Below are 56,819 nucleotides of genomic sequence, written 5' to 3'. Positions count from 1 at the left end.
CCTCGCCCTCGGTGCCCTCGGGGGCGAGACCCAGGGAGGCCCCGACGCCGTTGAAGTCGCCGCCCAGCTTCAGGGTGGCGGAGGTGAGGATCACCGAGCGGTCCGTGAACAGCTTCTCCCGCAGCAGTCCCGAGACGGACATGGGAGCGACCCGCAGGGAGGCACCGAAGCGGTCGTGCCGCTCGTACCAGACGACGTCCCACTCGGAGCCGTTGGTGATGCGCTCCGCCACGTCGTGCACCGACTCCACGGAGGCGAGCGCCTGCTTGCGGACGGCGTCCTCGTCCTGCACGGACTTGTCGCGGGTCGCGCCGATCGCCGAGATGACCGTACGGCACGCGTCGCGCAGTGCCATCAGCGCGTAGCCGAGGTCCTCCGGGATCTCCTCCAGGCGGCCCGGCAGCGCCAGCTCCATCAGCCGCTCGAAGCCCTCGGCGGCGGTCTGGAGCTGATCGGCGGCCTTCTCGTTGACCAGCTTCGCGGCGCGTCGCACGGCCCGGTTGACCTGCCCGGGGGTCAGCTCGCCGGTGGCCACCCCGGTGACCCGGGAGACCAGCTCGTGCGCCTCGTCGACGATCAGCACCTCGTGCTGCGGCAGGACCGGGGCGCCCTCGATGGCGTCGATGGCGAGGAGGGCGTGGTTGGTGACGACCACCTCGGACAGCTTGGCGCGCTCCCGGGCCATCTCGGCGAAGCACTCCGCACCGTACGCGCACTTCGAGGCGCCCAGGCACTCTCGGGAGGACACCGACACCTGGGACCAGGCCCGGTCGGAGACGCCCGGCGTCAGGTCGTCGCGGTCGCCGGTCTCGGTCTCGTCCGCCCAGTCCCGCATCCGCAACAGGTCCTGGCCCAGCTTGCTGGTGGGCGCGGCGGCCTCGAACTGGTCGAAGAGACCCTCCTCCTCGTCCTGCGGCACTCCCTCGTGGAGCCGGTGCAGGCACAGGTAGTTCGACCGGCCCTTGAGCATCGCGAACTCCGGGCGGCGGCGCAGCTGGGGGTGGAGCGCGTCGACCGTGCGGGGAAGGTCGCGTTCGACCAGCTGGCGCTGGAGAGCCAGGGTCGCCGTGGCCACGACAACACGCTCCCCGTGGGCCAGCGCGGGCACCAGGTACCCCAGCGACTTGCCGGTGCCGGTGCCGGCCTGGACCAGCAGATGGGAGCCGCCGTCGATGGCTTCCTCGACGGCTTCGGCCATGGCCACCTGGCCGGGACGCTCCGTGCCGCCGACGGCGGTGACGGCGGCGTGCAGGAGTTCGGGGAGTGAGGGCTTCGTCATAGCGCGACCACCCTACGGCCCGGCACTGACAAAGGGGCGCGGAAGGCGGCTGTGAGGGGCGGGTGGGCCTGTGGGGACGGGGGTGGCACGAGTGGCTCCTGGCGGGCTGGTCGGCGATCGGGGCGCGGCGCTGCGGCGGCTCGGGCGCTACGGCAGCTCGCGCGGGGACCGTTCGCGGATCATGAGGGCGGCCCGCTTGCCGGGCAGGTCGATCTCGCCGGACAACCGGAATCCGGCACCGAGGAACGCGGCGACGGACGGCCGGTTGCGGACGTCGGGTTCCGCGAGCACGCGGGTGCAGGCGGGCCGCCTGGCGAGGACGAGGTCGGCGACGGCCCTGATCAGAGCCGTCCCGATCCCCCTGCCGCGGTCGGCGGCGTCGCCGATCAGCAGGTGGAGACCGGTGTCGTGCGGCCGTACGGGACAGTACCGGGCCAGCGGGTCGAGGTCGGCGCGGTAGAGCTCCCAATAGCTCATCGGCACCCCGTCCAGCGCGCCGACGCACGGGACGCTGCGCCCGTCCCCGGCGAGCTGGGCCCGCACGTGGTCCCCGGTCACGCCCTGGGGTCCGGTCAGCTCCCAGAACTCGGCGACGGCGGGGGCGTTCATCCAGCGGGCGATGAGAGGTACGTCGCGTTCGGCGTGGACCGGCAGCAAGTGGAACTCGCCCGCCGCGGTGGGGACCGGGCCCCAGTCGGCGACGCCGTCGAGCAGGTCGCCGCCGGTCCGCCGGGTCCGCGTCCCGTCGGGCGTCGTCCCCTCGTTCCCGCCCGTCCCGAAGAGGGCGACGAACTCCGCGGGCAGATGCAGGTCCAGGGTGTCGTCAGCGCTCGCGTCGGTGGAAGTCACGGTGTCGCTCTTTCGGGGGACGTGGATGGGAGAGGAGGAGGGGGCGACGGTTCGCTCAGGCGTGCAGGGGGTTGGTGACGGTGACGTAGACGGACTGGGTGTCCACCGGCCCGACGAGTTCGTCGAGGCCCTGCAACCGGGTCAGCAGATTGGCCTTGCAGCGGAGGACGGGTGAGTCGAGGAGCAGCGCGGGCAGCGGGCCGCTCAGCGGGGCCGGGCCCGAGGCGACGTTGCCGAGGAAACGGCGGAAGGCCGCGAGCAGCATCCGTTCGTCGGCGAGGCGCTGGGAGCCGAAGGCGCCGATGAGGCCGAACACGTTGTTGATGGCGAGGTAGTACGCGAAGCGCTCGTCGGTGACATGGTCGGCGACGAACGTGTCGCTGTGCTCGCCGATGCCGGGCAGCCGGGCGTCGAGTTCCGCGCGCCGCGACTCGCGGAAGTAGTAGCCCTGGTTGTCGCGGTAGCGGCCGCCAGCGGGCCAGCCGTCGGCGTCCAGCAGGAGCAGCGTGTTCTGCTGGTGGGCCTCCAGGGCGATCCCGGCGTGGGCGTCCAGCCACAGGACGGGCCGTACGACGTGGTGGAGGTACCGCAGGAACCACTCGGCGGCCACCGCCACGCGGGGTCGGCCGGTGCGCCCGGAGAGCCGGGTGACGATCTCCGCCAGTCGTGAGCGCGGGAGCCGCGCGGAGGGCCGGTCACGGTCGTCCGCCCGGCCCACCGCCCGCGTGTCCGGCCACGCGGCATCCGGCCGCGGGGCGACGAGACCGGCCACACACGAGACGTCGTCCGAGGGCCGGAACGGGTTGTGCCGGATGACGACGTCGAGCCCCCGGACGGGCTTGCCGTCCGGGCCGTCGACGGCCAGCCAGGCCGGGTCGCGGACGATGTCGAAATCCGGGTGGGCGGCCCGCCACTGGCGGGACAGGCCCCTGCGCAGCAGACGGTGCACCTCGACGCCTCGATGGAGTTCCTTGCGGAGGTTTTCCCGGCGTGAGTTGGTGATGTGCAGGGCCAGGGAGAGCTTGAGCATGGCGCAGGCGCCGGTGCGGTGGACGGTCCGCAGGGAGGAGGTGGGGTACCAGTGGGTGCCCTGGACGCCGAGATCCCCGAGCAGCCCGGCTTCCAGCAGGGCCGCGACCTCCGGGCGGTGCCGTACGGCGCGGAACTGCCAGGGGTGCAGGGGCAGGACCGCGTGTCCGTCCGGCGGCGCCGGCCCGTCTCCCGCGAGGCGCGCGGTGAGCCGGGGCGCGGTGACCGGGCGGCCTCGTTCGGTCCACGCGGAGTCGGTGGCCAGGACTGAGGGGGCGACGGCCAGCCAGTGCAGGGGGAAGGAGCCGCGCAGTTCGGGTGAGTACAGCCGCGCCTCCGCCTCGGTGAGGCCCTCCCGGCTCTTGGGGGTGGGATGCAGCGGATGCCCGAGGACGAGCGCCTGCTCGGCGGCGAGGAAGAGGTCCGGCTCGGGGGAGGTGGTGGAGTGGTCGTGGGGTGCGGGTCCGTAGCAGGCGGAAGGGTGGTGCGCCGGGCGTCTCGGCCGTTCGCGGAGGATCACGGCGGTACGGCGGACGGAGTCGGCGACGCGGGCCACGAGGTCGGTCCCGTCGGGCCCGCGTCCGTCGGCCGTCTCCCGGGCGAGCAGGGCGGCGAGGGTGACGGCGTCGACGGGCGGAGCCGAGGCGGGCGCGTCGGCCAGGCGCGGGACGCCGAAGCGGTGCCGTCCCGTCGGTGACCAGTAGAGGACGGGAACGGCCAGGGCGGTGCCGCTCGCCGGGAGCGGTACCGCGAGGCTGCCGTCGACGGGAGCGCGGGCGTCGGTCTCGCGCGCCCAGCAGCGCAGCAGGTTCTCCACGGCCGCGGCCTGCGCCTCGGCGTACGGATCGGACCCGGCCGACGCGTCGGCGGGGGGCGCGGGCGCGGGAACGGCGCCGGGGGCGGGCCCGGACACCGGAACCGCGCCGGAGACCGCCCCGGAGTCGGGAACGCCCCCGGAGACCGGCGGATGTGCGGCGCGGTCGGCGGGAGCGGCCCTGGAGGGTCCGGGGTTCGCGGTGGCCGCCGGTTCCGGTACGGGGGTGGTGTGCAAGGCGGCTCCTCGTGGCGTGCTGGGGCCTGGGCTGGGTGTCACTACGGCTGGCGCGCGGCGCGCACGCCGTGCGGTGGGGCGTGACCGACCGGACTCCGCTCCACCGCCTGCACCGCGTCGGCGAAGCGGTCCAGAACCGCCGACATCTGCTCCTCGGTGACGATCAGCGGCGGCAGCAGCCGTACGACGCTTCCGGACGGGCCCGCGACGTCCACGATCAGCCCGCGGCGCAGACACTCCCGCCGGACAGCGACAGCGACAGCGACACCGGCACCGGCACCGGCACCGGCACCGAGGCGAACGGCGTGCGGTCCGGCGTCCGCCGTGCCGTCCGGTGCCGTCATCTCGACGCCGATCATCAGTCCGCGCCCCGTCACGGCGCCGACGCACGTGAACTCCTCGGCCAGGCCGCGCAGTCGGGCCAGCGTTCGACCGCCCAGGGCTGCCGCGTGTTCGGCGAGACGGTGTTCGCGGACGTGAGCGAGAGTGGCCGCGCCCGCGGCCAGGGCGAGCTGGTTGCCGCGGAACGCGCCCCCCTCGTCCGTGTGCAGGTCGTCGCGGTACACCACGGCGGCCAGGGGCAGTCCGCCGCCGATCGCCTTGGAGAGGACCAGGACGTCGGGGACGACCCCGCTGTGCTCGACCGCCCAGAAGGCACCGGTCCGCCCGACGCCCGTCTCGGTCTCGTCGGCGATCAGCGGAACGCACCGTTCGGCCGTGTCGCCGCGCACGCGGCGCAGCCAGGCGTCCTCAGTGGGAATCACACCGCTCCGGCACCGGATCGGTTCCACGATCGTTCCGGCGGGCAGCGCTTCTCGCGGCTCCCGGTCGGCAGGTTCGGACCAGGCCCCGTGGTCCGCTTCCGTGGAGGGGATCACCCGGGTCCGGCCGGTGGCGGCGCGGACCAGTTCGGCGGCGGTGGCGACCGGGTCCTTCCCGGCCGGTTCGCAGAACCGCACGCGCGCACGCTCGGCGAGTCCGGGTGGCAACGTACGCGTCAGTTCGGTGACGAAGGCTTCCTCGACCGGGGTGGAGAGGCCCGTGACCTGCAAGGGGGCCCCTGTGTCGAGGACTTCGCGGATCGCCTGAAGGGCGACCGGGTGGTTGTGCCCCAGGACCAGTGCCCCCGCCCCGGACACGCAGTCGAGGTAGCGGCGTCCGTCGGCGCCCTCGATGGTGAGCCCACGGGCCCGGACCGGTACGACCGGAAGAACGCTCCCGCCGAGGCCGGCCGCCGCGTCGCCCACCGGCCCGCGCTTCGGAGCGCGCTCCCGCGCGGTTGCCCCGCGCACTGCGCTTGTCGCCACGGCTCCGACCTCCCGCTGTCCGTACGCGTCCGGCTGGCCGGTGCCTGCCGGCACGAGGCCGCACCCGGACCGCGCGCACCCCACCGCTACCAACCCCGGACGGTCCGCCGGGTTACGGGTGGTTGTCCGGATCGTCGCCTCGACGGGCGTGCCAGGTCAGGCGGCTTGTATCCGAACCGTTGCCGTACCGACGGAACTCCCCCACAGCGAACGAATAGTGTGTGGTGCCGTTCCAGTGCAGTTCACACCAGGGGGAGTCACCACCATGCGATCCATACGGCCGTCGTTCACCACGCGCGGGCACCAGCGCGGGCGGCGCAGGACCTCCCCCGTGCCGGTCACCGTGGCGCTCGTCTCGGCGCTCGCGCTGACGGCCACCGCGTGCGAGTCCGGCGACGCGGAGGCGGGTGGCGACGCCTCGGCCTCCGCGTCCGCCGCGGACGCGGGCAACGGCGAGATCCGGATCCCGGACCACATCAAGGACAAGCTCAAGGAACACGGGATCGACGTCGACAAGTGGAAGAACGGCGCCTGGAAGGACTGGAACAAGGACGACTGGCTGCGTGAGGCGCAGGACTTCGTCAACCCGATCATCGAGGACCTGTGGGACCCGGACCGGATGCGGGACGCCGAGGAGCCGGACCAGCAGGTCGACGACAGCGACCTCTCGGGTGACCAGGGCGTCACCGACCCGGAGCCGGCGCCCGTCGAGGCCGAGGCCGTTCCGCCCAAGTACCACGACAGCGCCGCCACGGCCGGCAAGCTGCTCTTCGACTCCCCGAAGGGCTCGATGGTCTGCTCGGCGACCGTCGTGAAGGACCCCGCCAACCCGGGCAAGTCCAACATGGTGTGGACCGCGGGTCACTGCGTGCACGCCGGGAAGAACGGCGGCTGGTACCGCAACATCGCCTTCGTGCCGTCGTACAACGACACGGGCATGTCGACCGAGGAACTGCAGAACGCCACCAAGGAGGACCTCGCTCCCTACGGCGTCTGGTGGGGCGACTGGGCGCAGACCTCGGACCAGTGGATCGAGCAGGGCGGTGCGACCGGCGGTGACGGTGCCTCGTACGACTTCGCCGTCATCCACGTAACGCCGGAGAAGGGCAGTGACGGCAGGTCGCTGGAGGAGACGGTCGGCGCGGCGCTTCCGGTGGACTTCGACGCTCCCGCCGTGCCCGAGATCGAGAGCATGAAGGCGATCGGCTACCCGGCCGCCCCGCCGTACGACGGTCAGAAGCTGTTCCAGTGCCAGGACAAGCCGGGCCGGCTGTCGATCAGCGCCTCGGACCCGACGATGTACCGCATCGGCTGCACCATGACCGGCGGTTCCTCCGGCGGCGGCTGGGTCGCGAACGGTTCCGACGGCAAGCCGGCGCTGGTGTCCAACACCTCCATCGGCCCGGTGACGGCCGGCTGGCTGGCCGGTCCGCGGCTGGGCGAGGAGGCCAAGGGCGTGTTCGACGCGGTGAGCGGCAAGTTCGCCGGCCGGTGAGCGCGCGCTGAGCGCAGCGCTCGGCTCGTAGGAGTGCGGGGCGCCGGGCCGGACCTGCGCCCGCGCGCCCCGCACTCCGACCACATCTGCAGGTTCGACACTCATACGTTCCAACGGGGGTAGTTTCACCGTGCGTTCCGCACCCGCACCTGCCGCGCCACGCCGTCGGCGGCGCACCGTGCTCGCCGCGACCGGGCTGGTCGCCGCGCTGGCGCTCACCGCGACCGCCTGCGGCGGTTCGGAGGAGGACGAGGCCGACGCGAAGCCGAGCGGCGGCACTTCCCGGGCGGCCGAGGCCGGCGACACCGGTGACGGCAAGGTCCAGCTTCCGGCCGACCTCGCGGACCGGCTCAAGGAGCACGGCATCGACGTCGACAAGTGGAAGGACGGCGGCTGGAAGGACTGGGACAAGGACAAGTGGCTCAGTGAGGCCAAGGACTTCGTCAATCCGATGATCGAGGGCCTGTGGAAGCCGGACCGGATGCAGTCCGCGAAGGAGGCCGACAAGACCGTCACCACCAAGGACACCGCTGCCGACCAGGGCGTCAGCGACCCCGAGCCGGCGCCCGTGGAGGCCGTGGCCGAGAAGACGCCCTACCACGACAACGCCGCGCCGGTCGGCAAGGTCTTCTTCGACTCCCCCGAGGGCTCGATGGTCTGCTCCGGCACGGTCATCAAGGACGCGAACCACCCGGGCAAGTCCAACCTGGTGTGGACGGCGGGCCACTGCGTGCACGCGGGCGGCAGCGGCGGCTGGTACCGGAACATCGCGTTCGTGCCGTCGTACAACGACCTCGACAAGTCCGAGGCGGAACTGGCGGGGGCGACGACCACCGAGATGGCGCCGTACGGCACCTGGTGGGCCGACTGGGCCTCGACGTCGAACCAGTGGATCCAGGGCGGTTCGGAGGAGGGCGGCGACGGTGCCGCGTACGACTACTCCGTGCTGCACGTGAAGCCGGAGCAGGGCAGCAAGTCCCTGGAGGAGACGGTCGGCGCGGCGCTGGAAGTGGACTTCTCCGCCCCCTCGGCGACCGAGGTCGGCAGTATGGGTGCCTGGGGCTACCCGGCCGCCCCGCCGTACAACGGCCTGAAGATGTTCAAGTGCGTCGACCGTCCCGGCCGGCTGTCGCTGAGCCCGTCGCTGCCGACGATGTACCGCATCGGCTGCACCATGACCGGCGGTTCCTCCGGCGGCGGCTGGTTCCGGGTGGTGGACGGTGAGACCAAGCTGGTCTCGAACACGTCGATCGGCCCCCTCGACAACACCTGGCTGGCGGGCCCGCAGCTCGGCCGGGAGGCCGAGGCGATGTACCAGAACATGAGCCGGACGTACGGCGGGCAGTGACCCGCACATGACGAGGGCCCGCCCCCTGCCAGGCAGGGGGCGGGCCCTCGGTCGTCGTGAGCCGCGTACCTCAGACGAGCGGCGCCGGAACGTACGGCGCGAGTTCCGCCGCCAGTTCCTCGTGCACCCGTACCTTGATGAGGGTGCCCTCCGGGGTGTGCTCCTCGGAGATCACCTCGCCCTCGTCATGGGCGCGGGCGACCAGCTTGCCGTGGGTGTACGGCACGAGCGCCTCGATCTCGACGGCCGGGCGCGGCAGATCGTTGTCGATCAGGGCGAGCAGCTCGTCGATGCCCTGGCCGGTGCGTGCCGAGACGGCGATGGACCGCTTCTCGACCCGCAGCAGCCGCTGGAGCACCAGCGGGTCGGCCATGTCGGCCTTGTTGACCACGACGATCTCCGGTACGTCGGTCGCGCCGACGTCCCTGATCACCTCGCGCACGGCGGCCAGCTGCTCCTCCGGGGCCGGGTGCGAGCCGTCCACCACGTGCAGGATCAGGTCGGAGTCGCCGACCTCCTCCATCGTGGAGCGGAACGCCTCGACCAGGTGGTGGGGCAGGTGCCGGACGAAACCGACGGTGTCCGCCAGCGTGTACAGGCGGCCGCTCGGGGTCTCGGCGCGGCGCACGGTCGGGTCGAGGGTGGCGAACAGCGCGTTCTCCACCAGCACGCCCGCGCCGGTGAGGCGGTTGAGCAGCGAGGACTTGCCCGCGTTGGTGTAGCCGGCGATGGCCACGGACGGCACCTTGTGACGCCGGCGTTCCTGGCGCTTGATCTCGCGGCCGGTCTTCATCTCCGCGATCTCCCGGCGCATCTTCGCCATCTTCTCGCGGATCCGGCGCCGGTCCGTCTCGATCTTGGTCTCACCGGGACCACGGGTGGCGAGGCCGCCGCCCTTGCCGCCGCCCATCTGCCGGGACAGCGACTGACCCCAGCCGCGGAGCCTCGGCAGCATGTACTGCATCTGCGCGAGGGCGACCTGCGCCTTGCCCTCTCGGGACTTGGCGTGCTGGGCGAAGATGTCCAGGATCAGGGCCGTGCGGTCGATGACCTTGACCTTGACGACGTCCTCGAGGTGGATCAGCTGGCCCGGGCTGAGCTCACCGTCGCAGATGACGGTGTCCGCGCCCGTTTCGAGGACGACGTCCCGCAGCTCCTCGGCCTTGCCGGAGCCGATGTAGGTGGCGGCGTCGGGCTTGTCGCGGCGCTGGACGACGCCGTCGAGCACGAGCGCGCCCGCGGTCTCCGCGAGGGCTGCCAGCTCGGCCAGCGAGTTCTCCGCGTCCTGCACGGTGCCCGAGGTCCATACGCCGACGAGGACGACCCGCTCCAGGCGGAGCTGGCGGTACTCGACCTCGGTGACGTCCTCGAGCTCGGTGGACAGGCCCGCCACCCGGCGCAGAGCCGCGCGGTCGGAGCGGTCGAACTGCTCGCCGTCCCACTCCGAGTCGATCTCGTGGCTCCAGGCGACGTCCTCTTCCATCAGGGCATCGGCCCGAAGGCCCTCGGGGTAGGTCTGCGCGAGACGCTTGGTGTCCTGGGAAGGGGAAGAAGAGGAGGTCATTGGATCCTTACGTAGCTGGGAAACGAATCGCGCGGCAATGCTGCTGCGACACTCTTCACAACGCACGGACCGCCGGGGAGATTCCCGCGGCCCGTACCGCGCCGTCCCGAAGATGGTCGCACGGCACGGGCCGTCTCGCACCGGCTTATTCCCCGGCCGGTTCCCCGGCCCTTACCGGGCTCATTCCCCGTGCGGATTTCCGGCGGCCGCCTTCGGTGCCCGCTCGGCCGCGATCGGCTTCCAGTCCGGGTGTCCGGGCATCGGCGGGGTCTTTTCGCCGTACAGCCAGCCGTGGAGGAAGTCCTCCAGGTCGCGGCCGGCGGTCTCGGAGGCGAGGCGGACGAAGTCCGCGGTCGTCGCCGTGCCGTCCCGGTGGCGGGTGACCCAGGCGCGTTCGAGGCGCTCGAAGGCGGGACGGCCGATCTCCTGGCGCAGGGCGTACAGGACGAGGGCCGCGCCGTCGTAGACGTTCTCACGGAAGATGCCGGTCTTGCTGCCGGAGGTGGGCGGCTTCGGGGCGGCCGGCGGTCCGCCCTTCGCGCGCCAGCCGTCGGAGGCGCCGTAGGCGGCCTTCATCCGCGCTTCCATGGGCTCGTCCGCGGTCTCCTCCGCGTACAGCGCCTCGTACCAGGTGGCGTGCCCCTCGTTGAGCCACAGGTCGGACCAGGTGGCCGGGCCGACGCTGTTTCCGAACCACTGGTGGGCCAGCTCGTGCACCATGATCGACTCGACGTACCACTTCGGGTAGACGGGGTCGGTGAACAGCTCCCGTTCGAACAGGGAGAGCGTCTGGGTCTCCAGCTGGAAGCCGGTGGTGGCGTCGGCCATGAGCAGGCCGTACGTGTCGAAGGGGTAGCGCCCGACCTTCTCCTCCATCCAGGCGATCTGTCCGGGGGTCTTCGCCAGCCACGGTTCGAGCGCCGCGCGGTGCTCGGTCGGCACGACGTCCCGGACCGGCAGCCCGTGCGGGCCGGTGCGGTGCAGCACGGTGGAGCGGCCGATGGACACCTGCGCCAGCTCGGTGGCCATGGGGTGTGCGGTCCGGTACGTCCAGGTGGTCGAGCCGCCGGTCCGGTCCACGTCCGTCGGCAACCCGTTCGCGACGGCGGTGAGCCCCTCCGGGGCGGTGACCCGGAAGGTGAAGCTCGCCTTGTCGGAGGGGTGGTCGTTGCAGGGGAACACCAGGTGGGCGACGTCGGCCTGGTTGGCCATGGCCAGACCGTCGGCGGTGCGCACCCAGCCGCCCTCGCGGCCCTCGGGGGGCACCGGGTCGCTGGTGTGCCGGACCGTGATCCGCGTCCGCTCGCCCTCGCCGAGCGGGCTGCCGGGCGTGACGACGAGGTCCTCGCCGGCGGCGGCGAAGCCGGCGGGCTCACCGTCGACCTCGACGGAGTCGACCTTCCCGTGGGCGAAGTCGAGGTTGATCCGTTCCAGGTCGGCCGTCGTCCGGGCGTCGATGGTGGTGACGGCCCGCAGCGGCTCGCTGTTGCTGCCGGAGTAGGTGAAGGAGAGGTCGTACGCCGCCACGTCGTACCCGGGGTTGCCCAGGTGCGGGAAGAGGCGGTCGCCGACGCCCAGGGGGGTCGGCGGGGCGCTCGCGGCGACCAGGCATACGGAGACCGCCGAGGCGAGCAGCGCGGCGGCCCTGAGCCGACCACGGGCTCGCACTCGGGGGCGGGAAGCCGGGGGGTGAGGGGTGTGCGGCATGCCCCACGGCTATCAGCGCGCACGTACGCCGCGGCGCCGACGCGCGCCCGGGACACCCGAACGGGTGCCGTCCCGGCGAGCGGTCCGGGGGACGGGCGGCCGGGGCAGGCGCCTTGGCTCGCCGGCGACTCGTCCGGTGCGGCTCAGACGCCCGTGGTCTGGGGCTGCGCCCGGCTCACGTCGTACACCCCGGGCACCTCGCGCATCGCGCGCATGAGGCCGGGCAGCCGTGCCGCGTCGGGGAGCAGGACGGTGTAGGTGTGGCGGACCCGCTGCCGGTCGGGCGGCTCGACGGTCGCGGAGACGATCTCGGCGCCTTCGACGGCCATGGCCTCGGTGAGGTCGGCCAGCAGGTGCGGTCGGCCGAACGATTCGGCGAGCAGGGTGACCCGGCACTGGGTGCTCTCCCCCCAGCGCACGCCGACCTCCGGGCGCCCCGCGCCCTTCATGCGGTCCACGACGGCGCACTCCGCGCGGTGCACGGTCACCACTCCCCCGCGCACGGCGAAACCGGTGATCTCGTCGGGCGGTACGGGGGTGCAGCAACCGGCCAGCCGTACGGATGCCCCCGGCCGGTCGGCGAGGACGTCGGCGGAGGCCGGGCGGGGGGCCGGTCCGTCGGACGCCGGGCGGGCGGCGGGCGCGTCACCGGTCAGGGAGCCGCGGGGCGCGTCCTCCGGCTCCGCGGGCGCCTGTGCCGGGCGGGCCGCGAGCCTGCGCTGGATGGCGATCCGCGCGGCCGGCGTGCGGGCGTGCTCCAGCCACTCCCTGGAGGGCTCGGAGGCGGGGTCCTGCCCCATGAGGAGCTGCACGGTGTCGCCGTCCCGCAGCACCGTGCTCATGGTCGCCAGGCGGCCGTTGACCCGGGCGCCCATGGCCGCGTGCGCGTCCTCGCCGTACTGGGCGTAGGCGGCGTCCACGCAGGTCGCTCCCTCGGGCAGGCCGAGGGTGCCGCCGTCGGGGCGGAAGACGGTGATCTCGCGGTCCTGGGCGAGGTCTTCGCGGAGGGTGGACCAGAAGGTGTCCGGGTCGGGGGCGCCGCGCTGCCAGTCGAGCAGCCGGGACAGCCAGCCGGGCCGGGTCGGGTCGACGCGCTCGCCGTCGCCCGCGCTCTGGTCCTCCGAGGGCTGTGCGTAGGGATTACCGAGGGCGACGACTCCGGCCTCGGCGACCTTGTGCATCTGGTGGGTGCGGACGAGGACTTCGACGACCTGGCCGTCCTGCGGGCGGGCGACCGCGGTGTGCAGCGACTGGTACAGGTTGAACTTCGGTACGGCGATGAAGTCCTTGAACTCCGAGACGACCGGCGTCATACAGGTGTGCAGTTCGCCGAGGACGGCGTAGCAGTCGGCGTCCTCCTGCACGAGCACCAGCAGGCGGCCGAAGTCGGCGCCGCGCAGCGGGTCGCGTTTGCGGGAGACGCGGTGCAGGGATACGAAGTGGCGGGGCCGGATGAGGACTTCGGCGGTGATGTCGGCCTCGCGCAGCACCTTGCGCACGTCCTCGGCGACCTCGGCCAGCGGGTCGTCCGCGCGGGCGGCGTTCTCGGCGACCAGTTCCTGGGTGTGCGCGTACTCGTCGGGGTGCAGTACCGCGAAGACCAGGTCCTCCAGCTCGGACTTGAGCGCCTGGACGCCGAGCCGTTCGGCGAGCGGGATGAGGACGTCCCGGGTCACCTTGGCGATGCGCTCCTGTTTCTCCTGGCGCATGACGCCGAGGGTGCGCATGTTGTGCAGCCGGTCGGCGAGTTTGATCGACATGACGCGGACGTCGTTGCCGGTGGCGAGGAGCATCTTGCGGAAGGTCTCGGGCTCGGCGGCGGCGCCGTAGTCGACCTTCTCCAACTTGGTGACGCCGTCGACGAGGTAGCGGACCTCGGCGCCGAACTGCTCGCCGACCTGGTCCAGGGTGACGTCCGTGTCCTCGACGGTGTCGTGGAGGAGGGACGCGGTCAAGGTGGTGGTCTCCGCGCCGAGTTCGGCGAGGATGAGGGTGACGGCGAGGGGGTGGGTGATGTACGGCTCGCCGCTCTTGCGCATCTGGCCGCGGTGCGAGGACTCGGCCAGGACGTAGGCGCGGCGCAGGGGGTCGAGGTCGGCGTCGGGGTGGTGGGCGCGGTGGGCCTCGGCCACGTGGCCGATGGCGTCGGGCAGCCGGCCGCGGGCGGCGGAGCCGAGCAGTGCGGCGCGGCCCAAGCGGCGCAGGTCGATCCGGGGGCGGGCCTTCCTGCGGGGCGCGGCCGGCGCGACGGCGCCGGTGGTCGCGGGCGGCACCGGGCCTGGGCTCGCTGGATTCACGGCCTCCGCGTTCATGGGCACCTCCGGCTGCGTGGACCGGCGGACGGGGCATCCCGGGGCGGACACGGCTCAAGGGATGGTGTCGTTCCCCCGTCCGGGCCGGTGCTTGATGCTATCGAGCCCATCATGTGCGGCCGACCGCCTCTCGCGGAGCGTGAAACGGATCACCCATTCGAGCGATGGACCGAGGGTTTACGTTTTCGCACTGAGTGTCATGGACCGGGCTGTGGTTCAGACGAGTACCCCCTCGAGCCATTCGGCGTCGAACTCGCCCTCGGCGACGATCACCGCGGGACCGGTCATCTCGATCTCGCCGTCGGGGTGCTCGGTGATCACCAGGGTGCCGCCGGGCACGTCGACGGTGTACGTCACCGGGGTGCCCGTGACGGCCGGGTCGGCGCCGTCCCGGCGGGCGGTGGCCACGGCCACGGCGCAGGCACCGGTGCCGCAGGACCGGGTCTCCCCCGAGCCGCGTTCGTGCACCCGCATCGCGACGTGGCGCGGGCCGCGGTCGACGACGAACTCGACGTTCACCCCGTCCGGGTAGGCGGTGGCCGGCCGGAACGGCGGCGCCGAGTACAGGTCGCCCGCGTGGTCGAGGTCGGCGACGAAGGCCACGGCGTGCGGGTTGCCCATGTTCACGTTGCGCGCGGGCCAGCTGCGCTCGCCGACGCTCACCTCGACGTCGCCCTCGGGGAGCAGCGCGCGGCCCATTCCGACGGTGACGTCCCCGTTCTTGGCGAGGTGCACGGTCTTCACGCCACCGCGCGTGGCAACAGCGAGGTCGCCCTCGGTGGCGTGCCCGGCGCGCTGGAGGTAGCGGGCGAAGACGCGCACGCCGTTGCCGCACATCTCGGCGACCGAGCCGTCGCCGTTGCGGTAGTCCATGAACCACTCCGCCTCGGCCGCCATCTCCTTGGCCTCGGGGTGTGCCGCGGACCGCACGACGTGCAGCAGTCCGTCGCCGCCGATGCCCGCGCGGCGGTCGCACAGGGCGGCGGCGGCAGCGGGGGGCAGGTCGAGGGCGTTCTCCGGGTCCGGGACGATCACGAAGTCGTTCTCGGTGCCGTGACCCTTGAGGAAGGCGATCCGCGTGCTCATTCCTCGATCGTACGGGGTGGGGGCGACGGAACGTCGTGGGGCGGGCGGGGGCGAGCAGGCCGGCGCGGGGCAGCGGTGAGCGGCGTCTGTGGACGGGTGCGGGTCGTACCGGGTCCGTGCTGGTGCCGGCGGCTCGCGCTGTACCGGTGACTCGTGCTCGTACCGTGGGCCCGCGTCGGCCGTCGCCCGTGGGCTCGTGTGCGGTGGGGTCGGCGAGTCTGCACGCGGTGGTTCCGATGGGCGCTGCGTCCGGGGCGTCGGTGGGCCGGCACCCGCAGACACCGGTGACCCCTGGGTGGCCCCCGGAACAGTCCCGCCGAGGCCCGTGTCAGCCGCGCAGGCGGGCCACCCGCCACACCGCCAGGACGACGACGGCGACGACCGTCAGGGCGTACACGAGGATCATCCGCCAGTCGGCCCGGCGCCCCGAGCCGCGCTGCGGCAGACCCGGCAGGGTGTAGCCGACCCGGCGGGCGGCCATCATGCCCCAGCCGGCCGCGCAGGAGCAGATCAGCAGCCCCAGCATCGCGATCACGGCGCCGCTGTCGCCGAAGTCGAAGGCGAGCGGGAAGGCGAACATCAGGGAGCCGACCGCGCCCAGGCCCACGATGGGGGCGAGCTGCCAGATGCGCAGCCGCCGCTGCGGGCGCAGCTCGACCTCGACCTCGTCGCCGTACATCTCGTCGGGCTCGGGACCGTCGGTCGCCACGCCCTCCGGCGTGTCGTCGGGGCCGTCGGGGCTCAGAGCAGCTCCGTCCGGCTCCGTGCCGCCGTGGTCGGCGACAGCGTGCTCGGTGCTCGGTGCGGTGTCACGAGGGCCGGCCTCCATCGCCACGCGCCCTCCCAACTAGGACTCACTCGGTCGATCGAAGCTCGATGATGGCACGCCGTCGAAGGCCCCGATGACGGCCGGGGCGTCCCGATGCCATCACGTGATCAGGCTGTAACCGGTCGTTCGACCAACGACAGCGCGAGCTGCGGAAGTTCCGTGCGATCCGCCACAGCCCCACTCAACCAGTGCACCCGCGGATCGCGCCTGAACCATGAATCCTGACGGCGCGCGAAGCGTTTGGTGGCACGGACGGTCTCCGTCCGCGCCTCGTCCATCGTGCACTCGCCGGCGAGCGCCGCGAGCACCTGCTGGTAGCCGAGGGCGCGCGACGCCGTACGCCCCTCGCGCAACCCCTGCTCCTCCAGGGAGCGCACCTCGTCCACCAGACCGTCCTCCCACATCCGGTCGACGCGGCGGGCGATGCGCTCGTCCAGTTCGGGGCGCGCCACGTCCACGCCGATCTGCACCGTGTCGTAGACGGAGTCGTGGCCGGGGAGGTTGGCGGTGAAGGGCCTGCCGGTGATCTCGATCACCTCGAGGGCGCGCACGATCCGGCGCCCGTTGCTGGGCAGGATGGCCCGGCCCGCCTCGGGGTCGGCGGCGGCCAGCCGGGCGTGCAGCACCCCCGAGCCGTGCCGCTCGAGCTCCTCCTCCAGCCGGGCCCTGACCTCGGGGTCGGTGCCGGGAAACTCCAGGTTGTCGACGGCCCCGCGGACGTAGAGGCCGGAGCCGCCGACGAGGACCGGCCAGCGCCCCTCGGCGAGCAGCGCGTCGATCCGTTCCCGGGCCAGCCGCTGGTACTCGGCGACGGACGCCGTGACCGTCACGTCCCAGATGTCGAGCAGGTGGTGCGGGATCCCGCCGCGTTCCTCGGGCGTCAGCTTGGCGGTGCCGATGTCCATCCCTCGGTAGAGCTGCATGGAGTCGGCGTTGACGACCTCACCGCCGAGCCGCTGGGCCAGGAATACGCCCAGATCGGACTTTCCGGCCGCGGTGGGTCCGACTACGGCGATGACGCGGGGGGCGGGGGGTGCGCTGCTCACCGCACCAGTCTCCCAAACCTCTCAGCCCGCCCTCGAACGAGTTACGTGACGGCGGGGGTCCGGGGTCGTTGCCCGTTGCGAAGTTCCCGCTCCCCGGGCCACCGGGGCCAGGGCCCCGGCCGCGCAAACGGACGCACCGGGTACCGCGGGATTTCGCCCGCACGAGTAACGTATGGAGTTGATATGGGCGTTTTTGCACGACTTCTTCGGAGGTCGAAGACCGCCGAGGAGGCGTCGGCCGAAGAGACACGGACCGACACCGCGGACACCGAGCGTGCGGCGGAGGAGAAGACGGCGGAGGCCGTGGAGACGGCCGACTCCGGCCCCCGGAACACATCCGGGTCCGCGGAGGCCGACGAGTCCACCGAGGCCGCCGATGCGGACGGCGTCGGCATCCCCAAGCAGCAGTCCGCCGGGGAGGCCGTCGACAACGAGGCCGACAAGGGCGCCCGCACCTGACCGCCCCGTGAGGGAAGGCGAACCATGGGTCTGCTGGACAACTTGAAGGCCAAACTGGGACCGGCGAAGGGCAAGGTCTCCGACCTCGCGCAGCAGCACGGGGACAAGATCGATCGCGGTCTCGACAAGGTGGCGAGGACCGTCGACGAGAGGACCAAGGGCAAGTACAGCGACCGGATCCAGACGGGCACCGGCAAGGCCAAGGGTGCCATGGACCGCCTCGCCCACAAGGACGACGACGGCACGCCCGGAGGAGGCACGCCGGGCACCGCGCCGGGCGGTCCCCCGCCCGCCGGGCCGCCGCCGGCTTCCTGATCCGTGCCCGTCCTAGCGCGGACGGGCCACCGGCACATCGGCGGACGGTCACGGCGAGCCGCTCGGCTCCCGACCGTCCGCCGGCGCGCGTGCGTACGAACGCGCCCGCCGCTTGGGCCACGTCCTTGTGCCGCACGACCGGGCGGGCGGCCGTGCGGCTTGTGCGACCCGACCGCGGCACGTACGACGCCGCCGCGCGCCCGCACGAACTGGCCGACGGCCGTACGACCCGGGGCGGCGGCCGCTACGACCAGGTGGCCGCGACGTATCCCACCCCGTACGGCGCGTCCTCGTACAGCAGCGCTCCGGCGAGGGCCGCGTCCGCTGCCGCGCCCGCGAGGACCTGCCAGGGCGCCCGGCCGGATGCCTTCAGCTCGCGCGCGAGCGTGACATCGAGGGCCGCGAGGGCGGCCGGGTCCGCCGCTCCCAGCGCCCGCGCGATCTCCGCGTCGAAGGGTGCCGCCCGCTCGTCGAGGTATCCGGGGGCCTTGAGCGTGCGGCACGCGCTGGCGTCGCCCAGGACCAGCAGCGCGATCCGCCCGGGCCGGGCGGCGACGTCCCGTCCGACGGCGGCGCAGCGCTCGGCGGATAGTGCCTCCCCCACGCCGATGCCCTCGACGGGAGTGTCGGCCCATCCGGTGCGCCCGAGCAGCCAGGCCCCCACGGCGAGCCCGTACGGCAGCTCGCGTCCGGTTCCCTCCGCCTCCGGTCCACGGTCGGTGCCCAGGCGGACGTCCAGATCCACCCCGAAGCCCCGGAAGGTGCCCGGAGTGCCCTGCGGGTAGATCTCCGGCCCGGGGGTGTCGGCAGGACCGACGACCACCAGCCGGTCGGGCCGTGCGGCGGCGAGCACGCCCAGCGCGTCGGTGCACGCGGCACGAGCGGCATCCAGTTCGGGTGCGGCACCCGCGGCGACCTCCGGCACGAGGAGCGGCGGGCAGGGACAGACGGCGGCTGCGACAAGCATGATCGGCAGCGTATCCCCGGACGTCGCCCCCCGGCCGCACCCCCTGCGGTCGAGCGCACCCGCACGCCGCCTTGCCGTCAGCCCCGGCCGCACGCCGCCTCACGGTCGAACGCAGCCACCCGACCGCCGAAAACAGCCACGCGCCCTCCCCCGGTCGGGCACAGCCGGCCGACCGCCGTCAGTCGCAGCCGCAGCCGCTCGCCACGGCCGGCTGCGGTTCGGGGACGCCGATCTTCGGCAGGCCCAGCATCACGCCCGCGGGCTTGGCCTGCTCGGCCGCGTTGCGCTTCGCCCAGGCGTCACCCGCGCGGGTGCGGCGCACGTCGAGCACCGCGCCCTCGGCGAGGAGGTGGTGCGGGGCGGCGTAGGTGACCTCGACGGTCACCACGTCGCCGGGGCGGACCTCCTGGTCAGGCTTGGTGAAGTGCACCAGGCGGTTGTCGGGGGCTCGGCCGGAGAGGCGGTGGGTGGTGCCGTCCTTGCGGCCCTCGCCCTCGGCGACCATCAGCTCCAGGGTGCGGCCGACCTGCTTCTTGTTCTCCTCCCAGGAGATCTCCTCCTGGAGGGCGACCAGACGCTCGTAGCGCTCCTGGACGACCGCCTTGGGGATCTGACCGTCCATCTCGGCGGCCGGGGTGCCGGGACGCTTGGAGTACTGGAAGGTGAAGGCCTGGGCGAACCGGGCCTCGCGCACCACGTGGAGGGTCTGCTCGAAGTCCTCCTCGGTCTCGCCCGGGAAGCCCACGATGATGTCGGTGGTGATCGCCGCGTGCGGGATGGCCGCCCGCACCTTCTCGATGATGCCCAGGTAACGCTCCTGCCGGTAGGAGCGGCGCATCGCCTTGAGCACCGGGTCGGAGCCGGACTGGAGCGGCATGTGGAGCTGCGGCATGACGTTCGGCGTCTCGGCCATGGCGGCGATGACGTCGTCGGTGAAGTCGCGCGGGTGCGGGGAGGTGAAGCGCACGCGCTCCAGGCCGTCGATCTTCCCGCAGGCCCGCAGCAGCTTGCTGAACGCCTCGCGGTCGCCGATGTCGGAACCGTAGGCGTTGACGTTCTGCCCGAGCAGGGTGATCTCGGAGACGCCCTCCGCGACCAGGGCCTCGACCTCCGCGAGGATGTCGCCGGGGCGGCGGTCCTTCTCCTTGCCGCGCAGTGCCGGGACGATGCAGAAGGTGCAGGTGTTGTTGCAGCCGACGGAGATGGAGACCCAGGCCGCGTACGCGCTCTCGCGGCGGGTGGGCAGCGTGGACGGGAACGCCTCCAGGGACTCCGCGATCTCGACCTGCGCCTCCTCCTGGACGCGGGCGCGCTCCAGCAGCACCGGCAGCTTGCCGATGTTGTGCGTGCCGAAGACGACGTCCACCCAGGGCGCCCGCTTCACGATGGTGTCGCGGTCCTTCTGCGCCAGGCAGCCGCCGACCGCGATCTGCATCCCGGGCCGGCTCGCCTTCTTCGGAGCGAGGTGGCCGAGGTTGCCGTACAGCTTGTTGTCGGCGTTCTCCCGGACGGCGCAGGTGTTGAAGACGACGACGTCCGCGTCACCGTCGGCGCCCTCGGGAGCGCGGACGTAGCCCGCGTCCTCCAGCAGACCGGACAATCGCTCGGAGTCGTGGACGTTCATCTGGCACCCGTAGGTGCGTACTTCATAGGTGCGCGTGCCGCCCACTGACTGGATCCGGTCGATGCTGCTCATGGCAATAAGGGTAGGCGGTCCGCGGTGATGTCCCGGGCCGCCTGTGGACAACCCGGATCTGGACCGGTCGGAGGCTGCCCGAGCCGGTCGGCGCAGGCCGGAACCGACCGGAGCCGTCAGGGCTCGATGAGGCCGGCCCGGATCGCGTACCGGGTGAGTTCCAGGCGATCGCGCACGCCCAGCTTCTGGAGGAGGTTCGCGCGGTGGCGCTCCACGGTCTTGGCGCTGATGAACAGCAGCTCGCCGATCTCCTTGGACGTGTGCCCCTCGGCGACCAGCTTGAGGATCTCCTCCTCGCGCTCGGTGATGGGCCGGTCGGGCAGGCCGCCACCGCCGTGCAGGCGGTCCAGGTAGGAGCGGACCAGGGCCCTCTCGGCGCCCGGGTAGATGAACGGCTCGTCGCGTACGGCCGCCCGGCAGGCCTCCACCAGATCGCGGTCGGCGACGGACTTGAGCACGTAACCGCAGGCTCCGGCCTTGAGCGCCTCGAAGAAGTACTGCTCGTTGTCGTACATGGTCAGGATGAGGATGCGCAGCTCGGGCAGGCGGCGGGAGAGCTCGCGCGCCGCCTGCAGGCCGGTCATGCGGGGCATGGCGACGTCCAGGACCGCGAGGTCGACGTCGGTGGTGCGCGCGGCCGCGACCGCCTCCGCCCCGTCCCCGGCCTCGGCGACGACCGTGAGGTCCGGTTCGCCGTCCAGGATGAGCCGGACTCCCCGGCGTACGAGCGTGTGGTCGTCGGCGAGCAGGACGCGGATCGGGGGCCGTGCGTACGTCAAGGGCGGTCTCCGGGGCGGTCTGTATGTCGGGCTGCTGGTCGGTCCGTTCGCGGGCCTGCCGGCCGGTCCGTGGGCCGGTTCGCCGACGGGCTCGTCCGCTGGTTCGCCGACCGGCTCTCCTGCCGGGCTGCCGGTCGGGCTGGTCGGGGGTCCGTCTGCTGGTCAGAGGGGCCGTTCCCGACCGGGTTGTCGGCCGGGTCACCCGACCGGTCCTCGATGCTGTCTCCGGACCGGTGTCCAGGCAGGTCTCCGGTTCCCCCGCCGCCCGGGGCCGGGACGCGCAGGCGGACGTCGGTGCCCCCTCCGGGGGCGGGTTCCAGGTGGATCCCGGCTCCGATCAACAGGGCCCGCTCACGCATCCCCCGGATACCCGCTCCCTCGGGTGCCGCCCCGAGACCGGTGCCGTTGTCGCGGACGAGCAGTTCGACGCCGCCGGGAAACGGGCGGAGGCTGAGTTCCGCGCGGTCGGCGGCGGCGTGGCGGGCGGTGTTGGTCAGGCCCTCCTGGGCGACCCGGTAGATCACGAGTTCCGCCTCCGGGGCGAGCGGGGGCAGCTCACCGGGGACGTGGTGGTGGACGGTCAGTCCGTGGTGCGTGAACTCGGCGGCGAGCGAACGCAGGGCGCTGGCGAGGCCCAGCTCCTCCAGGACACCGGGGCGCAGGCGGCGGGCGATGCGGCGGATCTCGTCCAGGCCGGACCGGGTCGCCTCCTGCGCCAGGGACACCTCTTCGCGCAGCTCTCCGGGCACCCGGTCGGCGACGCGTTTCAGCTGGAGGAGTACGGCGGTGAGGGTCTGGCCGACCTCGTCGTGCAGCTCGCGGGCGATGCGGTGGCGTTCGCGTTCCTGGGCGTGCAACGCTCGGCCGGCGCCCGCGGCCCGTTCGGCCTGGAGCCGGTCGAGCATCGTGTTGTACGTCGCGATCAGCTCCGCCGCCTCGGCCGGTCCGGCGACCGTCGGACGGGCGCCGGGCACCAGCAGGTCGGCGGTGGTCATGGCGCGGCCCAGCCGTTGCAGCGGGGTGAGTCCTATCCGCAGGACGACCGCGTTTCCGGCCAGCAGCACCACGAGACCGGCGAGCAGGATCAACGCCTCGTGCCGCAGGACGGGGGTCGAGACGGTGACCGGGCCGAGCAGAAGTGCGGTGGCGACGACCAGACCGGCGGCGTTGAGCGAAAAGATCCGCCAGAAAAGCGACACGGTCCTCTTCCCGCTCCTCCCGGCCTTCGCGCACGACACCGCCTCGACCAGCCTCTCCGACCGAGTGCGGCTGCGTATATCCGTCACGACACCCATATCGCCACCGTACGCGCGGATGACAGCATGGCGGGGCCGTGAGCACGTCACCCACGTGCGTGAAGTGCGGCAAGGAAAAGCAAGCGAATGAGGGGAAAGCTCGTGTCAGCTCCACGCCTGAGGGCGACGCCGCTGCCGGGTATCGGGGTCCAGTACGACCTGGTGACCCGCGAACACCGCCACCTGTCGGTGGTGGCACACCGCGACGGCGCCCGCACGGTGAACGTGTACCGGGCCGACGACCCCGATTCCTGCGCCCACTCGCTGCGGTTGGCCGCGGCGGAGGCGGGCGCGCTGATCGACGCGCTCAAGCCCTCCCACCACAGCGCGAACCTGCTCTACACCACGGACCTCGGGCTGGTCGCCGAGCGGATCGAGGTGGCCGCGACGTCCCGCTGGAACGGCCGGCTGCTGGGCGAGACCTGCATGCGCACCGAGACCGGTGCCTCCATCGTCGCCGTGCTGCGCCGGGCCGAGGCGATTCCGTCGCCGGCGCCGGACTTCCGGCTGGTGGGTGGTGACACATTGATCGTCATCGGCACCCGCGAGGGCGTCGACGCCGCCGCGGCGATACTCGGGCAGGAGTGAGCCGGTGCACTCCGCGGTTCTGCTGATCGAGTTCGGTTCCATCATTCTGGGGCTCGGGCTGCTGGGCCGGTTCGCCGGCCGGTACCGCCTCTCCCCCATCCCGCTGTACCTGCTGGCCGGCCTGGCGTTCGGTGAGGGCGGGCTGCTGCCGCTGGGTGCGAGCGAGGAGTTCGTGGCCATCGGCGCCGAGATCGGCGTCATCCTCCTGCTGCTGATGCTCGGCCTCGAGTACACGGCCGGCGACCTGGTCACCAACCTCAAGTCGCACTACCCGGCCGGTCTCGTGGACTGCGCCTTCAACGCGGTGCCGGGTGCGGTGGCCGCGCTGCTGCTGGGCTGGGGCCCGGTGGCCGCCGTCGTCCTGGCCGGCGTCACCTGGATCTCGTCGTCCGGTGTCATCGCCAAGGTGCTCGGCGATCTGGGCCGGGTCGGCAACCGTGAGACGCCGGTGATCCTTAGCGTGCTGGTCCTGGAGGACCTGGCGATGGCGGTGTACCTGCCGATCGTCACGGCTCTGGTGGCCGGGGCCGGCCTGATGACCGGAAGCATCACGCTGGCGGTCGCACTGGCCGCGGCCGGTCTGGTGCTGTTCGTGGCGGTGCGGTACGGCCGTCTGATCTCCCGGTTCGTCTCGAGCGACGACCCGGAGAAGCTGCTCCTCGTGGTGCTGGGACTGACGATCCTGGTCGCGGGCGTCGCCCAGCAGCTCCAGGTGTCGGCCGCGGTGGGCGCGTTCCTGGTCGGCATCGCGCTGTCCGGGGAGGTGGCGGAGGGGGCCCACACGCTGCTGAGCCCGCTGCGGGACCTGTTCGCCGCGGTCTTCTTCGTCTTCTTCGGGCTGCACACCGACCCGGCGAGCATCCCGCCGGTCCTGCTGCCCGCCCTGGTGCTGGCACTGCTCACCGCCGTGACCAAGATCGCCACCGGCTACTGGGCGGCACGGCGCGCGGGAATCTCCGTGAAGGGCCGCTGGCGTACGGGCGGGGCGCTGGTGGCGCGCGGCGAGTTCTCGATCGTCATCGCGGGCCTCGCGGTCTCGGCCGGCATCGAACCCTCCCTGGGTCCGCTGGCCACCGCGTACGTGCTCATCCTGGTCATCCTCGGCCCGCTCACCGCACGGTTCACCGAACCGCTGGCGATGCGCCTGTTCCGCCGACGCGACAACCCCGACCGTCCCGGTGATCCCGGCGGCCTGCCCGGCGGGACGCCGCGCGCGAAGGAGGCGGAGGCGTCGGTGGGCGACTGACGCACGAGCCGCAGACCCCTCGGTGCCCGGCGGCGGCCGGACCCGGCTCGACGCGACCCCGGTACGTAGTGCCGGGGTCGTGCCGTGTACGACGACCCGGCCTCGGGCGGAAGGTGCCGGGGACGCGCCGTCTACGACGTCCCGGCCTCGGTACGTAGATGCCGTGGACGCGCCGTGTACGACGGCCGCTTCAGCCCTCCGGCGTCTCCCCGGCCCCCGGCGTCCGTGGCGCCCACCCCTGCCTGCGCAGGACGCCCGACACGTCGGGTGCCTCGTAGTGGTCGCCCTTGAGGACCTTGCCGTCGGCTCTGCGGCTGATGTGGCCATCGGGGCCCACCTTGGTCATGTTGGAACGGTGGATCTCGGCGATCACCGCGTCCAGGTCGATGCCGTGGACGAGGGCCGTGCCGTAGGCCACGTAGACCACGTCGGCCAGTTCGTGCGCAAGCCGGTCCAGCGGGCCCGTCACCGACACCTCGGCGACCTCGGCGGCCTCCTCGGCGAGCAGCTCACCTCTGTGCGCGGCCAGCTCGGGCGAGACCTCGGTCGGAACGCTGCGGGCGTCCAGCCCGAAGGCGAGGTGGAAGGCGCGGACCAGATCGGCGGGCGAAGAGCTCATGCCACCGACTGTAACGATCACCACCGACAGTCGGCCCCGGACGCCTCGGCACCACCGCCGTGTGAGCTCGGCCCTGGTCAGCCGGTGTGCGGGCTGGCAGGATCGCGCACATGTCCTCGCTGCTCTCCCGCATCGGCGGGCGCCGGGCCGTCCAGGGGGCGGTCGCCGGTGCCGTCGCCCTCGGGCTGCTGCTGTGGTGGCTGCTGCCGCTGGGCGAGGAGCCGCCGGGCGGGACGATCACGTTCAGCACGGGCACCCGCGCGGGGGTCTACCAGAAGTACGGCGAACTGCTGCGGACCGAGCTGCGCAAGGACATGCCGGACCTGAAGGTGCGGCTGATGACCAGCGCGGGCTCCCAGGAGAACGTCGAGCGGGTGGCGTCCGGGGAGGCCGACTTCACGATCGCCGCGGCCGACGCGGTGGAGACGTACAAGCTCGCCGGCCGGCCCGGAGCCGAGGCACTGCGCGGGGTCACCCGCCTCTACGACGACTACGTGCAGCTCGTGGTGCCGAGCGACTCGGACATCCACTCCGTCGCCGACCTGCGCGGCAAGCGGGTCGCCATAGGGCTGCCGAACTCGGGCGTGCGGCTCATCGCGACCCGGCTGCTGGAGGCCGTGGGCATCGATCCGGAGAAGGACATCACGCCTCGCGCGGACGGCATCGACACCGGCCCCGGGCGGCTCGGCGAGGAGCTGGACGCGTTCTTCTGGTCGGGTGGCGTGCCGACGGACGGGCTCAGGGAGATCGCGGAGACCTCCGCCTTCCGGTTCGTGCCGATCGACGAGGACCTCGTCACCGAGCTTCACGAGTCCGGCGGCGCGACCCGCTACTACCGCACCACCAACATGCCGGAGTCGGCCTACCCGACCGTGCAGAACGGTGCCGTGGTGCCGACCATGGCGGTGTCGAACCTGCTGGTGACCCGCGCGGACCTGGACCCGCGGCTCACCGAGTGGCTGACCAGGACGGTCCTCGACAGCCGTGACGGCATCGGGGCGCACGTCCACTCCGCGCAGCTCGTGGACCTGCGTACGGCGATCTACACCGACCCGCTGGAGCTGCACGAGGGGGCCAGGCGCTACTACCGGTCGGTCAAACCGTAGGGCGCTCCCGCTTCCCCGCGCGTGCCCGAGCGCGGCACCATGACCGTCACCTCCAGGCCGTGCGGCTCGTGGTGCGCGAAGGTGATCGAGCCGTCGCCCGCCGCGAGCAGCGCCCGGCAGATGGACAGGCCGAGACCGGAACCCTTGATGTTCTGGTGCCGGCCGCTGCGCCAAAAACGGTCGCCCACGCGCGCGAGTTCCTCGTCGGTCAGCCCCGGGCCGTCGTCGGTGACGACGACGGTGGCCGTGTCCCCGGTGGAAGCGACCGCGACCCGCACGGTCCCGTCGGCCGGCGTGAACTTCACCGCGTTGTCGATGACCGCGTCCAGGGCGCTGGAGAGCGCCACCGCGTCGGCCCATCCCGTGGTCGGCGGACAGTCCCCCACCAGCCGTACGCCCTTGGCGTCGGCCGTCGGCGCCCAGGCCGCCACCCGCTCGGCGGCCAGCGCGCCGATGTCGGTGACCTCGAGGTCGGCCTGGGTGTGCTCGGCCAGCGCCAGGTCGAGCAGGTCGTCCAGAACACGGGCCAGGCGCTTCCCCTCGGTCCGGACCGAGGCGATCTCCTCGTTGTCCTCGGGCAGCTCCAGGGCGAGCAGTTCGATCCGCAGCAGCAGCGCCGCGAGGGGGTTGCGCAGCTGGTGCGAGGCGTCGGCCACGAAGGCGCGCTGCTGCTCCAGCACCTCCTCCACGTGGTCCGCCATCTCGTTGAACGACCGGGCGAGCCGTCTGAGCTCCGGCGGTCCCCCGGCCGGCGCCACCCGGGACTTGAGCCGTCCCGTGGCGATGTCGTGCGTGGTGGCGTCCAGCACGCGCACCGGCCTGAGCACCCAGCCGGTCAGCCGGAGCGCGGCTCCGACGGCGAGCAGCATGGCGGCGGTCTCCCCGGCACCGATGATCAGCCAGCCGCGCAGGACGCGCGCCGCCATCGAGTCGGTGGGTGACTCGGTGACCACCACCGCGACGACGTCCCCGTCCCGGATGACGGGCGAGGCGACGACCAGCGTGCCGTCCTCCCACGGCCACACCTGCTCGGGATCGTGACTGCGGCGGCTGAGCAGCGCCTCGTCGAAGGCGTCGCGCACCTCTCCGCTCTGCGGCAGGAACCAGGTCGTCGGAGCGTTGGCCATCGGGATGTGGGTCCGGTAGAAGACGCCCGCCTTGATGCCGTAGACCTCGTAGTAGCTGGTGAGCTCGGTCTGCAGGGTCTCCAGGCGCTCGTCCGTACTGGTGCGGCGTGATCCGCCCGGCACCTCCTCGGTGACGAACTGGGCGAGCGCGGCGAAGCGTGCCGTGTCGTCCATGCGGTCGATGACGACCTTCTGCTGCTCCGCGCGGGCGACGCTCACGCCCAGGGGCACGCCGAGCGCGAGCAGTACGGCCGCCATCAGGACGATGAGCAGCGGGAGCAGGCGTGTGCTCACCCGGCCCCGCTACGCGCCGGGGGCGACGAGGCGGTAGCCGACGCCGCGGACGGTCTCGATGAGCGCCGGCATGCGCAGCTTGGCGCGCAGCGAGGCGACGTGGACTTCCAGGGTCCGCCCGGTGCCCTCCCAGCTGGTGCGCCACACCTCACTGATGATCTGCTCCCGGCGGAAGACCACCCCGGGGCGCTGCGCGAGCAGGGCGAGCAGGTCGAACTCCTTGCGGGTGAGCTGGACGGCCGCCCCGTCCACGCTGACCTGACGCGTCGGCAGGTCGATGCGCACCGCGCCCAGGCGCACCACGGTCTCGGTGCTCCCCGTGGCGTCCTCGTGGGCGGTGCGCCGGCTGACGGCGTGGATGCGGGCGAGCAGCTCTCCGGTGTCGTACGGCTTGACCACGTAGTCGTCGGCGCCGAGGTTCAGGCCGTGGATGCGGGAGCGGACGTCGGAGCGGGCGGTGACCATGATGACCGGGGTGCCGGTGAGCTTGCGGATCTTTCCGCAGACCTCGTAGCCGTCCTGGTCGGGCAGGCCGAGGTCGAGCAGGACGACGCCGAAGCAGTCGCCGTCGGGGACGAGCGCCTGGAGTGCCTCCTCACCGCTGCGCGCGTGGGTGACGTCGAAGCCGTGCCGTGCCAGGATCGCGGACAGGGCGGCGGCCACGTGGTTGTCGTCCTCGACGAGCAGCAGTCTCATCCGGGCTCCCTTCGGTTCATCGGCCGTACGCCCGAGGCGGGTAGAAACAGGACGGGCGCATAGGCACGCACGCGCGCGTGCGCCTCGTGCAGTGACGCCGATGAATGGGGACGGCGTCAAGAGGGTTCCGGTTGCGGCCGCTCGAAGTTATCCGGCCGATATGCGCCCTGCTCACAAGTGCTACGACTCGTGTCCGATTGCTATCGGATCGTGATGCTCAGATTCCCCTCAGATGTAGAGACGCAGGTCGTTCGGCGTTACTACTGTCCTCCGAAACCGAGGAGGACGGAGCCCGAGAGCGATGACCGAAGTATCGGTGGCCAAGGAAGACAAGGCCTCGACCGGCGAACTGGTCGTCCTGAAGAGTGTCAACAAGCACTTCGGCGCGTTGCACGTGCTCCAGGACATCGACCTGACGATCACCCGCGGCGAGGTCGTCGTGGTCATCGGGCCCTCCGGGTCCGGCAAGTCCACCCTGTGCCGCACCATCAACCGCCTGGAGACCATCGACTCGGGATCGATCGCGATCGACGGCAAGCCGCTGCCCGCGGAGGGCAAGGAGCTCGCCAGGCTGCGGGCCGACGTCGGCATGGTCTTCCAGTCCTTCAACCTCTTCGCGCACAAGACCGTGCTCGAGAACGTCACCCTGGGCCAGATCAAGGTCCGCAAGGTCGACGCCAAGAAGGCCGAGGAGAAGGCGCGCGCCCTGCTCGACCGGGTCGGCGTGGGCGCCCAGGCGGACAAGTACCCCGCGCAGCTCTCCGGTGGTCAGCAGCAGCGCGTCGCCATCGCGCGGGCGCTGGCCATGGACCCGAAGGTCATGCTCTTCGACGAGCCGACGTCGGCTCTCGACCCCGAGATGATCAACGAGGTCCTGGAGGTCATGAAGCAGCTCGCCGAGGACGGCATGACCATGATCGTGGTCACCCACGAGATGGGCTTCGCCCGGTCGGCGGCCAACCGCGTGGTGTTCATGGCGGACGGCCGGATCGTCGAAGAGGCCACGCCGGACCAGTTCTTCAGCAACCCGCGCAGTGACCGTGCCAAGGACTTCCTGTCGAAGATCCTGCATCACTGACCCGGTGCGGCTCCGGCGCCCCGCGTCGACCGCCCTGGCGGCCCACTCCTGTCGGCCGCATCCGATCGCCCGATCCTCTGATCGCCTGATCCTCTGATCGTCCGATCGCCGTTCGATCACAGCCAAAGGATGTTCACCATGAAGCTCCGCAAGGTCTCCGCCGCCTCGGCCACCGTGCTCGCCCTCGCCCTCACCGCCACCGCGTGCGGCTCCGACGACGGGGACGACAGCGGCTCCTCCGGCGGCGGCAAGAAGATCACCATCGGCATCAAGTTCGACCAGCCGGGTCTCGGCCAGAAGACCCCGGACGGCTACGAGGGCTTCGACGTGGACGTCGCCACGTACGTCGCCAAGAAGCTCGGCTACACCGAGGACCAGATCGAGTGGAAGGAGTCGAAGAGCGCCGACCGCGAGACCATGCTGCAGCGCGGTGACGTCGACTTCATCGCCGCGACGTACTCGATCACGCCGCAGCGCCAGGAGAAGGTCGACTTCGCCGGCCCGTATCTGCTGGCCCACCAGGACGTGCTGATCCGTGCCGACGACGACAAGATCAAGTCGCCGGAGGACCTGAACGACGCGAAGCTCTGCTCGGTCACCGGCTCGACCTCGGCGCAGAACGTCAAGGAGAAGCTGGCCCCGAAGGCGCAGCTGCAGAACTACCCGACGTACTCCGCCTGCCTCACCGGTCTGCAGAACGGCGCCATCGACGCACTGACCACGGACGACTCGATCCTCGCCGGCTACGCCTCGCAGGATCAGTTCAAGGGCAAGTTCAAGCTCGGCGGCTTCAAGATGACCAACGAGAACTACGGCATCGGCGTCAAGAAGGGCAGCGACCTCAAGGCCAAGATCAACGACGCGCTGGAGGCCATGGTCTCTGAGGGCGCCTGGGACACGGCCGTCAAGGACAACTTCGGCCCGGCCAACTACAAGAACGAGCCGGCGCCGAAGATCGGCGACGTCAAGAGCTGAGGCCGGGCCTGACAGGGTGCGCCGTCCTCCGGAAGGGGCGGCGCACCGGGGCGGGCATCCCTACACGCGGAAGCGCGGGAGATCGTGTTCGACTTTCTTCAGGATTACGACCTGGCGGGAGCCATCTGGACGACAGTACAGCTCGCTGTGCTCTCGGCAGTCGGCTCCTTGATCTGGGGCACCATACTGGCCGCCATGCGGGTCGGCCCGGTGCCGTTGATGCGCGGCTTCGGGACCGCGTACGTGAACATCGTGCGGAACATTCCGCTCACGGTGATCATCCTGTTCGCGTCGCTGGGTCTGTTTCAGACCCTGAGCATCACGCTCGGCGCCGAAGGAGACTTCGAGACGATCAACTTCCGGCTCGCCGTCCTCGGCCTGGTCCTCTACACCTCGGCCTTCGTCTGTGAGGCGCTGCGCTCGGGCATCAACACGGTGCCGGTCGGCCAAGCGGAGGCCGCCAGGGCGATCGGGCTCAGCTTCGGTCAGGTACTGCGCTATGTGGTGCTCCCCCAGGCGTTCCGTTCCTCCGTCGTTCCCCTGGCGAACGTGCTCATCGCACTCATCAAGAACACCACGGTGGCCGCCGCCATCGGCGTGGCCGAGACGGCGCTGCTGATGAAGGAGATGATCGAGAACGAGGCTCAGTTGCTGCTGATCTCTGCGGTCATCGCCCTCGTGTTCGTGGTCCTGACTCTGCCGACCGGCCTGATTCTCGGCTGGGTGGGCAAGAAGGTGGCGGTAAAGCGATGAGCTCCGTTCTCTACGACGCTCAGGGCCCACGCGCCAAGCGGCGCAATGTCCTCTTCACGGCCCTCTTCCTCGTCGCCTTCGCCGCCCTGCTGTGGTGGGTCGTCGGCACGCTCTCCGACAAGGGCCAGTTGGACTGGGCCAAGTGGAAGATGTTCTTCACCAGCAGTGAGCCCTGGTCGACGTACATCTGGCCGGGTCTCCAGAACACCCTGAAGGCGGCCGTCCTCTCGGTGATCATCGCGCTGCCGCTCGGCGCGGTGCTCGGTATCGCCAGGCTTTCGGACCACGCGTGGGTCCGTATTCCTGCCGCGATCGTGGTCGAGTTCTTCCGGTCCATCCCCGTGCTGGTCCTGATGATCTTCGGTCTCGCCCTGTTCTCCGAGTACACCAGCGTCAGCTCGGACGATCGTCCGCTTTACGCCGTGGTCACCGGCCTGGTGCTCTACAACGCCTCCGTCCTGGCGGAGATCGTCCGGGCGGGCATCCTCGCGCTGCCCAAGGGGCAGGCCGAGGGCGCTATGGCAATCGGTCTGCGCAAGGGCCAGGTCATGCGGCTGATCCTGCTGCCGCAGGCGGTCACCACAATGCTGCCGGCCATCGTCAGCCAGCTCGTGGTGATCGTGAAGGACACCGCGCTGGGCGGCGCGGTCCTCACCTTCCCCGAATTGCTCGCCTCCGCGAACACGATGAGCGCCTACTACGGCGCCAACACCATCGCCAGCTTCACGGTGGTGGCCGTCATCTTCATCGCGCTCAACTTCGCCCTCACCAGCTTCGCGAGCTGGCTGGAGCGGAGGCTGCGGCGGGCCAAGAAGTCGACCGGCGCGGTGCTGAAGGCCGACGACGCGGGTGTCGCCGGCTCGAACGCGACCGGCGCCGGTGGCCCCTGACACACGGTCACCTCGCACAACACCGACGGAGGCAGCGGCATGATCGCCACTGCCTCCGTCGCTTGACGCAAGCAGCGCCAGTGGGTTGCATACGTTCTGTGACCGTGCACCCTGCTCCAACGTCCTGTTCACCTACGTCCCCCGGGACACCGTCACGGGCAGGGGGCGCCGCGCCGTGGACCCGGTGATCATCACCGGAGCGGGGCCCGTCGGGCTCACGCTCGCCCTGGCGCTGGCGCGGCAGGAGGTGCCCTGTGTCGTCCTCGACGAAGGGCCGGGCAAGGACGAACCGCGACCCGCGCGCACCGTGGTCCTGCGCGAGGACACCGTCGCCCTCCTGGAACGGCTGACCGGCACACCGCTGACCGGCCTGGGCTCCCGTTGGGCCGGATGGCGGTCGATGCGGCGCAAGCAGGTGATTCGCGAGGTCGAGTTCGGCGACACCGACCCGGCGCCCCTGCACATCGCCCAGCACGAACTGACCGGCGCGCTGCGCACGGCACTGGCCCGCGAATCACTCGTCAAGGTCGCGGTGGACAGCCGTCTGGACGGCATCGAGCAGGAGAGCTCGGGCGTTACCGCCCACACCCGCGGGCCCAGCGGCACCTGGTGGCGCGGCAGTTACCTGGTCGGCTGCGACGGCCCGCGTTCGACCGTCCGCAAGCTCCAGGACGTCCGCTTCCCCGGCCGTACGGCGGTGGAACGATACGCCGTCGCCACCCTGCGCACGGAACTCCCGTGGACCGACGAGGCACTGCTCCACCGGATGCCGCCGTGGCGGACGTCCGGCCCGTCGGCGGGCGAGATCGTGGCCCGCCCCCTGCCGGACGGCGTGTGGCGCCTGGACTGGCTGCTGCCGCCCGGGAAGGACCTGGTCACACCGGAGCTGCTGGTGAACCGCGTCCGGGAGACGCTCACCGGCTGGGCCGAGGGGGTGACTCCCGCGTACGAACTTCTCGACACCGGGGTCCACACCGTCCACCACCGGCTGGCCCGCCGCTGGCGGGTGGGCCGTGTATTCCTCGCCGGAGACGCGGCGCATCTCCTGGGCGCGCTGGGCACCCAGGGCCTGGAGGAGGGGCTGCGGGACGCCGACAACCTCGCCTGGAAGCTGGCCCTGGCCTGGCACCACGGACCGCGCGAGGCGCTGCTCGACAGTTACCAGGAGGAGCGGCGTGCGGCGATCGCCGCACGGCTGCGCGCCGCCGACCAGGTACTTCCGCTGCTGCGCGGCGGCGGAGGACTGCGTTCCTACGTACCCGGCTCTTCCCGGGGCAACGACACGCTGCTTGCCGACGGTCACCTGGGGCGCGGGGCCCTGGGCGCGCCGGGAGCGTACACCGGTTCGCCGCTCACGCCCGGGCCCCTCGCCGGGGAGGTGGCCGTCGGCACGCCGCCGGGGGCGCCCGTCACCGACGTACGGGTCACGGCCGAGGACGGCACGTTCGTACGACTGCGTGACCGGCTCGGGCGCGGGGCGTTGCTGGTGGTGCTCATCGCGCCGGGTACCGGTGTGTGGGACCGGAAGCACTGGGTGACCGCCGGGATCATGCCCCGGCTGGCGGCCGCGGTGACGGCGCTCCCCCACCACGCCGAGCTGCTGGTCGCCGAGGCCTACCCGGGTGCCGCCGCCCACACCGTGCTGCTGGTGCGGCCCGACGGCCACCTGGTCACGGCGCTGGGCGGCGTCCGTCCGGCCGACCTGTACGCGGCGGCGGAGGCGGCGCTGGGCGGGGCCACGGCCGCGGCGACCGCCACGGAGGAAGAGGCGGAGGCGGGAGCGGCGGCCGGCTCTCGCTGACCGGCCGTGGGGCGGCAGCGTGCGGCGGCCACTCGCCGATGGGCCGTGAGGCGGCAGCGCGTGGCGGCCACTCGCCGATGGACCGTGGGGCGGCAGCGCGTGGCGGCCGGGCGTGCGCGGCCGCGCGTGGCGGCGGTGTGGGACGACCGGCGCGGACCCGGACCGTCGCCGTCCACGTGGTGAAGGTGAGTTGACCGGCCCACACCGTCGTGGTCTACTCCGGACCGTGACCGACACCTGTGTGCGCCTGTGGCGGAGGGTCCATATGGACCTCGTCCGCTACGCGGGCTGCGTGTGTCGCCCGTCCTGCTGAATTCGCCTCACTTTGCTTCCCGCGCGCCGCTCTACGCGCAGTCGCGCGCTCCACGCGAACTCCCAGGACGGTTACCCGTGTCTGTCTCTTCCCCCGCCTCCTCCCCCGCACCGAGCCCCGCCCCCGCACCGGCTCCCACTGGTGCGTCCGCATCCGCGGCCGAGGCCGCTCCGACCGAGGCCGAGCTGCTCGACTTCGTACGGCGTACGGCCGCCGACGCCGACCTGATCGCATCGTTGCCGCTGGACCCCCAGGGCCGTACCTGGGCGCGGCTGGCCGGACCCGGCGGCAGCGAGGCCTGGCTGATCGGCTGGCCGCCCGGTACGGGCACCGGCTGGCACGACCACGCCGAGTCCGTCGGCGCCTTCGTGACCGCCGCGGGCGAACTCAAGGAGAACGCCCTCGCCGCCCGCCTGCCCACCGAGGGCTGGAAGACGCTGGAACTCACCGACGACGTGGACCGGGAACGCCGGTTGCCGGCCGGCCAGGGACGGGCCTTCGGCAGGCACCACGTGCACGAAGTGCTCAACGAGTCGACCGAGCTGCACGCGATCTCCGTGCACGCCTACTACCCGCCCCTGCCCCGCATCCGCCGGTACAGCCGCAGCGGGCACACACTGCGCCTGGAGCAGGTCGAGCGCCCGGAGGACTGGCAGTGAGCGAGCCGACCGGAATCGACGCGCTGCTGGAGCGGGTGCGCAGCGGCTACCGGCGGATCGGGCCGCACGAGGCCCACGCCGCCGCCGCGGCCGGCACGGCGCTGCTGGTCGACATCAGGTACGCCGCCCTGCGCGAACGGGACGGTGTGGTTCCCGGCGCCCTGGTCGTCGAGCGGAACGAGCTGGAGTGGCGCCTGGATCCGCAGGGCAGCCACCGTCTCCCCGAGGCCACGGACCACGAACTGCGCGTCGTCGTGCTCTGCGACGAGGGGTACGCCTCCAGTCTGGCCGCGGAGTCCCTGCACCGGCTCGGGCTGCGCCGGGCCACCGATGTGATCGGGGGGTTCCAGGCGTGGCGGACGGCGGGGCTTCCGGTGACCGGTCCGTAGCGTCTCCGGCCGGACGCGCCGGAGGTGGGGGCGGTCGGGTTCCGACGTCGATGGCGGGACAGTAGGGCGGTGGGGTGGTCCGCGCCCGGTGACGAGGCCGCCTCGTCGAGGATCTCGCGGGCGGCGAGGGCCCACTGCTCGTCGGCACGAAAGCGTGTCCAGGTCGGCGAGGACCCGGGGCGTGGTGCCGGTGGCGCCGGTGCTCCCGGTGGCGCCGTGCTCTCGGTGGTGCCGGGGGTGCCCGCCTACCGGCGCCGCGACCCAGCCGACGTAATGCCGGGTCAGGGGCCCGCTGCCCGGTCAGGGCCCCTCGTCACCGAGGAAGTCCGTGTCCTCGCCCTCCTCCTCCAGCGCCTGGCGGACCACCCGCAGGGCCATGCCCTCGGGATAGCCCTTGCGGGCCAGCATGCCCGCGAGGCGGCGCAGTCTCTTGTCGCGGTCGAGGCCCCGGGTGGCGCGCAGCTTGCGGGCGACCAGCTCGCGAGCGGTCTCCTCCTCCTGCTCGGAGTCCAGCCGGGAGACCGCCGCGTCGATGAGCGTGGCGTCGACGCCCTTGGTCCGCAGCTCTCTGGCGAGGGCGCGCCGGGCCAGCCCGCGGCCGTGATGCCGGGACTCCACCCAGGCGTCCGCGAACGCGCTGTCGTTGATCAGCCCGACCTCCTCGAACCTGGACAGCACCTCCTCGGCGGCCTCGTCGGGGATCTCGCGTTTGCGCAGCGCGTCGGCGAGTTGCGCTCGGGTGCGCGGGGTCCCGGTGAGCAGGCGCAGGCAGACCGCCCGTGCCTGCTCGACCGGGTCCCGCGGAGGCTCCCCCTTCTCGGCCCTCGACGAGGAAGTGGCACCTCCGTCCTCGACGGACGGCTCCGCGCGCCCGCGCCGCCGTCCGCGTCCCCCACCACTCACTCCGCGCCCCCGTCCGCCTGTGCGGCGCGCCCCGCCGTCACCGTGGCACGCCTCACCTTCGTCACGGGCAGCGCCGGCGAACGGAGCCGTCTCGTACGAATCCCTCTCGTACGGAGCCGTCTCGTACGGGGCCGCGGCCGCCCCGTACGCGCCGTCGCTCGTCCCGGCGGAGCCGTCCGCGTACTCGGCCCAGTCGGTTCGTCGTGTCACGGGTCAGCTCTTGGCTGCCGCGGCCTTGGACTTGGCGGCCTTGGCCGTCGCGGGGGCGGGCACCGCCGGTGCGGGGTCGGCCGCGGCGGCGTCCGGTCCCGGCTCGGTGGCCGCCGGCTCCGCGGGACGGACCCCGACGCCCAGCTTTTCCTTGATCTTCTTCTCGATCTCGTTGGCGAGGTCGGGGTTGTCCTTCAGGAAGTTGCGCGCGTTCTCCTTGCCCTGGCCGAGCTGGTCGCCCTCGTACGTGTACCAGGCGCCGGCCTTGCGGACGAAGCCGTGCTCCACGCCCATGTCGATCAGGCCGCCCTCGCGGCTGATGCCCTGGCCGTAGAGGATGTCGAACTCGGCCTGCTTGAAGGGCGGCGCGACCTTGTTCTTGACGACCTTGCAGCGGGTGCGGTTGCCGACCGCCTCCGTGCCGTCCTTCAGCGTCTCGATGCGGCGGATGTCGATGCGCACAGAGGCGTAGAACTTCAGCGCCCGGCCACCGGTCGTCGTCTCCGGGGAGCCGAACATGACGCCGATCTTCTCGCGGAGCTGGTTGATGAAGATCGCGGTGGTCTTGGACTGGTTGAGCGCGCTGGTGATCTTCCGGAGGGCCTGGCTCATCAGCCGGGCCTGGAGACCGACGTGGCTGTCGCCCATCTCGCCCTCGATCTCCGCACGCGGCACGAGCGCGGCGACGGAGTCGATGACGATGAGGTCGAGGGCGCCGGAGCGGACCAGCATGTCCACGATCTCCAGGGCCTGCTCGCCGTTGTCCGGCTGGGACAGGATCAGGTTGTCGATGTCGACGCCGAGCTTCTGCGCGTACTCGGGGTCGAGGGCGTGCTCCGCGTCCACGAACGCGACCTGGCCGCCGGCCTTCTGCGCGTTCGCCACGGCGTGCAGGGTCAGGGTCGTCTTGCCCGAGGACTCGGGGCCGTAGATCTCCACGACCCGGCCGCGCGGGATGCCGCCGACCCCGAGGGCCACGTCGAGCGCGGTCGACCCGGTCGAGATGACCTCGATGGGCTCCTTCGACCGCTCGCCCATGCGCATGACCGCGCCCTTGCCGAATTGCCGTTCAATCTGTGCGAGCGCGGCGTCCAGGGCCTTCTCGCGGTCGGTTCCTGCCATGGGTTCCACCCGGTTTGCTTGATTCGATCGCTTCACGTCAAAGACGCTAATGCCTGCCACTGACAATGCGCCCCGATGCGGGTCCGGCCTGTGGATAACTCGGGCACTTCTCCGTCCAAACCCAGTCGAATCGCCCGTCACGAGCCTCGCCGGAGCCTCCATAAGAATGGATGTTCGATTTTTGTGTCAAGCGCACCACGCAGCACTCCCGAGCGTACGTCTGCCGGGCCGGCGGCCGGGTGGCTAGAGTGCGGACGCGACGCGAAGAGGGGGACACCGTGGCCAAGGTCAGCATCAGTCTTGACGCCGAACTGGTGGTGGAGGTGATGGTCCTGGCCGGCATCGGCTCTCCCCAGGACGCGGTCGAGGCAGTGGTGCGGGACTACATCGCCCGCGGCCACCGCACGGAGACCCGCACCGATCACACGGACCACGGCCTGCGCGAGGTCGACGCCAAGCCCCAGGAGCCGCAGGGCTGATCCCTGCCGCACCGTGGCCGGGGCCCGGGCCCCGCGACGGCCCAGGTGCGGGCCGTGGCCTGCCGCCCCGCGCCGTCGGGCCTAGGAGCGGCCTTCCCGACCCGTCCCGGCACCGCTGGGCCCCTCGGGCTCCGGCCGCTTGGCCCACAGCTTGCGCAGCCGCGTGGGCTCCCTGGACCCCGCCGGTCGGCGGCTCCGGCGTCCGTGGACGCGTGGATCGTCCGTCACGTCGTAACGCTTGACGTAGGCCCCCAGGAACGCCTGCAGTGTCGCGATCGCCGGAATGGCGATCAGCGCGCCGACGGCACCGAGCAGGGCGGTGCCCGCGACGACCGATCCGAAGGCGACCGCGGGGTGGATGTCCACGGTCTTGGACGTCAGCTTGGGCTGCAGCACGTAGTTCTCGAACTGCTGGTAGATCACCACGAAGACCAGCACCCACAGCGCGTACCACGGGTTGACCGTGAAGGCGATCAGCATGGGCAGGGCACCCGCGAGGTAGGTGCCGATGGTCGGGATGAACTGCGACACCAGGCCCACCCACACGGCGAGCGCGGGGGCGTAGGGAACCTCCAGGAACTCCAGCAGGATGTAGTGCGCTATGCCGGAGACGAGAGCCATCAGACCGCGCGAGTACAGGTAACCGCCGGTCTTGTCCACGGCGATCTCCCACGCGCGCAGCACCTCGGCCTGCCGGGCGGGCGGCAGGACGGAGCAGAGCGCACGCCGCAGCCGGGGACCGTCGGCGGCGAAGTAGAAGGAGAACAGCAGGATCGTCAGCAACTGGAAGAGGCCGCCCAGGACCTGGGCCGACACGTCGAGGACGCCGGTCGCGCTGTTCTGCACGTAGTTGCGCAGCCAGTCGGAGCGGAGCAGGCCCTCCTGGATGTCGACTCTTCTCAGCTCGGTGTGGAAGTGGCCGTTGACCCAGTTGATGACGGAGTCGAGGTACTCCGGGAAGTCCTCGACCATCTTGACGATCTGTCCCGCGAGCATGGAGCCGAGCAGCGTGACGAATCCGGCGGCCGCGATCAGTACGACGAGGAACACGACGAAGGTGGCCAGACCGCGGCGCACGCCGCGCGCGGCCATCCAGCTCACCGCGGGTTCGATGGCGAGGGCCAGGAAGAACGCGATGAGGATGTTGATCAGCAGGCCGGTGAGCTGGTGGAAGGCCCAGCTGCCCAGCTGGAAGACGGCGATGAGCGCGAGGGCGAGCACCATGGCGCGCGGCAGCCAGCGCGGCATGCGCGCGCCCGGCCCGGCGGCGTCCCTGGGCGGGGGCGGGGCGGGCGGCGTCGTGCCGGTCGTGGATGCGTGCCGGGTCGCCTGCCCGGTCTCGTCAGTGGGTGCCACGGACCAAGTCTCGCCCACTCCGCGGACGGCGGACTCCCGATCGGTGATCTTCGTGCCCGGTCAGCGCTGCTCCTGCGGCACGTTCATGACCTTGCAGACCACCCGCCACACGTCCTTGGCGTCCCAGCCGGCGTCCAGCGCCTCGTGCACCGTGCGCCCGCCCAGCTCCGACATCACGTGATCGCGCGCGAAGGTGTCGGCGTAGCCCGGACCGAAGTGATCCGCCATCCGCTCCCAGAAGACCGTCAACCGCATGACTCCAGTATCCCGCCCCTGAGGGTGGGCCCGTGCCGGGACCACGTACCGGGGGACCCCTTTCCGTCCTACGGTCTGACCATGGCCGAAAATGGAGCTTCCGCACTCCCCACGACGCCCCCGCCTCCCACGGGGCGCTCTCCGCTCGCGCGCGCGGAGCACTTCGTCTGGCTCACCGCGCGGGTGCTGGAGCAACGCCTGTTCGCCCACCACTTCCGCGACGGGGACGCCGGTCCGGTGGAGACCGCACTGGACGCCTACCGCAACGAGGACGGCGGGTACGGTCACGCGCTGGAACCCGATCTGCGCGGCCCGGTCAGCCAGCCGCTGCACACCGCGCGTGCCCTGCGCGTCCTGGACTCCGTCGGCCGCTGCGGCGGACAGCGTGTGGAACGGATCTGCCGCTACCTGACCTCCGTGTCCACGCGGGACGGCGCCCTGCCCGCGGTCCATCCCGGTCAGCGCGGATATCCGGCGGCCCCCTTCGTGCCGGTCGTGGACGACCCGCCCGGCGAGCTCCTCGCCACGGGGCCGGTGGTCGGTCTGCTGCACCGCAACGACGTCTGGCACGCCTGGCTGTTCAGGGCGACGGACTTCTGCTGGCAGGCGGCCGAGTCGCTGGAGACCTCGCACCCCTACGAGATCGAGGCCGCCGTGGCCTTCCTGGACAGCGCACCCGACCGCCCGCGCGCGGAGGCGGCGGCCGACCGGCTGGGCCGCCTCGTGCGCCGGCAGCGCCTCGCGGTACTGGACCCGGACGACCTCGACGCGTACCCGGTCTCCCCCGGCTATGCCCCGGGCGAACACCACTTCCCCCACGACTACGCGGGCCACCCGCGTTCCCTCGCGCGCGCGTGGTTCACGGACGACGAGATGGCCCGCTCCCTCGACTTCCTCGTGTCCGAGCAGAGGGAGGACGGCGGTTGGCCCGTCCGCTGGCGCCAGTGGGCACCCGCGCCCGCCCTGGAGGCCCGTTCCGGGGTGACGGTCGAGGCGCTGCGCACGCTCCGGGCCTACGGCCGCCCGATCGACTGACCCCGTCCTCAGCCGCCCACGGCCCGTACAGCCGCCGTCACCACCACGGCCGCCGCGACGACGAGCAGAAACGGCGCGCGCAGGACCAGCGCCACGGCGGCAGCCGCGACACCCGCGGCCCGCGCGTCCAGCACGAGCGCCTGTCCGTCGGCGAAGGTCTGCTGCGCGGTGAGCGCGGCGAGGAGTGCCACGGGCAGCAGTGCGGCGAGGCGCCGGACCAGGGGCCGCTCCAGGGCGCCCGCGGGCACCAGCAGTCCGAGGAGCTTGACGGCGTAGCATCCCACCGCCGTCACGCCGATCGCGATCCAGACGCTCAACGGTCCCCCTCCCGCGCGGAGTTCTGTTCGGCCCCGCTTCCGCGGCGCCCCCTCGCCCACAGGACCGCCGGGGCCGCCAGCGCGGCCACCAGCACGGGCACGCCGGCGGGGAGCACGGGCAGCAGGCCGAGTCCCAGGAGTACGGCCAGGGCGGCGGTCGCCCGCTCGGTGGTGGTCCTCAGCATCGGCGCGAGCAGCGCCAGGAAGACCGCGGGTCCGGCGGCGTCCAGCCCCCAGGCGTCCGTGTCCCCGATGGCCTCCGCACCCAGCGCGCCGAGCAGGGTGGTGAGGTTCCACAGCAGGTACAGGGTGAGTCCGGTGACGGTGAACCCGATCCGGACGCTGCGCCGCGTGGGCTGGGCGAGGGCCACGGCCGTCGTCTCGTCGATCACCCACTGCGCGGCGAACGGCCGCACCGCGCGGGGGAGGGCCAGCAACTGCGACAGCCGCAGCCCGTAGAAGGCGTTGCGCACGCCCAGGAAGAAGGCCCCCGCCGCGGCGGTGAGCGGATTGCCGCCGGCCGCGAGTGCCCCCACGAGCGCGAACTGGGACGCGCCGGTGAACACCAGGAGGCTGAGCGCGCAGGTCTGCGCCAGGGTCAGTCCGCTGCCCGCCGAGGTGACCCCGAACGCGAACCCGGAGAGTCCGACGGCGATTCCGACCCCTAGGGCGTCCCGTACGACGGCGGCGTCCGGCTTGCCTTCCACACTCGTGTCCGGGAGTGCTGTCTGTTCTGTCACGCCTCGGACGGTAGGAGAAGCCGCCGCCGCGCGTCTTGTACGTTCTTGCGCTCCCGCTGGTAGGCGCCGGGCGGCACGCCCACGATCCGCGCGAAGTGCCGGTTCAGGTGCGGCTGGTCGGTGAAGCCCACGGCGACGGCGGCCTCGGACGGTGTCGTCCCGGCATCCAGCAGCCGACGTGCCCGACGCACCCGGGCGTCCGTCAGCCAGGTGTGGGGCGGCATCCCGTAGGCGTCCCGGAAGGCGCGCAGCAACGCGAACGGACTGCTGCCGAGCTCGGCGGCGAGCCGTTCCAGACTCGGCGGGTCGGCCATCCGCTCCTCCAGGACGGCACGCGCGCGTGCCGCGATCCGCGCACCGGCCGTCCGCACCTCCCGGCGCGGCAGCGCGCCGCCGTTCAGCCGCAGCAGCCGGGTCACGGCCACGCGCAGCAGGGTGTCGGCGGCGAGCGCGTTTCCCTCGTCGGCCGCCCGCAGCACGCGGTGCACCAGCTCGACGGTGTACGGGTCGTCGAGGACCGGCCGGACGAATCCGGGCGTCCCGCGCAGCGTGGTCGTCTCCGCCGCGATGCCGGCCACGAGCTCGGGCGCCGGGTAGACGGCCCCGTAACGCCAGCCCTCCGGTACGCCGGCCCGTCCCGTGTGCGGGGTGTCCGGATTGACCAGGGCGAGTGATCCCGCCCCGGCGTACTGGTCGCTTCCGCCGTGGTGGAAGACCTCCACTCCGTCGGCGATGGCGGCGATGACGAAGTGCTCGTGCGTGTGGCGGACGAAGGTCTTCCGTATGTACTGGGCCCGCAACAGGTCTACGCCGGGCAGCTCCGCGTACCGCCAGTGCCGCGCCCGCTCACCCGATCCCGCCATGCGCCCATTGTCCGCCACCGCTCACGCGCCGCCCCTCCCCTGCCCGCGTCCGGGAGGAGCATGGGCCTCGCCGTCGTCGCGACGGCCGCCTCGACCGGCTTCGGCGGTCCCTGTCCGTCGTGGTCCGGTCGTGCCGCACGTTCGTCCGTGCGCTGCCGTCCGGCCGGGCGTCGGTCGCCGGACGGCGCCGCTGGCCCGCTGGCCCGCTGGCCCGCTGGCCCGCCTGGGCGATCGACGCCCGGCGGGGCCCGGCGGTTCCGCTCGGCGACCGGCTGCGGCCACCCGCCGCGCCGGCCACCGGCCGGGGCGTCACGCCACCTGCCCCTCCCCCGCCACCACCACGCCGACGCCACGGCAGGGCGGCCGTCCTCTCCGTCCTCCCTGTCCTCGCGGTCCGGCCCGGGTACACACCGCCCCACCTGCCCCCGCGCCACCGCAGCGGCAGCGCATCCGCCCGGCTCAGGCCGATTGTCAGTGCCCGGGTGCACGATGGATCCATGGTCAGCTCCGCACACCGAGCCCTGGACGGCTTCTCCCCCGCGACCCGCGGCTGGTTCACGGGGGCCTTCTCCGCGCCCACCGCCGCGCAGGCGGGGGCGTGGCAGGCCATCTCGGAGGGCTCCGACGTGCTGGTGGTCGCCCCCACCGGCTCCGGCAAGACGCTGGCCGCCTTCCTCGCCGCCCTGGACCAGCTGGCGTCGACGCCGCCGCCCGCCGAACCCAAGAAGCGCTGCCGGGTCCTGTACGTCTCCCCGCTCAAGGCCCTCGCCGTCGACGTCGAGCGCAACCTCCGCAGTCCGCTGACCGGCATCCGCCAGGAATCCGTCCGGCTCGGTCTGCCCGAGCCCGAGGTCAAGGTCGGTATCCGCTCCGGCGACACCCCCGCCGCCGAGCGCCGTGCCCTGTCCACCCGTCCGCCGGACATCCTGATCACCACCCCGGAGTCCCTGTTCCTGATGCTGACGTCGGCCACGCGCGATGCGCTGACCGGCGTGGAGACGGTGATCCTGGACGAGGTGCACGCGGTGGCGGGCACCAAGCGCGGCGCCCATCTCGCGCTCACCCTGGAGCGGCTGGACGAGCTGCTGCCGAAGCCGGCCCGCCGTATCGGACTGTCGGCCACGGTCCGCCCGGTGGACGAGGTCGCCCGGTTCCTGGCCCCGCGCGGCAAGGTGGAGATCGTCCAGCCGGACTCCGGCAAGGAGTTCGACCTGTCCGTGGTCGTCCCGGTCGAGGACCTGGGCGAGCTGGGCGGCTCCCCGGTCGCGGACGGCAACGAGGGCGCGGAACGCCCGTCGATCTGGCCACACGTCGAGGAGCGCATCACCGACCTCGTCCAGTCGCACCGCTCCACGATCGTCTTCGCCAACTCCCGCCGCCTGGCCGAACGCCTGTGCAACAGGCTCAACGAGATCGCCTACGAGCGGGCCACCGGCGAGCCGCTGGGCGAGCACCACTCCCCCGCCGAACTCATGGGCGGCTCCGGCGCCGCGCAGGGCGCCCCGCCCGTGATCGCCCGCGCCCACCACGGCTCGGTCTCCAAGGAGCAGCGCGCCCTCGTCGAGGAGGACCTCAAGGCGGGCCGCCTGCCCGCGGTGGTGGCGACCTCCAGCCTGGAGCTGGGCATCGACATGGGCGCCGTCGACCTGGTCGTCCAGGTCGAGTCACCCCCCTCCGTCGCCTCGGGGCTCCAGCGCGTCGGCCGCGCGGGGCACCAGGTCGGCGCCGTCTCCACGGGCGTGGTCTTCCCCAAGTACCGCGGGACCTCGTGCAGGCGGCCGTGGTCACCGAGCGGATGCGCGACGGGGCCATCGAAGCGCTCCGGATCCCGGCCAATCCGCTGGACGTCCTGGCGCAGCAGATCGTGGCGATGACGGCCCTGGACACCTGGCAGGTCGACGACCTGCTCGCCACCGTCCGCCGCGCCGCCCCCTTCGCCTCGCTGCCGGAGTCGGCCTTCACCGCCGTCCTGGACATGCTCGCGGGCCGCTACCCGTCCGACGCCTTCGCCGAACTGCGCCCGCGCGTGGTCTGGGACCGGGTCGCCGGCACGGTCACCGGCCGGCCGGGCGCGCAGCGCCTCGCGGTCACCTCCGGCGGCACGATCCCCGACCGCGGGCTCTTCGGGGTCTTCCTCGCGGGTGCGGACCCGAAGAAGGGCGGCGGCCGGGTAGGCGAGCTCGACGAGGAGATGGTGTACGAGTCCCGCGTGGGGGACGTCTTCACGCTCGGCACCAGTTCCTGGCGCATCGAGGACATCACCCGCGACCGGGTCCTGGTCTCCCCCGCTCCCGGCGTGCCGGGCAGGCTGCCGTTCTGGAAGGGCGACCAGCTGGGCCGACCCCTGGAGCTGGGCCGCGCACTCGGCGCGTTCCTGCGCGAGGTCGGCTCCCTCACCAAGGAGGACGCCCGCCTGCGCCTGGTCACCGCCGGACTGGACGCCTGGGCCGCGGACAACGTGCTGTCCTACCTCGACGAGCAGCGCGAGGCCTGCGGCCACGTCCCCGACGACCGCACCATCGTGGTGGAGCGCTTCCGGGACGAGCTGGGCGACTGGCGGGTCGTGGTCCACTCCCCCTTCGGTGCGCAGGTCCACGCCCCGTGGGCGCTCGCGCTCGGCGCCAAGCTGACCGAGCGGTACGGCATGGACGCCCAGGTCATGCACGCCGACGACGGCATCGTGCTGCGCCTGCCGGACGCCGACCTCATGGGCCTGGACTTCCTCGACCAGGACCCCGCGAAGCCGGGCCTCGAGTACGACGCCGAGAAGGCACCCGTCGGCGCCGCCGACGTCGTCTTCGACAAGAGTGAGGTCGACCGGGTCGTCACCGACCAGGTGGGCGGCTCCGCGCTGTTCGCGTCCCGGTTCCGGGAGTGCGCCGCCCGTGCGCTGCTGCTGCCACGACGCAGCCCCGGCAAGCGCACCCCGTTGTGGCAGCAGCGCCAGCGCGCCGCGCAGCTGCTGGAGGTGGCGAGCGAGTACGGCTCGTTCCCGATCGTCCTGGAGGCGATCCGCGAGTGCCTCCAGGACGTCTTCGACGTGCCCGGACTGGTCGAGCTGATGGGCGACCTGGAATCGCGCAAGGTGCGTCTGGTCGAGGTCACCACCCCGGAGCCGTCGCCGTTCGCCCGCTCGCTGCTCTTCGGCTACGTCGCACAGTTCCTGTACGAGGGCGACTCTCCCCTCGCCGAGCGCCGGGCCGCCGCCCTGTCCCTGGACTCCCGGCTGCTGGCCGAACTGCTCGGCCAGGCGGAGCTGCGCGAGCTGCTCGACGCGGAGGTGCTGACCGAGCTGGAGCGCGAGCTGCAGTGGCTCACCGAGGACCGCCGGGTGAAGGACCCGGAGGGCGTCGCGGATCTGCTGCGGCTGCTCGGTCCGCTCACGGACGCCGAGCTGGCCGAGCGGGGTGCCGAGCCGCAGTGGGCCCCGGAGCTGGCCGCCGCCCGGCGCGCGATCAAGGTACGGATCGCCGGCGCCGACCACTGGGCGGCGGTCGAGGACGCCGGCCGACTGCGCGACGCGCTGGGCACCGCGCTGCCCGTCGGCGTGCCCGAGGCCTTCACCGAGCCGGTCAAGGACCCCCTCGGCGACCTCCTGGCCCGTCACGCCCGCACCCACGGCCCGTTCACCTCGGTCACCGCGGCGGCCCGCTTCGGCCTGGGCGTCGCGGTCACCGAGGGCGCACTGCAGCGGCTGGCCGCGGCGGGCCGGGTCGTACAGGGCGAGTTCCACCCGGCCGGCATCGGCCAGGAGTGGTGCGACGCGACCGTCCTGCGCCGGCTGCGGCGCCGTTCCCTGGCCGCGCTCCGGCACGAGCTCGAGCCGGTGCCGCCGGCCGCGCTCGGCCAGTTCCTCCCCCAGTGGCAGCACATCGGCAAGGGGCACTCGCTGCGCGGCATCGACGGGCTGGTCCGCGCCGTCGAGCAGTTGCAGGGCGCCTCCGTGCCCGCCTCCGCCCTGGAGAAGCTGGTACTGCCGTCACGGGTGGCGCACTACAACCCGGCGATGCTGGACGAACTCACGGCCGCCGGCGAGGTGGTGTGGGCCGGAGCCGGCTCGCTCCCCGGCAAGGACGGCTGGGTCTCCCTCTACCTCGCGGACGCGGCCCCGCTCCTCCTGCCTCCTCCGCACCCCCTGGAGACGACCGCTCTGCACGAGTCCGTCCTGAACATCCTCTCGGGCGGGTACGGCCTCTTCTTCCGGCAGATCGCCGACCAGGTCCGTGCGACCACCCACCCGGACGTCACCGATCCGCAGCTGGCCGACGCCCTCTGGGAGCTGGCCTGGTCGGGACGGCTGACCAACGACACGCTCGCGCCCCTGCGCTCGCTGCTGGGCTCCGGCCGCACCGCGGGCTCCACCGCCCACCGCGCCAAGCGAGCCGTACCCCGCGGACGGTACGGCTCGCTGACGGCCGCCGCCCGGCCCGCCTCCCGCGGCGGGCCGCCGACCGTGGCCGGCCGGTGGTCGCTGCTCCCGGCCCGCGAGGCCGACCCCACGGTGCGCGCGCACGCGCTGGCCCGCACGTTCCTCGACCGGCACGGCGTGGTGACCAGGGGCGCCGTGGCCGCCGAGGGCGTGGAGGGCGGCTTCTCCGCGGTGTACCGGATCCTGGCTGCCTTCGAGGAGAGCGGGCAGGCCCGGCGGGGCTACGTCGTGGAGGGGCTCGGGGCGGCGCAGTTCGCCATGGAGGGCGCCGTGGACCGGTTGCGTGCGGTCGCCAACGCCCGGGAGCGCGGCGAGGGCCCGCCCGGACGCGCGGGCTTCACCGGCGGCCCCGACAGTCCGGCCGCGTCCGGCGGCTTCCCCGGCCCGGCCGCCGACGCCCCCTTCGACGTCCCGTTCGCCGACTTCCCTTCCGGCAGCCACGCGTCCCCCGGCTCTTCCGGCGCTCCTGACCCCTCGGACGACGTCTTCGCAGACCCGGACGGACTGGGCCGGTCACCGTCCCGGGGTGACTACATCTCGCCCCGTGACTACGCCGAACCGGGCGCCGGCGGCCCCCGCGGAAGCGGCGCGCACGGCGGTTTCGGCGGCTTCGGCGGCTTCGGAGGTCCGCGCGGCAACGTCGATGGCGGCTTCGGGGGCCCCCGCGGCGGCGCGGACGGCGGATTCCGCAACCCACGCGGTGCGTACGAGTCCGGCTTGGCCGGCCGCCGCAGCCGCCCCTCCGCCGGTCCGCCGGCCGTCGTGCTGGCCGCCGCGGACCCGGCGAACGCCTACGGCGCGGCGCTTCCCTGGCCCGAACCCCCGGACGGTGCCACGCACAAGCCGGGCCGCAAGGCAGGGTCCCTGGTGGTGCTGGTCGAGGGCGAGCCCGCGCTCTACATGGAGCGCGGCGGCAAGACGCTCCTGCTGTGGCCGTCCGCCCCCGACGACCTGCCCACCGACGATCCCCGCCTGCGCGCCGCGGCCGATGCACTCGCCGAGGCGGCCCGTGCCGGTTCCCTCGGCACGGTCACGGTGGAGCGAGTCAACGGCGCGGCGGCCCTGACCTCCCCGTTCGGCCCGCTGCTGGAGAACGCGGGGTTCGTCGCCACCCCGCGCGGCCTGCGCATCCGCGCCTGAGCCTGTCACCCTTGACCCATGCCCGAAGGAGACACGGTCTGGCAGGCCGCGCGGCGGCTGCACGACGCCCTCGCGGGCGAGGTGCTGACCCGCAGCGACTTCCGCGTCCCCCGGTACGCCACGGTCGACCTCACCGGCCGCGCGGTCCTGGACGTCACCGCACGCGGCAAGCACCTGCTGGCCCGCGTCGAGGGCGGTCTGACGGTCCACTCGCACCTGCGGATGGACGGCTCCTGGAAGGTGTTCGCCGCCGGCCGACGCTGGAGCGGCGGCCCCGCGCACCAGATCCGTGCCGTGCTCGGCACCGCCGACCGCACGGCCGTCGGATACCGCCTCCCGGTACTGGAGATCCTCCGCACGGCCGACGAGGAGCGCGCCGTCGGTCACCTCGGCCCCGACCTGCTGGGCCCGGACTGGGACCCCGACCAGGCCCTGGCCAACCTGCTCGGTGACCCCGCCCGCCCCCTCGGCGAGGCCCTGCTGGACCAGCGCAACCTCGCCGGCATCGGCAATGTCTACAAGTGCGAGCTCTGTTTCCTGCTCGGCGTCACCCCCTGGCTGCCCGTAGGAGCCCTGCCCCCCGCATACGCCGCGAAGGTGCCCGCGCTCGCGAAGCGGCTCCTGGAGGCCAACCGCGACCGCCCGGTCCGCCGCACCACGGGCCTGCGCGGCCAGGACCTGTTCGTGTACGGCCGCGCACCCCGGCCCTGCCTGCGCTGCGGTACGTCGGTCCGCGTGGCGGACCAGGGCGACGGCTCGCGTGAGCGGCCCACGTACTGGTGCCCGGTCTGCCAGGCCGGCCCCGCACCCGGTCGCGCCGCCACCGGGCCGAAGCGCGAGCCCGGACCGAGGCACGAGCCCGGAACGAAGCACAAGCCCGGACCGAAGCGCGGGCAGGGCTGACTCAGCCGACGAGCAGGCCGTCCATCTGACCGGCCGCCTCGCGCAGCCCCTCCTCCATGCCCATCTTCATCAGCTGGTCCATCTGCTCCCGGGTGTCGAAGACCGACCGCATCTCCATGCGGGTGCCGCCCTCGCGGTCGGTGAGCGTGACCCTGGTGGTGGTCGTCGGCATGTCCGGGTTCGGCACGCCGTCCTCGTCGGCGAAGCCGTCGGTGAACTCCAGGGACGTCGGCGCGTCCACCGTGGCGACCCGCCACCAGCCCCGGTACTTGCCGCCGTCCGGGCCGGTCATGAAGTACGTGACGTCCCCGCCCGGGGTCAGGTCGTACTGCTCCACCGTCGCCGGGTAGGTCGGCGGACCCCACCAGCGCTCCAACTGCCGGGGGTCGGACCACAGCTGCCACACCCGTTCGACGGGAGCGGCGAAGTCGGCGATCAGGGTGAGGGTCAGGTTCTCGACGTCCTTGTTCAGACTGGTGACGCTCATCGGTCCGTTCCTTCCATCGGGTCGGGCACGTCGGAGTCCGCTTCTCCGGCGAGCAGACGGGACATCCGCTCCACCCGGCCCCGCCAGGCCGTCTCGAGTTCGTCCAGGGCCTGGCGGGCCCGGTCGACCGCGTCGGGTTCGGTGCGCACGAGCTGCTCCCGTCCACGGCGTTGCTTGACCACCAGGCCGGCCCGCTCCAGTACCGCGACATGCTTCTGCACCGCGGCGAAGCTCATCGGGTAGGCCTCGGCCAGCCGCGACACCGAGAGGTCGTCCCGTACGCAGCGACGCAGGATGTCACGGCGTGTGGTGTCGGCCAGGGCGTGGAACAAGCGGTCCACGCTCCCCTCGGCTTCTTCTGCTTCTCCGGAAACCCCATCTACAACCATTTGGTTGTACGTTAGCTCGATCGCGGAGCCCTGTAAAGCGCTGCACCTCGGCCCGCCCGTTCACGGCGCCGAGCCGTCCGACCGTTCCGGGCCCCGGCTTCCGTCCACGCGGGCTCTCGACGGACTCCGGCCACCCACAGCCGTGAGCAGGGCCCGCCGCCACCGCCCCACGCCCAGGGCGCCCACGGCCTCCCGCCTGGGCACACAGTGCACCGGCAGCACGCTCAGCCCCCAGCCACCGACCGCGACCGCCCCTTCGAGCACCCCCGCCCCGGGTTCGAGCGCCAGGCGCAGCACGGCCCACCACCACAGCGCGCCGAGTCCCAGCGCGGCCGCCCGGCGAGCAGTCCGCGCCGGCGCCATGGCCGCGTCAGCCGTTCCCGGCCTGGAACATCCAGTGCTGTTTCTCGAGATCGGCCGTGATCTGGATGAAGATGTCCTGGCTCACGGGGTCGGGGTCCCCGGTCGCCGCGACCCGCTCCCGCATCCGCGCGATCACCGCGCCCAGCGCGTCCACGATCGTCTGCACCGCGGTGGTGTCGTCGACCCACCCCTCCGGCGTCACGTCGATTCCGCTGCCGACGGCCACGGTCGCGGCACGCCCGTCAGGGGAGACCCCCAGCGCAGAGGCACGCTCGGCCACGGTGTCCGAGTGCGTGCGCGCGGTGTCGACGAGTTCGTCGAGCTGGAGGTGGACGGAGCGGAACCGCGGGCCGACGACGTTCCAGTGGATCTGCTTCGCCACCAGGGCCAGGTCCACCAGGTCGACGAGGCCGCCCTGCAGTGCCTCGGAGACGGTCTTCAGGTTCGCGTCGGACAACGGGCTCTTCACGACGTACATCCACACCTCCGTCGGTAGGCCCCCCGGCCGCTCCCGCCACAGCCAGTCCCTCCACGATGACCGCACCGCCGAAGACCGGCAAACCGGGCACAACCGACCGTCGCCACCGACGTCCCTGCCTCCACGCACGCAAAAACCCCGACCGCACCTCTCCGGTTTCCCGGAGAAGCCCCGGCCGGGGCCTCACACGCACACGTTCGCAGCGCTCAGGCGGCGACGACGTCCACCGCCTCCGCGGGCGCCTTGATGGTCACCCGTTCCGGTGGCACACCGGTCACCGACACGGAACCAAGCATCGGGCGAACCGGGGCGGGAACGGTCTCGCTGGGCGTGGCCGCAGCGGACTGGGCCAGCTCGGCGAGGGCGAGCTCATCGCTCACTTCCCGCATGAGTTCGGACATCCGTACGTCCAGCGCGTCGCAGATGGCGGAGAGCAGTTCGGAAGAGGCCTCCTTCTGCCCCCGCTCCACCTCGGAGAGATAGCCGAGTGAGACTCGGGCGGACGAGGAGACTTCGCGCAGAGTACGGCCCTGGCGTTGGCGCTGCCGACGCAGCACGTCACCCAGCAGGCGACGGAGCAGAATCATCGGTGGCTCCCTCCTCGGACCGTGTAACCGCATCCTTCACGCCCCACCGTACCGCCTCGCGCCGCGGCCGTGCGGGGAGCGATGTCGTGTTCACTCAGGGCTGCAAACATCAAAACCCCCCGTTCCGTTCCGTATCCTGTGCCCGCTCATTCCCGGTCTGTTCGCCCGCAAGTCCTCTCAAGAGGAGTGCGAGTACGCTCCGTACACTCTCCATACGAATTTCCGCGCGATCGCCGTTCAACCGCAGCGCCTCCACTTTTCCGCCACGGGCGGAACCACCGTCTCCTCCGGCAGGCCCGTCGACGGCCACGAAAACCGTGCCGACAGGCTGTCCGTCCTGCGGGTCGGGGCCCGCCACACCCGTGGTCGCGATACCCCAGTCGGCGCCCAGCGCCCTGCGCACGCCTGCCGCCATCTGGGCGGCGACCTGCGGGTCCACCGCTCCTCGAGTCTCGAGCAGGGTGGCGTCGACGCCGAGCAGGTCCCGCTTGAGCTCCGTCGCGTAGGCAGTGACCGAGCCCCGGAACGCCTTGGAGGCACCGGGGACCGAAGTGATACCGGCCGCCACCAGCCCACCGGTCAGTGACTCGGCGACCGCGAGGGTCTCGCCCCTGACCGTGAGTAGCCGCACCACGTCGGCGGCTGTGGAACTCAAACTTCCGTCTCCTTCAACGCCGCTCTGCGCTCGGCGATTCCCCGGCGGCGCAGCACAATGGCCTGTTTCACGTAGTCCAGTCCGGTCACCACGGTCAGGACGACCGCCGCGGCCATCACCCAGAACCTCAGCGTCGCCAAGGGTCCCGTCAGCGCCAGGACGTACATGCCGACGGCCACGCCCTGGGTGAGGGTCTTGAGCTTGCCGCCCCGGCTCGCGGGGATGACGCCGTACCGGATGACCACGAAACGCAGGACGGTGATCCCGAGTTCCCGGCCGAGGATGACGGCCGTCACCCACCAGGGCAGATCACCCAGGGAGGACAGACAGATGAGCGCCGCCCCCATGATCGCCTTGTCGGCGATGGGGTCGGCGATCTTTCCGAAGTCGGTGACGAGGTTGTAGGTGCGCGCCAGATGGCCGTCGAACAGGTCGGTGATCATGGCGATGGCGAAGGCGGCCCAGGCGAACGAGCGCCAGGCCGGGTCGTACCCGCCGTTGCCGAGCATCAGGGCGACGAAGGCCGGCACGAGGAGCAGTCGGAGCATCGTCAGCAGATTGGCGACGTTCCACACGCTCGCCTGGTTGACGGCGGCCGCGGCGATCTTGCCGCCGCGCCCGGCGGCACCGCCCTCGGTCGCACCCCCGGTCCTGCGCGCACCGGAGGATCCGCCCGCCGCGGACGCCGGGACTCCCGTCATCTGCCGGCCTCCTCACTCCACGCGGACGACTCCGGCAGCGGCTCGGCCACCAGGTCGACACCCTCCGTACCGACCACCTTCGCCTCGACCATACTTCCGACCCGCAGGCCTTCGCCGCTCGTGAGCAGCACCTGGCCGTCGGTCTCGGGCGCCTGGTGCTCGGCACGACCGCGGACGCCGTCCCCCTCGTCGGCGGACTCCACGGACTCCACGAGGACCCGCACCGTCGCGCCGACCCGCTCCTCGGCCCGCTGCGAGACCAGTTCCTCGGCGAGGCGGGACACACGGGCCAGCCGCTCGGCGACGACGTCCTCGTCCAGCTTGTCGTCGTAGGTCGCCGCCTCGGTGCCCTCCTCGTCGGAGTAGCCGAAGACGCCGATGGCGTCGAGCCGCGCGTGGTTCAGGAACCGCTCCAGCTCGGCCAGGTCGGAGGCGGACTCGCCGGGGAAGCCCACGATGAAGTTGGAGCGCACACCGGCCTCGGGTGCCTTGCTCCGGATGGTGTCCAGCAGCTCCAGGAAGCGGTCGGTGTCGCCGAAGCGGCGCATCGCGCGGAGCACGTTCGGAGCGGAGTGCTGGAAGGAGAGATCGAAGTAGGGCACGACCTTCGGCGTGGAGGTCAGCACGTCGATCAGGCCGGGGCGCATCTCGGCCGGCTGGAGGTAGCTGACGCGCACCCGCTCGATGCCGTCGACCTCGGCGAGGTTCGGCAGCAGCGACTCCAGCAGGCGGATGTCGCCGAGGTCCTTGCCGTAGGAGGTGTTGTTCTCGGAGACCAGCATGATCTCCTTGACGCCCTGCTCGGCCAGCCACCGCGTCTCGTTCAGCACGTCGCTGGGGCGGCGCGAGATGAAGGAGCCGCGGAAGGACGGGATGGCGCAGAAGGAGCAGCGCCGGTCGCAGCCGGAGGCCAGCTTCACCGAGGCGACCGGGGAGCCGTCCAGGCGGCGGCGCAGGGGCGCGCGGGGCCCGGAGGCCGGGGCGACGCCCTCGGGGAGGTCGGTCGGGCCGTGCCCGGGCAGGGCGACGGAGGCACCGGCCTCCTGGCGCTCGGCGGGGCTGATCGGCAGCAGCTTGCGCCGGTCGCGCGGGGTGTGGGCGGCGTGGATGCCGCCGTTCAGGATGGTCTGCAGGCGGTCGGAGATGTCGGCGTAGTCGTCGAAGCCGAGGACGCCGTCGGCCTCCGGAAGGGCCTCGGCCAGCTCCTTGCCGTACCGCTCGGCCATGCAGCCCACCGCCACGACGGCCTGCGTTCTTCCGTGGCCCTTGAGGTCGTTGGCCTCCAGGAGGGCGTCCACGGAGTCCTTCTTGGCGGCCTCGACGAAGCCGCACGTGTTCACGACGGCGACGTCCGCTTCCTCGGCGTCGTCGACGAGCTTCCAGCCGTCCGCCTCCAGACGGCCTGCGAGCTCCTCCGAGTCCACCTCGTTACGGGCGCAGCCAAGGGTGACGAGTGCGACGGTACGGCTTTCAGGCATGGGCTCAAGAGTACTTCGTCCCGCCGACAGCCCACGTCGACGGGGTTGGCCGATCCCGGCCAACCCCGTGGTGACTCGTCCCCTCGGTCCCTTATCCGACCTGCGGGTCGCCCTTCGTGTACGTCAGGCGCTCCACGGCGCCCGGCTGGAAGTCGTCCTCGATCTTCTTGCCGTTGACGTAGAGCTCGATGGCGCCGGCGTCGCCGAGGACCAGCTTGACCTTCTCGTCGTCCTGGAAGGTCTTCGAGTCGCCCCGCTCGAGGATGTCGTCGAAGAGCAGTCGGCCGTTGTGGTCCTGGGCGGAGATCCAGCTGCGTCCGTCGGCGGCGGTGACCTTGACGGTCACCTTGTCCCGGGGCGCGGCGGCGATGGCGCTGTCGGTCGGGTCGGGTTTGGGGGCCGCGGGCTTCTTCGGCTCGGCGCTCGGCGAGGCGGACTCACCGGCCGTCGGCCGGGAGCCCTCGGCGACGCTCGCCTCGTTGCCGCCGTCGTCGCCGCCCTTGACGAACGTGAAGCCGACGAAGCCGATCACGGCGACGATCGCTGCGACCATGGCGGCGGTCCAGTTGGGTCCGCGCCGCTCGGGACGGATGCGTTCCGCCTCGAACAGGGGCGCGGCCGGGGTCGGTGCCGGGCGCCCGCCGTGTTCGGCGTCGAACTGCGCGAGCAGTTCGGCCGGATCGAGCCCGACGGCCTTGGCGAGGGTCCTGATGTGACCGCGCGCGTAGACGTCTCCGCCGCAGGGAGCGAAGTCGTCCGCCTCGATGGCGTGCACGATGGCGATCCGGACCCGGGTGGCGGTGGTGATGTCGTCGACGGTCAGCCCGGCGGCGATCCGCGCCTGCTGCAGGGCGCGGCCGACGGAGGGGCGGGATTCCCGAGGGGCGTCGCCGGAGGCCTCGTCAGGAACATCTGGGGACACGTCTGCGATCGGACGCTCGTCTTCAGGGGAGTTGCCGATGGACACGGGGGCGCCTTTCGAGCGTTTAGCCGCCTGTGCTGGACGTTCAGTCTAGGGGGGGTACAAACGGGTGGGGCAACCGGGCGGTACGACTTTGTACGCCATCGGTATGGCCCGACATCCCGATGGTGGACTATCTGTTTGTCGCTTCCCTCAACTTGACGTACCCCAAGGGGGAACGGTTGCTCAATGATCCCTAACGGGTGAGTCACGATCGGCCGGCGACCGTGACCCCCGCCGGGGAGAACCTCGCGTACCGCTCCCTACCCTTCAGACTCCCCCCGGATCACGGCGAGCACGCCGTCCAGCTCATCAGGCTTCACAAGAACGTCACGAGCCTTCGAACCTTCGCTCGGTCCGACGATGCTGCGCGACTCCATCAGGTCCATCAGACGCCCGGCCTTGGCGAAGCCGACGCGCAGCTTGCGCTGGAGCATGGAGGTCGACCCGAACTGCGTGGAGACGACCAGCTCGGCGGCCTGGCACAGCAGGTCGAGGTCGTCGCCGATGTCCTCGTCGATCTCCTTCTTCTGCTTGGTCCCGACGGTGACGTCGTCCCGGAAGACGGGCGCCATCTGCTCCTTGCAGTGCCGGACGACCGCCTGGACCTCCTCCTCGGTCACGAACGCGCCCTGCATACGGGTCGGCTTGTTCGCGCCCATCGGCAGGAAGAGGCCGTCGCCCTTGCCGATCAGCTTCTCGGCTCCGGGCTGGTCGAGGATGACCCGCGAGTCGGCGAGCGAGGACGTGGCGAAGGCGAGCCGCGAGGGCACGTTCGCCTTGATCAGGCCGGTGACGACGTCGACGGACGGCCGCTGGGTGGCGAGCACCAGGTGGATGCCGGCCGCGCGCGCGAGCTGCGTGATGCGCACGATGGCGTCCTCGACGTCACGCGGCGCCACCATCATCAGGTCGGCCAGCTCGTCGACGATCACCAGCAGGTACGGGTACGGCTGGAGCTCGCGCTCGCTGCCCTCGGGCGGCTTGACCTTGCCCTCGCGCACCGCGCGGTTGAAGTCGTCGATGTGCCGGTAGCCGTAGGCCGCGAGGTCGTCGTAGCGGAGGTCCATCTCCCGTACGACCCATTGGAGCGCCTCGGCGGCCCGCTTCGGGTTGGTGATGATCGGCGTGATCAGGTGCGGGATGCCCTCGTAGGCGGTCAGCTCGACGCGCTTGGGGTCGACCAGGATCATCCGGACGTCCTCCGGGGTCGCCCGCATCATGATCGAGGTGATCAGGCAGTTGATGCAGGACGACTTTCCGGAGCCGGTGGCGCCCGCGACCAGCATGTGCGGCATCTTCGCCAGCGAGTGCATGACGTAGCCGCCCTCGACGTCCTTGCCGAAGGCGACCAGCATCGGGTCGTCGTCCTCGGCGGACTCCGCGAGGCGCAGCACGTCGCCGAGGTTGACCATCTCCCGGTCGGTGTTGGGGATCTCGATGCCGACCGCGGACTTGCCGGGGATGGGGCTGATGATCCGCACGTCGGGGCTGGCGACGGCGTAGGCGATGTTCTTGGCCAGCGCGGTGATCCGCTCGACCTTCACGGCGGGCCCGAGCTCCACCTCGTAGCGCGTGACCGTCGGGCCGCGGGTGAATCCGGTGACGGCGGCGTCGACCTTGAACTCGGTGAAGACGGTGGTCAGTGAGGCGACTATGGCGTCGTTGGCGGCGCTGCGCGCCTTGCCGGGGCCGCCGCGCGTGAGGAGGTCGAGGGCCGGCAGGGAGTAGGTGATGTCGCCCGAGAGCTGGAGCTGCTCGGCGCGGGGCGGAAGCTCCCGTTCCTGGGGGATCGGCGTCTTGGTGAGGTCCGGGACGCCCGTCTTCTCCTCGGGACCGTCCTTCTTGAGCTTCCCCGGCTGCGGGCGCGCAGCCGGGACCGGCGTCGGAGTCGGTGCTGACGACTCCCGCTCCCCCGTGCTCACGCCCTGGGTGAGGTCGGCGACCAGCGGCGACGGCGGCATCCCGTGCAGTACGGCACCGTCGAGGGCGGCGGCCGCGGCGGCGGCGACGTCCACGGC

General features: G+C 72.3%; 51 protein-coding genes and 2 pseudogenes (2 of these 53 running past the window's edge). 19 read left to right on the top strand and 34 right to left on the bottom strand.

Features of this window, described 5'->3' with window-relative positions; genetic code table 11:
* The 4 genes from ACLIN4_RS26335 to ACLIN4_RS26320 all read right to left on the bottom strand — a co-directional run.
* A protein-coding gene (locus tag ACLIN4_RS26335; protein WP_100045147.1) for an ATP-dependent DNA helicase crosses the window boundary here: on the bottom strand, positions 1-1,279 show its 5' portion. 704 nt of this gene lie to the left of the window's left edge; only the first 1,279 of its 1,983 coding nucleotides appear in the window; the start codon lies at positions 1,277-1,279; its stop codon lies beyond the left edge, outside the window.
* A gap of 147 nt (positions 1,280-1,426) precedes the next feature.
* Entirely contained in the window at positions 1,427-2,128 is a 702-nt protein-coding gene (locus ACLIN4_RS26330) for a GNAT family N-acetyltransferase (protein WP_289908812.1), read from the bottom strand.
* Between the two features lie 55 nt (positions 2,129-2,183).
* Positions 2,184-4,208, bottom strand: coding sequence for an IucA/IucC family protein (locus ACLIN4_RS26325; RefSeq protein ID WP_411576288.1), 2,025 nt, complete (start codon positions 4,206-4,208; stop codon positions 2,184-2,186).
* Positions 4,209-4,249: 41 nt separating this feature from the next.
* Positions 4,250-5,515: an aminotransferase class III-fold pyridoxal phosphate-dependent enzyme gene (locus ACLIN4_RS26320; protein ID WP_411576287.1), complete on the bottom strand. Its 1,266-nt coding sequence runs from the start codon at positions 5,513-5,515 to the stop codon at positions 4,250-4,252.
* A gap of 265 nt (positions 5,516-5,780) precedes the next feature.
* Here ACLIN4_RS26320 and ACLIN4_RS26315 point away from each other — a divergent pair, with 265 nt between their 5' ends.
* Both ACLIN4_RS26315 and ACLIN4_RS26310 read left to right on the top strand, forming a co-directional pair.
* A complete protein-coding gene (locus ACLIN4_RS26315) occupies positions 5,781-7,010 on the top strand; it encodes a trypsin-like serine peptidase (protein ID WP_290012399.1) in 1,230 nt (409 codons plus the stop codon).
* A gap of 130 nt (positions 7,011-7,140) precedes the next feature.
* A complete protein-coding gene (locus tag ACLIN4_RS26310; protein ID WP_411576286.1) occupies positions 7,141-8,358 on the top strand; it encodes a trypsin-like serine peptidase in 1,218 nt (405 codons plus the stop codon).
* Positions 8,359-8,428: 70 nt separating this feature from the next.
* Here the strand turns inward: ACLIN4_RS26310 and hflX are convergent, their stop codons facing one another.
* From hflX to miaA, 6 genes are all read right to left on the bottom strand, one after another.
* A complete protein-coding gene (hflX, locus tag ACLIN4_RS26305) occupies positions 8,429-9,922 on the bottom strand; it encodes a GTPase HflX (RefSeq protein ID WP_107476642.1) in 1,494 nt (497 codons plus the stop codon).
* A gap of 180 nt (positions 9,923-10,102) precedes the next feature.
* The gene (locus ACLIN4_RS26300; RefSeq protein ID WP_411576285.1) at positions 10,103-11,629 is read right to left on the bottom strand and encodes a M1 family metallopeptidase; all 1,527 of its coding nucleotides are present in this window, start codon (positions 11,627-11,629) and stop codon (positions 10,103-10,105) included.
* A gap of 143 nt (positions 11,630-11,772) precedes the next feature.
* Positions 11,773-13,941 (bottom strand): RelA/SpoT family protein, encoded by a 2,169-nt coding sequence (locus tag ACLIN4_RS26295; RefSeq protein WP_290012402.1) that lies wholly within the window; start codon positions 13,939-13,941, stop codon positions 11,773-11,775.
* A gap of 216 nt (positions 13,942-14,157) precedes the next feature.
* Entirely contained in the window at positions 14,158-15,027 is an 870-nt protein-coding gene (dapF, locus tag ACLIN4_RS26290; RefSeq protein ID WP_100045154.1) for a diaminopimelate epimerase, read from the bottom strand.
* 328 nt (positions 15,028-15,355) lie between these two features.
* Positions 15,356-15,856: a hypothetical protein gene (locus tag ACLIN4_RS26285; protein WP_179342298.1), complete on the bottom strand. Its 501-nt coding sequence runs from the start codon at positions 15,854-15,856 to the stop codon at positions 15,356-15,358.
* A 107-nt stretch (positions 15,857-15,963) separates the two neighbouring features.
* A complete protein-coding gene (gene miaA, locus ACLIN4_RS26280) occupies positions 15,964-16,902 on the bottom strand; it encodes a tRNA (adenosine(37)-N6)-dimethylallyltransferase MiaA (RefSeq protein ID WP_289908806.1) in 939 nt (312 codons plus the stop codon).
* A gap of 183 nt (positions 16,903-17,085) precedes the next feature.
* On the opposite strand from miaA, the gene ACLIN4_RS26275 reads away from it, so the two are divergent.
* Together ACLIN4_RS26275 and ACLIN4_RS26270 are read left to right on the top strand one after the other, a co-directional pair.
* Positions 17,086-17,361: a hypothetical protein gene (locus ACLIN4_RS26275; protein ID WP_411576284.1), complete on the top strand. Its 276-nt coding sequence runs from the start codon at positions 17,086-17,088 to the stop codon at positions 17,359-17,361.
* 24 nt (positions 17,362-17,385) lie between these two features.
* Positions 17,386-17,676 (top strand): antitoxin, encoded by a 291-nt coding sequence (locus ACLIN4_RS26270; protein WP_100045158.1) that lies wholly within the window; start codon positions 17,386-17,388, stop codon positions 17,674-17,676.
* A 244-nt stretch (positions 17,677-17,920) separates the two neighbouring features.
* Here the strand turns inward: ACLIN4_RS26270 and ACLIN4_RS26265 are convergent, their stop codons facing one another.
* From ACLIN4_RS26265 to ACLIN4_RS26250, 4 genes and pseudogenes are all read right to left on the bottom strand, one after another.
* Positions 17,921-18,643: a class III extradiol dioxygenase subunit B-like domain-containing protein gene (locus ACLIN4_RS26265; RefSeq protein WP_289908805.1), complete on the bottom strand. Its 723-nt coding sequence runs from the start codon at positions 18,641-18,643 to the stop codon at positions 17,921-17,923.
* Between the two features lie 178 nt (positions 18,644-18,821).
* Positions 18,822-20,339, bottom strand: a complete 1,518-nt coding sequence (miaB, locus tag ACLIN4_RS26260) for a tRNA (N6-isopentenyl adenosine(37)-C2)-methylthiotransferase MiaB (RefSeq protein ID WP_398014002.1) — start codon at positions 20,337-20,339, stop codon at positions 18,822-18,824.
* A 116-nt stretch (positions 20,340-20,455) separates the two neighbouring features.
* Positions 20,456-21,118 carry a response regulator gene (locus ACLIN4_RS26255; RefSeq protein ID WP_100045161.1) on the bottom strand — a complete coding sequence of 221 codons (663 nt, stop codon included), beginning with the start codon at positions 21,116-21,118 and terminating at the stop codon, positions 20,456-20,458.
* Between the two features lie 218 nt (positions 21,119-21,336).
* Positions 21,337-22,413: pseudogene (locus tag ACLIN4_RS26250) on the bottom strand (HAMP domain-containing sensor histidine kinase); the annotation flags it as partial.
* A 102-nt stretch (positions 22,414-22,515) separates the two neighbouring features.
* Here ACLIN4_RS26250 and ACLIN4_RS26245 point away from each other — a divergent pair.
* Together ACLIN4_RS26245 and ACLIN4_RS26240 are read left to right on the top strand one after the other, a co-directional pair.
* Positions 22,516-23,001, top strand: a complete 486-nt coding sequence (locus ACLIN4_RS26245) for a cation:proton antiporter regulatory subunit (RefSeq protein WP_100045195.1) — start codon at positions 22,516-22,518, stop codon at positions 22,999-23,001.
* A gap of 4 nt (positions 23,002-23,005) precedes the next feature.
* Positions 23,006-24,247: a cation:proton antiporter gene (locus ACLIN4_RS26240; protein ID WP_100045163.1), complete on the top strand. Its 1,242-nt coding sequence runs from the start codon at positions 23,006-23,008 to the stop codon at positions 24,245-24,247.
* Positions 24,248-24,437: 190 nt separating this feature from the next.
* On the opposite strand, the gene ACLIN4_RS26235 is transcribed toward ACLIN4_RS26240, so the two are convergent.
* Entirely contained in the window at positions 24,438-24,866 is a 429-nt protein-coding gene (locus tag ACLIN4_RS26235) for a MazG nucleotide pyrophosphohydrolase domain-containing protein (protein ID WP_100045164.1), read from the bottom strand.
* Between the two features lie 110 nt (positions 24,867-24,976).
* Here ACLIN4_RS26235 and ACLIN4_RS26230 point away from each other — a divergent pair, with 110 nt between their 5' ends.
* Positions 24,977-25,972 carry a TAXI family TRAP transporter solute-binding subunit gene (locus ACLIN4_RS26230; RefSeq protein ID WP_307652010.1) on the top strand — a complete coding sequence of 332 codons (996 nt, stop codon included), beginning with the start codon at positions 24,977-24,979 and terminating at the stop codon, positions 25,970-25,972.
* On the opposite strand, the gene ACLIN4_RS26225 is transcribed toward ACLIN4_RS26230, so the two are convergent.
* Together ACLIN4_RS26225 and ACLIN4_RS26220 are read right to left on the bottom strand one after the other, a co-directional pair.
* On the bottom strand, positions 25,951-27,393 hold the full coding sequence (locus tag ACLIN4_RS26225; RefSeq protein ID WP_307652011.1) for a sensor histidine kinase: 1,443 nt from the start codon (positions 27,391-27,393) through the stop codon (positions 25,951-25,953). The two genes, ACLIN4_RS26230 and ACLIN4_RS26225, sit on opposite strands and share 22 nt — an antisense overlap.
* 9 nt (positions 27,394-27,402) lie before the next feature.
* Positions 27,403-28,089, bottom strand: a complete 687-nt coding sequence (locus tag ACLIN4_RS26220; protein WP_107476650.1) for a response regulator transcription factor — start codon at positions 28,087-28,089, stop codon at positions 27,403-27,405.
* Positions 28,090-28,390: 301 nt separating this feature from the next.
* Here ACLIN4_RS26220 and ACLIN4_RS26215 point away from each other — a divergent pair, with 301 nt between their 5' ends.
* The 8 genes from ACLIN4_RS26215 (at position 28,391) to ACLIN4_RS26180 (ending at position 34,947) form a co-directional block, all read left to right on the top strand.
* Positions 28,391-29,167 (top strand): amino acid ABC transporter ATP-binding protein, encoded by a 777-nt coding sequence (locus ACLIN4_RS26215; protein ID WP_100045167.1) that lies wholly within the window; start codon positions 28,391-28,393, stop codon positions 29,165-29,167.
* Between the two features lie 138 nt (positions 29,168-29,305).
* Positions 29,306-30,142 (top strand): glutamate ABC transporter substrate-binding protein, encoded by an 837-nt coding sequence (locus ACLIN4_RS26210; RefSeq protein WP_107476651.1) that lies wholly within the window; start codon positions 29,306-29,308, stop codon positions 30,140-30,142.
* 84 nt (positions 30,143-30,226) lie between these two features.
* On the top strand, positions 30,227-30,895 hold the full coding sequence (locus tag ACLIN4_RS26205; protein WP_289908802.1) for an amino acid ABC transporter permease: 669 nt from the start codon (positions 30,227-30,229) through the stop codon (positions 30,893-30,895).
* Positions 30,892-31,785: an amino acid ABC transporter permease gene (locus ACLIN4_RS26200; RefSeq protein WP_107476653.1), complete on the top strand. Its 894-nt coding sequence runs from the start codon at positions 30,892-30,894 to the stop codon at positions 31,783-31,785. The genes ACLIN4_RS26205 and ACLIN4_RS26200 overlap by 4 nt, the downstream gene beginning before the upstream one ends.
* 175 nt (positions 31,786-31,960) lie before the next feature.
* The gene (locus tag ACLIN4_RS26195; RefSeq protein WP_411576785.1) at positions 31,961-33,586 is read left to right on the top strand and encodes an FAD-dependent monooxygenase; all 1,626 of its coding nucleotides are present in this window, start codon (positions 31,961-31,963) and stop codon (positions 33,584-33,586) included.
* A 112-nt stretch (positions 33,587-33,698) separates the two neighbouring features.
* Positions 33,699-33,899 carry a putative leader peptide gene (locus tag ACLIN4_RS26190; RefSeq protein ID WP_354671084.1) on the top strand — a complete coding sequence of 67 codons (201 nt, stop codon included), beginning with the start codon at positions 33,699-33,701 and terminating at the stop codon, positions 33,897-33,899.
* 77 nt (positions 33,900-33,976) lie between these two features.
* Positions 33,977-34,558 carry a cysteine dioxygenase gene (locus ACLIN4_RS26185; RefSeq protein WP_290012411.1) on the top strand — a complete coding sequence of 194 codons (582 nt, stop codon included), beginning with the start codon at positions 33,977-33,979 and terminating at the stop codon, positions 34,556-34,558.
* On the top strand, positions 34,555-34,947 hold the full coding sequence (locus ACLIN4_RS26180) for a rhodanese-like domain-containing protein (RefSeq protein WP_107476655.1): 393 nt from the start codon (positions 34,555-34,557) through the stop codon (positions 34,945-34,947). The genes ACLIN4_RS26185 and ACLIN4_RS26180 overlap by 4 nt, the downstream gene beginning before the upstream one ends.
* 300 nt (positions 34,948-35,247) lie before the next feature.
* Here the strand turns inward: ACLIN4_RS26180 and recX are convergent, their stop codons facing one another.
* Positions 35,248-36,060, bottom strand: coding sequence for a recombination regulator RecX (recX, locus tag ACLIN4_RS26175; protein ID WP_382023275.1), 813 nt, complete (start codon positions 36,058-36,060; stop codon positions 35,248-35,250).
* A gap of 3 nt (positions 36,061-36,063) precedes the next feature.
* Positions 36,064-37,182 carry a recombinase RecA gene (gene recA, locus ACLIN4_RS26170; protein ID WP_107476657.1) on the bottom strand — a complete coding sequence of 373 codons (1,119 nt, stop codon included), beginning with the start codon at positions 37,180-37,182 and terminating at the stop codon, positions 36,064-36,066.
* Positions 37,183-37,460: 278 nt separating this feature from the next.
* Between recA and ACLIN4_RS26165 the strand changes: the two genes are divergently transcribed.
* On the top strand, positions 37,461-37,661 hold the full coding sequence (locus tag ACLIN4_RS26165; RefSeq protein WP_100045175.1) for a DUF2191 domain-containing protein: 201 nt from the start codon (positions 37,461-37,463) through the stop codon (positions 37,659-37,661).
* A gap of 81 nt (positions 37,662-37,742) precedes the next feature.
* Here ACLIN4_RS26165 and ACLIN4_RS26160 read toward each other — a convergent pair whose 3' ends face one another.
* Entirely contained in the window at positions 37,743-39,017 is a 1,275-nt protein-coding gene (locus ACLIN4_RS26160; RefSeq protein ID WP_289908801.1) for an AI-2E family transporter, read from the bottom strand.
* Positions 39,018-39,077: 60 nt separating this feature from the next.
* Entirely contained in the window at positions 39,078-39,272 is a 195-nt protein-coding gene (locus ACLIN4_RS26155; RefSeq protein ID WP_100045177.1) for a DUF3046 domain-containing protein, read from the bottom strand.
* Positions 39,273-39,353: 81 nt separating this feature from the next.
* Between ACLIN4_RS26155 and ACLIN4_RS26150 the strand changes: the two genes are divergently transcribed.
* Positions 39,354-40,307 carry a hypothetical protein gene (locus ACLIN4_RS26150; protein ID WP_290012414.1) on the top strand — a complete coding sequence of 318 codons (954 nt, stop codon included), beginning with the start codon at positions 39,354-39,356 and terminating at the stop codon, positions 40,305-40,307.
* Positions 40,308-40,315: 8 nt separating this feature from the next.
* Here the strand turns inward: ACLIN4_RS26150 and ACLIN4_RS26145 are convergent, their stop codons facing one another.
* From ACLIN4_RS26145 to ACLIN4_RS26135, 3 genes are read right to left on the bottom strand one after another with little or no spacing between them, the layout of a single operon-like run.
* On the bottom strand, positions 40,316-40,624 hold the full coding sequence (locus tag ACLIN4_RS26145) for an AzlD domain-containing protein (protein ID WP_043379165.1): 309 nt from the start codon (positions 40,622-40,624) through the stop codon (positions 40,316-40,318).
* Positions 40,621-41,364 (bottom strand): AzlC family ABC transporter permease, encoded by a 744-nt coding sequence (locus ACLIN4_RS26140; protein WP_107476659.1) that lies wholly within the window; start codon positions 41,362-41,364, stop codon positions 40,621-40,623. Before ACLIN4_RS26140 ends, ACLIN4_RS26145 begins: the two co-directional genes overlap by 4 nt.
* Positions 41,361-42,227, bottom strand: a complete 867-nt coding sequence (locus ACLIN4_RS26135; protein WP_107476660.1) for an AraC family transcriptional regulator — start codon at positions 42,225-42,227, stop codon at positions 41,361-41,363. Before ACLIN4_RS26135 ends, ACLIN4_RS26140 begins: the two co-directional genes overlap by 4 nt.
* A gap of 497 nt (positions 42,228-42,724) precedes the next feature.
* On the opposite strand from ACLIN4_RS26135, the pseudogene ACLIN4_RS26130 reads away from it, so the two are divergent.
* Positions 42,725-47,796 (top strand): annotated as a pseudogene (locus ACLIN4_RS26130) (ATP-dependent helicase).
* A gap of 18 nt (positions 47,797-47,814) precedes the next feature.
* Positions 47,815-48,699, top strand: a complete 885-nt coding sequence (locus tag ACLIN4_RS26125) for an Fpg/Nei family DNA glycosylase (protein WP_411576283.1) — start codon at positions 47,815-47,817, stop codon at positions 48,697-48,699.
* 1 nt (position 48,700) lies between these two features.
* On the opposite strand, the gene ACLIN4_RS26120 is transcribed toward ACLIN4_RS26125, so the two are convergent.
* The 10 genes from ACLIN4_RS26120 to ACLIN4_RS26075 form a co-directional block, all read right to left on the bottom strand.
* Positions 48,701-49,186 carry an SRPBCC family protein gene (locus ACLIN4_RS26120; protein WP_382086446.1) on the bottom strand — a complete coding sequence of 162 codons (486 nt, stop codon included), beginning with the start codon at positions 49,184-49,186 and terminating at the stop codon, positions 48,701-48,703.
* A complete protein-coding gene (locus ACLIN4_RS26115) occupies positions 49,183-49,575 on the bottom strand; it encodes an ArsR/SmtB family transcription factor (RefSeq protein ID WP_100045183.1) in 393 nt (130 codons plus the stop codon). Before ACLIN4_RS26115 ends, ACLIN4_RS26120 begins: the two co-directional genes overlap by 4 nt.
* 60 nt (positions 49,576-49,635) lie before the next feature.
* Positions 49,636-49,938, bottom strand: coding sequence for a hypothetical protein (locus tag ACLIN4_RS26110; protein WP_411576282.1), 303 nt, complete (start codon positions 49,936-49,938; stop codon positions 49,636-49,638).
* Between the two features lie 7 nt (positions 49,939-49,945).
* Positions 49,946-50,416, bottom strand: coding sequence for a Dps family protein (locus ACLIN4_RS26105; RefSeq protein WP_107479597.1), 471 nt, complete (start codon positions 50,414-50,416; stop codon positions 49,946-49,948).
* Between the two features lie 206 nt (positions 50,417-50,622).
* A complete protein-coding gene (locus tag ACLIN4_RS26100) occupies positions 50,623-51,003 on the bottom strand; it encodes a helix-turn-helix domain-containing protein (protein ID WP_007387871.1) in 381 nt (126 codons plus the stop codon).
* A gap of 109 nt (positions 51,004-51,112) precedes the next feature.
* A complete protein-coding gene (locus ACLIN4_RS26095; protein WP_107479596.1) occupies positions 51,113-51,658 on the bottom strand; it encodes a CinA family protein in 546 nt (181 codons plus the stop codon).
* Complete coding sequence (gene pgsA, locus ACLIN4_RS26090; protein WP_107479595.1) at positions 51,655-52,359, bottom strand: CDP-diacylglycerol--glycerol-3-phosphate 3-phosphatidyltransferase; 705 nt, start codon at positions 52,357-52,359, stop codon at positions 51,655-51,657. The genes ACLIN4_RS26095 and pgsA overlap by 4 nt, the downstream gene beginning before the upstream one ends.
* Positions 52,356-53,837, bottom strand: coding sequence for a 30S ribosomal protein S12 methylthiotransferase RimO (rimO, locus tag ACLIN4_RS26085; protein WP_107479594.1), 1,482 nt, complete (start codon positions 53,835-53,837; stop codon positions 52,356-52,358). Before rimO ends, pgsA begins: the two co-directional genes overlap by 4 nt.
* Positions 53,838-53,928: 91 nt before the next feature.
* Complete coding sequence (locus ACLIN4_RS26080) at positions 53,929-54,804, bottom strand: helix-turn-helix domain-containing protein (RefSeq protein ID WP_100045189.1); 876 nt, start codon at positions 54,802-54,804, stop codon at positions 53,929-53,931.
* A 257-nt stretch (positions 54,805-55,061) separates the two neighbouring features.
* Positions 55,062-56,819, bottom strand: partial view of a DNA translocase FtsK gene (locus ACLIN4_RS26075; protein ID WP_382086450.1) — the 3' portion only. Its footprint extends 942 nt past the window's final position; only the last 1,758 of its 2,700 coding nucleotides appear in the window; the start codon falls outside the window, past its right edge — the gene reads right to left on this strand; it ends in the stop codon at positions 55,062-55,064.

The sequence above is a fragment of the Streptomyces mutabilis genome, assembly GCF_046628145.1.
GTDB lineage: Bacteria > Actinomycetota > Actinomycetes > Streptomycetales > Streptomycetaceae > Streptomyces > Streptomyces mutabilis.
Note: the sequence above shows the minus strand (reverse complement) of the source record. Positions and strands in the feature narration are given on the sequence as shown.

Excerpts from the sequence above, each read along its gene's own strand:
- ACLIN4_RS26315 (WP_290012399.1), top strand. The coding sequence starts at position 5,781 with ATGCGATCCATACGGCCGTCGTTCACCACGCGCGGGCACCAGCGCGGG.
- hflX (WP_107476642.1), bottom strand. The coding sequence starts at position 9,922 with ATGACCTCCTCTTCTTCCCCTTCCCAGGACACCAAGCGTCTCGCGCAG.
- ACLIN4_RS26300 (WP_411576285.1), bottom strand. The coding sequence starts at position 11,629 with ATGCCGCACACCCCTCACCCCCCGGCTTCCCGCCCCCGAGTGCGAGCC.
- ACLIN4_RS26295 (WP_290012402.1), bottom strand. The coding sequence starts at position 13,941 with ATGAACGCGGAGGCCGTGAATCCAGCGAGCCCAGGCCCGGTGCCGCCC.
- dapF (WP_100045154.1), bottom strand. The coding sequence starts at position 15,027 with ATGAGCACGCGGATCGCCTTCCTCAAGGGTCACGGCACCGAGAACGAC.
- ACLIN4_RS26285 (WP_179342298.1), bottom strand. The coding sequence starts at position 15,856 with ATGGAGGCCGGCCCTCGTGACACCGCACCGAGCACCGAGCACGCTGTC.
- ACLIN4_RS26275 (WP_411576284.1), top strand. The coding sequence starts at position 17,086 with ATGGGCGTTTTTGCACGACTTCTTCGGAGGTCGAAGACCGCCGAGGAG.
- ACLIN4_RS26270 (WP_100045158.1), top strand. The coding sequence starts at position 17,386 with ATGGGTCTGCTGGACAACTTGAAGGCCAAACTGGGACCGGCGAAGGGC.
- ACLIN4_RS26265 (WP_289908805.1), bottom strand. The coding sequence starts at position 18,643 with ATGCTTGTCGCAGCCGCCGTCTGTCCCTGCCCGCCGCTCCTCGTGCCG.
- miaB (WP_398014002.1), bottom strand. The coding sequence starts at position 20,339 with ATGAGCAGCATCGACCGGATCCAGTCAGTGGGCGGCACGCGCACCTAT.
- ACLIN4_RS26235 (WP_100045164.1), bottom strand. The coding sequence starts at position 24,866 with ATGAGCTCTTCGCCCGCCGATCTGGTCCGCGCCTTCCACCTCGCCTTC.
- ACLIN4_RS26230 (WP_307652010.1), top strand. The coding sequence starts at position 24,977 with ATGTCCTCGCTGCTCTCCCGCATCGGCGGGCGCCGGGCCGTCCAGGGG.
- ACLIN4_RS26220 (WP_107476650.1), bottom strand. The coding sequence starts at position 28,089 with ATGAGACTGCTGCTCGTCGAGGACGACAACCACGTGGCCGCCGCCCTG.
- ACLIN4_RS26215 (WP_100045167.1), top strand. The coding sequence starts at position 28,391 with ATGACCGAAGTATCGGTGGCCAAGGAAGACAAGGCCTCGACCGGCGAA.
- ACLIN4_RS26210 (WP_107476651.1), top strand. The coding sequence starts at position 29,306 with ATGAAGCTCCGCAAGGTCTCCGCCGCCTCGGCCACCGTGCTCGCCCTC.
- ACLIN4_RS26200 (WP_107476653.1), top strand. The coding sequence starts at position 30,892 with ATGAGCTCCGTTCTCTACGACGCTCAGGGCCCACGCGCCAAGCGGCGC.
- recA (WP_107476657.1), bottom strand. The coding sequence starts at position 37,182 with ATGGCAGGAACCGACCGCGAGAAGGCCCTGGACGCCGCGCTCGCACAG.
- ACLIN4_RS26155 (WP_100045177.1), bottom strand. The coding sequence starts at position 39,272 with ATGCGGTTGACGGTCTTCTGGGAGCGGATGGCGGATCACTTCGGTCCG.
- ACLIN4_RS26150 (WP_290012414.1), top strand. The coding sequence starts at position 39,354 with ATGGCCGAAAATGGAGCTTCCGCACTCCCCACGACGCCCCCGCCTCCC.
- ACLIN4_RS26135 (WP_107476660.1), bottom strand. The coding sequence starts at position 42,227 with ATGGCGGGATCGGGTGAGCGGGCGCGGCACTGGCGGTACGCGGAGCTG.
- ACLIN4_RS26125 (WP_411576283.1), top strand. The coding sequence starts at position 47,815 with ATGCCCGAAGGAGACACGGTCTGGCAGGCCGCGCGGCGGCTGCACGAC.
- ACLIN4_RS26120 (WP_382086446.1), bottom strand. The coding sequence starts at position 49,186 with ATGAGCGTCACCAGTCTGAACAAGGACGTCGAGAACCTGACCCTCACC.
- ACLIN4_RS26115 (WP_100045183.1), bottom strand. The coding sequence starts at position 49,575 with ATGGTTGTAGATGGGGTTTCCGGAGAAGCAGAAGAAGCCGAGGGGAGC.
- ACLIN4_RS26110 (WP_411576282.1), bottom strand. The coding sequence starts at position 49,938 with ATGGCGCCGGCGCGGACTGCTCGCCGGGCGGCCGCGCTGGGACTCGGC.
- ACLIN4_RS26105 (WP_107479597.1), bottom strand. The coding sequence starts at position 50,416 with ATGTACGTCGTGAAGAGCCCGTTGTCCGACGCGAACCTGAAGACCGTC.
- ACLIN4_RS26100 (WP_007387871.1), bottom strand. The coding sequence starts at position 51,003 with ATGATTCTGCTCCGTCGCCTGCTGGGTGACGTGCTGCGTCGGCAGCGC.
- pgsA (WP_107479595.1), bottom strand. The coding sequence starts at position 52,359 with ATGACGGGAGTCCCGGCGTCCGCGGCGGGCGGATCCTCCGGTGCGCGC.
- rimO (WP_107479594.1), bottom strand. The coding sequence starts at position 53,837 with ATGCCTGAAAGCCGTACCGTCGCACTCGTCACCCTTGGCTGCGCCCGT.